Origin of the sequence: Microbispora sp. CSR-4, assembly GCF_008033685.1 — a bacterium.
In the GTDB taxonomy this organism is placed as follows: domain Bacteria; phylum Actinomycetota; class Actinomycetes; order Streptosporangiales; family Streptosporangiaceae; genus Microbispora.
This window is the reverse complement of the sequence record NZ_VJVX01000018.1, coordinates 1-57,366: the sequence shown is the minus strand read 5'-3', so window position 1 is coordinate 57,366 and position 57,366 is coordinate 1. Positions and strand designations below refer to the sequence as shown.

The window sequence follows — 57,366 nt, the reverse complement described above, 5'->3', positions numbered from 1 at the left end:
GAGCAGCCGCATACTCGTGCGATCGGCCGACCGGGCCGAGAGCCGCCGCTTCTACCGCGACGTCCTGGGCCTGGCCGTGAACCGGGAGTTCGGGCCGGCCGAGGACCCCGGGGTGGTGTTCTTCCTGGGGCAGGGGCTCCTGGAGGTCTCCGCGCGTGCCTCCGGCGCGGTGCGGGAGAACGCGACGCTCTGGTTGCAGGTGCGCGACGTCCAGAAGGAGCACGACCGGCTGGTGGAGGCGGGGGTGCGGGTGTCCCGGCCGCCCCGGCTTGAGCCGTGGGGGCTGGTGGAGATGTGGATCGAGGATCCCGACGGCATGCCGATCGTGCTGGTCGAGGTGCCCGCGGGCCACCCGCTGCGGCGCGACCTTCGCTCCTTCGCGCCGCATCCCGCCTGAGCCGGGCACCGGCCCCTCGGGGTGCGGGGCTGTTGAATTGAAGAATTCTTCATATTGCATATGCTTAACTCCGCCGACGGAGGAGAGGACCACATGCAGGAGTTCACGGCGGAGTTGCGTGCCCGGCTCGCGGAGGCGCGCGAGGACCTGCGGCGGGCGCGGGAGAACGGCGACGAGCACGGTGTCCAGGTCGCCTCGGGCCGTCTGGACAACCTGAATCGTCTGGCCGCCGACCACGGCATCAGCGTGGAGACGGCGGGGGAGACCGAGTGAGCCCAATGCCCGTTCCGCTTTATCAGGCCAAGGCCGACTTTTTCCGCACCCTGGGACATCCGGTGCGCATCCGCGTGCTCGAACTGCTGCGGGACGGCCCCCGCCCGGTCCGCGAACTGCTCGCCGAGATCGAGGTGGAGGCGTCGAACCTGTCCCAGCAGCTCGCCGTGCTGCGCCGTACCGGCCTGGTCGGCGCGGTCAGGGAGGGCGGCTCGGTGGTCTACTCCCTCGCCACCCCCGACATCGTGGACCTGCTCGCGGCGGCCCGGCGGATCCTCACCGACATGATCACCGGCCAGGGTGAGCTGCTGGCCGAGCTCCAGGCGGAGGCGGCCGAGTGACCAGCACGGCCAAGCAGTTGTACGACCGGGTCGTGGGCCTGCTGCCCTCGCCCGCCGACTGGCGACCGGCCCGCCGCAGTCCCGGCCGGGACCTGATCGCCGGGCTCACGGTGGCGGTGGTGGCCCTGCCACTCGCGCTGGCCTTCGGGGTCGGCTCCGGGCTTGGCGCGCAGGCCGGCCTCGCGACCGCCGTCGTCGCGGGCGCGGTCGCCGCCGTCTTCGGCGGCAGCAACCTCCAGGTGTCGGGCCCCACGGGGGCCATGACCGTCGTCCTCGTGCCGATCGTGCACAGCCACGGCCCGGGCGGGGTGCTCGCGGTCGGCCTGCTCGCCGGGATCGTGCTCGTCGTCCTGGCGCTGGCCAGGGTCGGCAGGTACGCCCGCTACATGCCGACCCCCGTCATCGAGGGCTTCACGGCGGGCATCGCCGTCGTCATCGCGCTCCAGCAGGTGCCCGCCGCGCTCGGCGTGACCGGCGAGGGCGAACGCGTGTGGCAGGCGGCCGGCGACGCGGTGGCGAACTTCGTGCGCACCCCGCACCCGGCGCCGATCGTGATGGCGCTCGTGGTCGCCGCGATCATGCTGCTGGGCGCGCGGTGGCGGCCCGCGGTGCCGTTCTCGTTCCTCACGGTCGTGGCCGCCACGATCGTGGCCGAGCTCACCGGGCTTGACGTCGCCCGCATCGGAACCCTGCCGGCCGGGCTGCCCGCGCCGACGGTGAGCTTCCTCGACCTGGGCTCCGTCACCTCGCTGCTCCCCGCGGCCCTCGCCGTGGCCGCCCTCGGCGCGCTGGAAAGCCTGCTGTGCGCCTCCGTCGCCGACGGCATGAGCGTGGGGGAGCGGCACGACCCCGACCGCGAGCTGTTCGGGCAGGGCCTGGCGAACATCGTCTCCCCGCTCTTCGGCGGCATCCCCGCCACCGCCGCGATCGCCCGTACGGCGGTCAACGTCCGCTCGGGCGCGCGCTCGCGCCTGGCCTCCCTCACGCACGCCGTCGTGCTGGCCGTCATCGTGTTCGGCGCGAGCGGCCTCGTCGGGCGGATCCCGCTGGCCGCGCTGGCCGGCGTGCTGCTGGCCACGACGGTCCGCATGGTCGAGGTCGGCTCGCTGCGCGCCATCGCCCGCTCCACCCGGGGCGACGCCGCGGTGATGATCCTCACCTTCGCCGTCACCGTCGCCTTCGACCTCGTCACCGCGGTCGCGGTCGGCGTCGGCGTCGCGATCGTGCTCGCGCTGCGGGCCGTCGCGCGCAGCGCGCAGATCGAGCAGGTCCCGCTGGAGACCGGCGACCACAGCGACGAGGAACGGCGCCTGCTCGCCGAGCACATCGTGGCCTACCGGTTCGACGGCCCGCTGTTCTTCGGCGCGGCCCACCGCTTCCTGCTGGAGCTGTCGGAGGTCGCCGACGTGCGGGTGGTCATCCTGCGGATGTCGCGCGTGTCCACGATCGACGCCACCGGCGCGGGCGTCCTCGGCGACGCGATCACCCGGCTGGAGGGGAGGGGCATCACCGTGCTGCTGTCGGGCATCCGGCCCGGCCACGACGAGGTGCTCGACGGCCTGGGAGTGGCAGGCCACCTCCGCCGCGACGGGCTCGTCTTCCCGGACACGCCGGCCGCGATCGCCCACGCCAGGACGCTGCTGGGACTCCGGCCGGCGCCGTCACCGGCCCCGGTCCCCGAGGCACGTCACCCGGACGTTCCCGCGCGGACGGTGTGATCGGTGCGCGACTGCCCGTAGGCTTCCCAATAGAAGCATGTAAGCCTTAATTTCCTACCAGCTTTGTGGGAGACTGGGGTGATGAGCGCCTGGCCCCGCGAGACACCGGTCACCGCCGCCGTCACGGCCGCGCGCTGGGTGCGGTCGGCGGCGGTGGACGACGACCTCGGACGGCGCTGGCGGGCCAACCCCGATCCCCGGGGGCGGTCGGCCGGAGCCGGTGACGCCTCGTCTCTCTACGCCGGCGCGGCCGGCGTCGTGCTGTTCTTCCTCGAACTCGCCGCCGCCACCGGTCACGAGGCCTACCTGGAGGACGCGCTCGCGGGCGCCCGCAGGCTGGCCGTCACCTGGCCGGAGCAGCGCGACCCGACCTTCTACCACGGGCTCGCCGGTCTGGTCTTCGCCATGGCGGAGACGGGGTGGGCGACGGGCGACGAGGAGGTCTTCGGGGCGGCCCGCGCCGCCGCCGACCGCCTCGTCCGCGACGCCCGCCCGCTCGGCGACGGCATCGGCTGGACCGGTGACCCGGCGCAGCGCGGCGACGGCGGGATCGTGCTCGCGCTGCTGCACGCGGCCGGCATCCTCGGCGTCCCGGCCTACGAGGAGGTGGCGATCGAGGCGGGGCACCGCATCGCGGCGCTCGCCGTCCCGGGGCACCGCTTCGGCGGCGACGCCATCCCCGACCTGCCCGTGGACGCCGTCACGCCCGGGTTCCTGTCCGGCACGGCGGGCACCGCTTTCCTGCTCGCCCGCCTGTACGGCGTGACCCGCGACGAGCGCTTCCTCGAGGCTGCCCGGAGGGGGGCAGGATTCGTCCGCGCGGTCAGCGTGGTCACGGACAGATGCGCGCTCGTGCCGCACCACATCCCGCAGGGGCGGCGGCTCCACTACCTCGGCTTCTGCTCCGGCTCCGCCGGGGTGGCCCGCATGTTCTACGAGCTGCACCGGGTCACCGGAGACCCGGGCGATCTCGACTGGGTGGAGCGGCTCGCGCACGGGATCATGCAGAGCGGCGTGCCCGGGGCCCGGCCCCCGGGGCACTGGGACGTCGCCTGCCTGTGCTGCGGCACCGCCGGGCTGATCGAGTGTTTCGTCGGCCTGTACGCCGCCACGGGGCACGAGCCGTACCTCGGCTTCGCGCGCACGCTCGCGATCGACCTGATCGGGCGCGCGACCGCGGGCGACGAGGCCGGTTTCCGCTGGTATCAGGCATATCGGCGGCTGCGGCCCGGAGAGGTCACGGCCGACACCGGTTACATGGTGGGAGCCGCGGGCATCGGCACCGCCCTGCTGCACCTGGACGCCACGGAGCGCGCCGCCACGCCGCGCCGGCTGATCCTGCTGCCGGACAACCCCTTCCCGGCCATCCCGATCCCGGCCGCCGTCCTGCGCGGCGACCAGGCATAGCCCGGAGCTTCGGGCGGCCGGGCATCAAGGCGACCAGGCGTGAAGGCGGCCGGGCATCAAGGCGACCAGGCACGAAGGCGGCCGGGCTACTCCGTACGGCGTAAGCGCGTCCGCCCGCTGCGCCCGGCGCGGTAGCGGGAAGAGCCCTCCCCGGGGCGACGACGCGGAGGACTCGTCGCGGCAGGCTGTCCACCGAGAGACCCCTCTCGGGAAGGATGGAGCGACGATGTTGTTTGTCGAGTTGCTGGTGCCCAAGGGCATGTTCGACGACTGGGAGCGCCGGGTGCTCGCCGGGCGGCTCACCGCGCGGCGTCTGCTGTCGGCCGGGGACGGCACGACGGCGGCCGCGGACCCCGGCGTGATGGATCTGCTCGACTCGCTCTCCCATGTGGTGGTCCGCGAGGAGGAGGTCTGGGTCGCGGGCGGAACCGCGCTCGACAGCCCGCTCGACGGCTCTCGGGCCCCTTGTTATGTGGTGAACGTCATCGTCGGGCTGTGGGGCAAGGAGATGAGCGAGCACCTCGTCTCCCGGATAACCGCCGAACTCGCGGAGGCGGAGGGCCGCCCCGAGCCGAACGTCGTGGTGAACGTGATCAGCCTCCCGGAGGGCGGCTACGGCCTGCGCGGGCGGGTGTGGCGCTCCTCGGACTTCCTCGCGCTGATCGAGGACTCGAAGACCGGGCCCGCCACGGACGCGCCGGACGGCATGGTCGTCGACCCGGTCTGCGGCGCCACGCTGCCGCTGGACGAGGCGGTCATCCTGGAGCGCGACGGGCGGACCTACGGCTTCTGCTGTCCTCATTGCCGCGGGCACTTCGTCAGGGAGTCGAGCGCCGCGGGGGCGTCCTGACTGGCGGTTCGCCCCGGACGAGGCGCCGGGCCGGAGCCGGACTGAAAATTTCACCTGTTCACGGCGGATACGCCCAGCTCGGCGAGGTGACGCGGGCCACGTTGTTGACTTAACCGGTCAAGTTAACGACGCTTCGCTCCGGTCTTCTATGGCCGCTCTTCTATGGAAGGACGGAGCATGCGACGGAGAGGCGCGATCCTCACCGCACTGGGGCTGCTGGCCGCAGGCGGACTCACCTTCGGCAACCCGCCGGCGGCCCAGGCCGCCGTGGCGTGCACGGTCACCTACACGGCCAATCAGTGGCCGGGTGGCATGTCCGCCAACCTGAGCATCCAGAACCTGGGCGACGCCCTGAGCGACTGGACGCTCACGTTCACGTTCCCCGACAGCGGCCAGAGGGTCACCCAGGGCTGGTCGGCCGACTGGACCCAGTCCGGCGGCAACGTGACCGCGAGGGCCATGGACTGGAACAGGTCCCTGCCCACCGGCGGCTCGGCGAGCATCGGATTCAACGGATCCTGGTCCGGGAGCAACCCGGCGCCGACCGACTTCAAGATCAACGGCGTCGCCTGCAACGGAACCCCGCAGTCGCCCTCGCCCTCACCGTCGCTGTCGCCGTCCGCGCCGCCCTCCCCCTCGCCGTCGCCCTCGCCGTCGCCCTCGCGCCCGCCGAGCCCGTCCCCGTCCCCGTCCCCGTCGCTCTCGCCGTCGACGTCGCCCAGCCCCTCCACGGGAGCGGCGCCGAAGCTGAAGGTGTCGGGCAACAGGATCGTGAACGCCGCGACCGGCACGCCGTACCGGCTGCTGGGCGTCAACCGGTCGGGCGGCGAGTTCATGTGCGTGCAGGCCCGCGGCATCTGGGACGGCCCGGTCGACAACGCGGCGATCGACGCGATGAAGGCGTGGAACGTCCGGGCGGTCCGCGTCCCGCTGAACGAGGAGTGCTGGCTCGGCCTGAGCAACATCCCGTCCGCGTACGGCGGCGCCGCCTACCAGAACGAGGTCAAGTCGTACGTCGACCGGCTGGTCGCCAAGGGCATCACCCCGATCGTCGAGATGCACTGGAACTACGGGCAGTACACCGGCAACTCCTCGGGCTGCTCCGACGTCCACGCCTCCTGCCAGAAGCCGATGCCGGACGCGCAGTACGCCCCGCAGTTCTGGACGGGGGTGGCGAACGCGTTCAAGGGGCGTGACGAGGTCGTGTTCGACCTGTTCAACGAGCCCTATCCGGAGCGTGCGACCGGCAGCGCCTCCTCCGGGTGGGCCTGCTGGCGCGACGGCGGCACCTGCTCCGGCATCCCCTACCAGGTGGCGGGCTTCCAGTCGCTGGTGAACGCGGTGCGGGCCACCGGCGCGACCAACATCATCATGCTCGGCGGCCTGGCCTACTCCAACGACCTGTCCCAATGGCTGCAGTACAAGCCCACGGACCCGCAGGGCAACCTGGCCGCCGCGTGGCACGTGTACAACTTCAACTCCTGCGTGAGCACCTCGTGCTGGGACGGTCAGCTCGCTCCGGTGGCCGCCCAGGTCCCGCTGGTGGCGGGGGAGATCGGTGAGAACACCTGCTCGCACGGCTTCATCGACCAGGTCATGAACTGGTTCGACGCGAAGGGTGCGTCCTATCTGGGCTGGACCTGGAACACCTGGGACTGCTCCACCGGGCCGTCCCTGATCAGCGACTACAACGGCACTCCGACAGGCTTCGGAGCCGGGCTGCGGGCTCGCCTGCTGTCGTCCTGATCCCGATACACGGCGTGCCCTCCTTCCTCGCGGCCCCCCGGGGAAGGGGGGCGCGTCACATCCGACTTTGCCACCTGATGGGCAGTTAGTCCAGAAAGTAAAATTTTCGTCCGAGATGTCGAGATTTGGGGTGTTCTTGGCTTAGTGTCCGGTTACCCAGCCGTGACCAGTCAGGAGATCCCCCATTTCCAGCTACGCGGACCCCATGAACGCCCTGCGGGACCAGGCAAGCCTGGCGAAGGGCGAGACGCACCACGCGGCCACCGTGCCCCAGCATCGGCAGGACGCCCCCGCCCACCTCGCCCCTGAGGCGGGCTCCTCGTACACCGCCGCCGACGCGGGCGCCAGGCCCGCCGTTCCCCCGGTCGGCTGCCCGACCGCCGGAGGCAAGACCGTCCTGTACGTCGGCAAGACGACCGCGTCGTACTTCTGGGACGACGGGTCGGGCGTCAACGGCGACACCGGCGCCCCCGCGTCGGGCGAGCCGATGCAGAAGGGCCTGGCCGCCAGCCCCAGCTGGCCGATGGGAACCAAGGGCTACGTGATCTACCAGGGGAAGAAGGCCGACTTCTTCATCGGCGACCGCGGCCCCGGCATTCCCTCAAGCAGCGGGGTCATGCTCGACCTCGACGGCAAGACGTTCGCCGACCTGACCGGCGGCACCTGGGACACCGGCTCGTACACCGTCGACGACGCGGGCGGGCTCGGCCACATCCCCGTGACGTACGTGATCACCGAGTGGGGCGACGGCCTCGGCAAGACCGGCGCGCCCAGGCCGTTCTCGTCGGGCGCGTACGGGGTCAAGGACCACCCGAAGCCCCCGCCGCCCTGCCCCACCGCGGCTCCCGCCCCCTCCGCGACGCAGGACGCGCAGGACGCGCAGGACTCCGCTCCCGCGCCCGGGGTCAAGGAGAGCCCGGCCCCCGTGGCCTCGTCCTCGTCGGCGCCTGCCGTGCCGGACGCGCCCGCCGAGTCGGCCGTGCCCGTCGCGGCCGCGCCGCCCGCCCCGCCCGCACCATCCGCGCCGTCGGCTCCGCCTCCCGCGGCCGACTCGCCGGGCACGCAGGCCGAGGCCGCCGCAGCCCAGATGTTCCCGCTCTCCGGCGGGGCGGCGGCGAACGCCGGGACCACTCCGGCAACCCTCCAGCAGGTCGCCTCGAAGCCCGTCACGAAGACGGTCACGGAGACCGTGAAGGGGGCGAGGTACGGCGGGGGGATGGCCTCCCCGGCGTTCATCCCGGCGTCGGCCGTGGACGGGCAGGCGGATGAGGCGGTTCCCGCCTTCTCGGTCGCGATCGTGGTGTGCGCGCTCGTCGCCGTGGGCGCCAAGGCCGTGCTGAGCCGTCCCGCCCACGCCGCCGCGCACCACCCGGGCCGCCACCGCAAGCGGTAGGAACGGGGTGCGCGCCGCGGGCCCCCCGGCCCGCGGAGTTCACCGCTTGCGGCGCTTGAGCGCTCCGGCCACGCGCTTGAGCACGCGGTCCCACTCCGAGCCGAACGGATTGTCCTGCACCAGATAGGTCCAGGTGGCCGTGGGCCGCTTGAGACCCTGCTCCGCGAGGTCCCGGGTGACGTCGGCCTTCTCGAAGGTCTCCGTGGACCGCCGCTCGACCTCGTCGAGCATCTCCCGGTAGGCCGGAACGGCCTCGCGGTTGAACTCGTCGAGCGGGTTCAACCGCCCGAGGGCCCGCAGGTGGATGCCCTCGCGGAGGTCGGCGAGGAAGCCGAGGTGCTCGGTCCAGCAGCGGTCGAGGTGATACAGCACGATCTGCCGGGCCGCCCGCTCGACCGCCTCCTCGCCCGCCGCCTCGCACAGCTCGCGGTAGCGCTCCGGGCGGGCCTGCTCCAGGGCCCGCGCCCCGGTGTCGCCGTACAGGACGCGGTCGCGCCGCTCCAGCACCTCCGCCCGCTGGCGCTCCTGCAGCCGCGTGTAGCGCCAGGTGTTGCGGTGGATCTCCAGGTTGACGCCCTCCGCCACGCGCTGGGCGTGCGCCACCAGGGCGGCGGCGTTCGGGTCCCGCACCAGGCCGTCGCGACCGGCCGCGGGCAGCGACTGGTCCGGCGCGTACGCGGTGAGGAGCGTGTCCTCCCCGCTGACGAAGAACACCGAGCCGCCGGGATCGCCCTGCCGTCCGGCGCGGCCCCGCAACTGGTCGTCCAGCCTGCTGCTCTCGTGTCTGCCGGTGCCGATGACGTAGAGCCCGCCGAGCGCGGCGACCTCCCGCTCCTCGTCCGGGTCGCCCGCGCCGAGCCGGATGTCGGTGCCGCGCCCGGCCATCTGCGTGGAGACCGTGATCGCGTCGCGCCGGCCGGCCTTCGCGATGATCTGCGCCTCCTCGGCGTCGTTCTTCGCGTTGAGCACGGCCGCGTCCAGCCCCTTGGCCTTCAGCGCCTCGGCCAGGCGCTCGGACTCGGCGACGTCGAGCGTGCCGACGAGGATCGGCTGCCCGGTGGCGTGCCGGGTCTCGATCTCCTCCAGCAGCGCCCGCTCCTTGTCCTCCAGCGTGGCGAAGATCCGGTCGGGCTCGTCCACCCGTACGCACGGCTTGTTGGGCGGGATGACCGCGACCCTGAGGTCGTAGAACTCGCGCAGCTGCTCGGCGACGGCGATGGCGGTGCCGGTCATGCCGCACACGCGCGGGTAGCGGCGGATGAGGCTCTGCACGGTGAGCGAGTCGAGGATCTCGCCCGTCTCCGACGCCGGCAGGTGCTCCTTGGCCTCGACGGCCGCCTGCAGCCCGTCCGGCCAGCGCTGCAGCACCGCGACCCGGCCGCGCGAGGTGTTGATCAGGTGGACCCGGCCGTCCCTCACGATGTAGTCGACGTCCCTGGTCAGCAGCGCGTGGGCGTGCAGGGCGAGGTTGACCTGGGTCACGACGCCGGGGTGCTCGTAGAGATCGATCCCGAGGGCCTTCTCGACCGTGTCGGTGCCCTTGGGGGTGAGGAAGACGCTGCGCCCCTCCTCGTCGATCGTGTAGTGGTAGCCGCGCGACAGCCGCCGTACGAGCGCCGCCATCTCGGGCAGCGCCGTGCCGGGGTCGGCCGCGCCGGCCAGCACGAGCGGCACGCGGGCCTCGTCCACCAGCACCGAGTCGGCCTCGTCGACCAGGGCGACCTCGGGGGCGGGCACGACCAGCTCGGCCGGGTCGGTGCGCAGGCGGTCGCGCAGCACGTCGAACCCCAGCTCGCTGACGGCGCCGTACGTGACGTCGCAGGCGTAGGCCGCCCTGCGCTCCTCGGGAGAGGAGGTCTCGGCGATCCACCCGGCCGTGAGGCCGAGCGTCTCGTAGAGCGGGCCCATCCACTCGGCGTCGCGGCCGGCGAGGTAGTCGTTGACCGAGACCGCGTGGACCCGGACGCCGCGCAGCGCGAACCCGGCCGCCGTCAGCGCGCCGACGAGCGTCTTGCCCTCGCCGGTGGCCATCTGCACGACATGGCCGTCGAGCATGGCGAGCATGCCCACGAGCTGCACGTCGTACGGCCGCTGGCCGAGCGACCGGCGGGCGGCCTCGCGCATCACCGCGCAGAAGTCGGCGGAGCCGACCCAGCCGGGATCGGCGGTGGCGGGGCGAAGGTCGGCGCGCCGGGCGACCTCGCTCTCCAGCTCGCCCGCCTCGGCCACGATCCGCTGGAAGGGGGCCAGATCGACGCTTCCTGGTTTGTCCAGAAACCGCCTGATCCATTCGCCTACCCGTGCCACATCCGCTCCAACGACTCGCTTGCCGGACTGGTTCCACATGCCCGGTTCATGGTCCCACTACTGGTGCCGAATTCCGCGGCCCGGCTACCTGACACTCCCTGACAGGTATACGCGACAGGATGAGGGCCATGACAACGAAAGCGAAGCTCATCGCCGTGACCCTCGACTGCGCCGAGCCGAAGAAGCTCGCCGAGTTCTACTCGCAGATCACCGGATTCCCCGTGCAGTACGCCGAGGACGAGTACGCCGGGATCGGCGACGGCGCGACGAGCATCTTCTTCCAGCGCGTGCCCGACCGGAAGGCACCCTCCTGGCCCGGGCCGGACAAGCAGTTCCATCTCGACTTCCGGGTGCCCGACGTCGCCAAGGCGGTGGAGGAGTACATCGCTCTCGGAGCGACCAAGCCGGAGTTCCAGCCGGGTGACTGGGTGGTGCTCGCCGACCCGGAGGGCCACCTTTTCTGCGTGTGCCCCGAGAGGTCCTGAAGCAGGCACAGTGTAGGTGACCTCGGGACTCGCCCGCTGCGGCGGTCCTGCTGCCGGCCGGGCTGGGCGACGGCTGAGCTCGGGCCGTCCTGGGATCGATGTGACGACGCGGCGGCGGTGAGCGGTCGGTCCGCCGTCACCCGGCCCCGGGCACGTCGGCGAGGGCGTGGCGGTCAACGGATGCTCGGTGGGGTGCCCGTAAAGCCCCACTTGTGTCGCGGGATCCTGAGGCGCGTGCCGCGTCCCACTAAGCTTGCGTAGTGATTTCTCGACACACCGGCGGGCGCGTATGACCTGGGTGGGAGTGGTGATCGCCCTCGTCGGCGCGCTGGGATACGCCCTGGGCGCGGCGCTGCAGCAGTTCGAAGCGGTGAGCGAGGGGGCGACCCTCGCCCTCGTCAGAAGGCCCCGCTGGTGGATCGGCGGGGTCATCGGTTTCGCCGGGGCGTCCCTGCACGCGGTGGCGCTCAGCGTCGCTCCGCTGGTCGTCGTCCAGCCCGTGAGCGTGGCGACCCTCGTGTTCGCGGTGCCGCTCGCCGCGACGCTGCACGGCAGACGCCCGCGCCGGGCCGAGATCGCCGGGTCGATCGCGGTGGCGGTCGGCCTGCTCGGGCTGATGCTGCTGGTCCCGGCGCACAACGTGACGCCGGTCCTGTCCGACGCGCACGCCCTGGAGCTGATCGGCTGCGTCGCCCTGGTGGTCGCCGTCGCGTTCACCGTGGCCCGCCGGCTCAAGGGCCCGGCCAAGGCGCTGCTGATGGCGGTCGGCGCGGGAGCGGTCACCGCCACCGTGTCCACCTTCGTGCGGGTCGTCGGCGGGGGGCTCCAAGGAGACCTCGGTCACCTGCTCCACTGGTTCACCCTGGCCATCCCGGTGCTGCTGGTCTGCGCCGTGGTGCTGCTCCAGAAGTCGTACGCCGTGGGCTACTTCGGCATCGCCTACGCGGGGGTCCAGGTCGTCGACCCCATCACCTCGGTGACCGCCGGAGCGGTGCTGCTGGGCGAGTCGCTGCCCACGGAAATGAGCAAGGCGATCCCCGCGCTGCTCGCGGCCGGGCTGCTGATCGCCGGGACGATCACGCTCGGCCGTCTCACTCCCGACCATTCCAAGCCCGTCGCCGCACCGGCCGAGCCGGACAGGGTCGGCGACCCGGTGGTCGCGTCCGAGGCCGCCTGACCGCCCGGCCGCCGGTCTCCCGGGCGGCCGGTCTCCTGGGCGGCCGGTTTCCTGGGCGGCCTGTCTCCTTGGTCCACCGGTTTCTTGGGTGGCCGGTCTCCGCGACCTCAGGGCGTCCAGGCGAAGATCTCGTCGCCCTGACGCAGCGCGACGTTGGGCCCCAACCAGCCCGCCGCCCGCATCGCGCCGTCGCGCAGGGCCACGGCCAGCGGGTTGCGCCACCGGGTGAGCCGGCAGATCGCCCGCGACCGCCGCACGATCGGCGTCGTCCGCGCCAGCCGTTCCCGGCTGTAAGCGGCCAATCCCGCCGCCAATCCCGCGGCCAACCCCGCGGACAACCCCGCGGCCAACCCTGCGGGCAGTCCCGTGGCAGGCCCCGCGGCCGGGTCGCCGCCGGGGGAGACCCGATCGGCGAGTACGACGGCGTCCTCCATGGCCTGGCAGGCTCCCTGCCCGAGGTTGGGGGTCATGGGATGGGCGGCGTCGCCCAGCAGCGCGATCCGTCCCCTGTGGAGGGCGGGCAGCGGGACGTCGAGGCTGTGGATGTCGTGGCGGAGCACGGCCGCGGGGTCGGCCGCCTCCAGCAGTGCCGGGATCGGGTCGTGCCAGCGGCCGAACAACCGGAGCAGCTCGTCCCTCTCGTCCGCCGCGCGCAGGCCCGGCGGCACCGTCGCGGTCGCGTAGCAGTACACCTGGCCACCCGCGAGCGGCATGACCCCGAAGATGAGCCCGCGTCCCCATGTTTCGGAGGCTCCCGTCACGCCGGGCAGCGGCACGATCGCCCGCCAGCTCGTCACGCCCGCGTAGACCGGTGCGGGATGCCCGGGGAACAGAGCGGAACGGATCCGGGAACGGATCCCGTCGGCCGCCACGACGAGGTCGGCCTCGAACGCCTCCGCCGTTCCGGCCACGACGACGCGGCCGGTCGCGGGGTCGACGGACTCGACCGGGGTGTTCACCCGCAGGGCGCGGTGCGGCAGGCGTCCGGCGAGGATGCCGACCAGGGCCGAGCGGGTGAGCAGCACGATGGGGTCGCCATATCGGGCGGCGGCGTCCTCGGCGATGGTCCGTGCCAGCCATCGGCCGTCCGGCAGCCGGACGCCGCTCTGCCCCTGGATGGCGGACAGCTTCCGCACCTCGTCGCCGACCCCGATCACGTCGAGCGCCCGCAGCGCGTTGGGTGCGACCGCCAGCCCCGCGCCCACCGGCTCGATCGAGGGGGCCCGTTCCAGGATCGTCACCTCCCAGCCCTTGTGCGCCAGTGCAAGGGCCGCCGTCAGCCCGCCGATGCCCGCCCCGATCACCACCGCGTGTGCCATGCCCGCCTCCTTGTCACTACAGATGTAGTGAATGTACTACACCTGTAGTCCGCCCCTACGATGTGGGGGTGAGCAGTCAGCGTGCGGTCGTCGTCGCGGACGCGGCCATCGCGATCCTGGCCGAGCGGGGGATGCGCGGCCTCACCCATCGGGCGGTGGACGAGGCCGCGGGGCTGCCGCCGGGCTCCACCTCCAACCACGCGCGTACGCGGGCGGCGCTGCTGGAGCTCACGCTGGCCCGGCTCACCGAGCGCGAGGAGGCCGTGTTCGCCGCCGCGATGGCGCCCGCCGGGGACATGCCCGAAGGCGTGGTCGAGGCGGCCCGGCTGGCGGATCTGCTGGCGCGGACGATGCACGCGGCGATCACCGTGCACCGCGAGACCACGATCGCGCGATACGAGCTTGCGCTGGAGGCGACCCGGCGCCCCGAGCTGCGGAAGATATACGACGACGTGGGACGCCGGATCCGGGAGCAGGTCGTCGCGGCGCTGGCCGCCGCCGGCTCGCCCGATCCGGTGCGGCACGGCCGGCAGATGGTCGCCTACATCGAAGGGCTGCTGTTCGACGCGATCGTGGGGGCGGGGGAGGTGCCGACCCTCGACGAGCTCGGCGCCGCCTTCCGGGAGCTGCTCCGCGTCGTCTCGGGCAGGTGAACCCCGGCCGCCCCGTCGAAGTGTCCGTTCGCCGTCAGGCGGGCTGGTAGACGGTGATGACCACTCCCGTCCCGGTCGCCGCCGACTCGACCAGCCGGAAGTCCCGCAGGCCCGAGCCCAGGTCCGAGCCCGAGCCCAGGTCCGAGCCAGCGTCAGGGAACAGCCGGCGGCCGGAGCCGAGCACGAGCGGGTAGACCAGAAGGACCAGCGTGTCGACGAGGTCGAGCGGCAGCAGCGACCGCACCAGAACCCCGCTGCCGAACACCACCAGGTTCTCCGGCAGCTCCTCCTTCAGGCGGCGCACCGCGTCGGCTGCGTCACCTCCGAGGAGCACGGAGTTCTCCCAGGCGAGGGGTTCGGCCAGGGTGGTGGACGCCACGTATTTCCGGGCGCGGGCGAGAGCCTCGCTGAATGGGTTCGGCGGCTGCTTGGGCCAGTAGCCCGCGAACTGCTCGTAGGTCGTCCGCCCGGCCCCGGATCGACACGCGCCGGGGGACTTATTTCCGGGCGGCCAACAGGCGGGCGCGGTGGGCAGGCCACTCGTCGTCGAGGATCGAATAGAGAGGGCTGTCGCGCCAGGTGCCGTCCGCGCGGCGATACTGCCGCCGGAGCACGCCCTCGCGGACGCCGCCGATGCGCTCGATGGCCGCCTGCGACCGCAGGTTGCGGATGTCGGTCTTCAGCACCACGCGGACGAACCCCAGGGCGAAGGCGTGGTCGAGCAGCAGGACCTTGCACTCGGTGTTGACGGCGGTGCGCCAGTAGGCCCTGCCGTACCAGGTGGAGCCGATCTCCACGCTCTCGTCGAAGCCGTCGACCTCCCAGTAGCCGGTCGAGCCGATCGCCTGGCCGGTCTCCTTGAAGACCACCGCGAACTGGGTGGTGCGCGGGTCGGCGATCAGCTTGTCCACGAGGCGGCGCGTGTCGTCCTCGGTGCGCGGTGTGGGCTCCGGCCGGTGCCGCCAGATCTCCTCGTCGGACGCCGCGAGGAACAGGTCGGGCACGTGGCCGGGGGCGAGCGGCTCAAGGCGTACGACGCGGCCGTCGAGCACGACGGGCGCGGGCAACTTCGCGGTCATGCGGCCGACGTTATCGCCGGTCCCGGCGGTGCGCGGATGGCCACTTCGGGCGGAACGGCGAGGACCACTTCACCGTGACCGTGTCGACATACATACCGTCTGGTCGGTACGCTGACGGGGTGACTCCTGACCCGCCGGGCCTCGACCTCACCCGCCTCGCCGAGCACCTCCAGCGCGAGGGCCTGACCGAAGGACCGCTCACCGCGGAGCTGATCGTGGGCGGCAAGTCCAACCTGACGTACGTCGTCGGGGACGGCACGAGCACGTACGTCGTGCGGCGGCCGCCGCTCGGGCACGTGCTGGCGACGGCGCACGACATGGGCCGTGAATATCGGGTCATGAGCGCGCTCAGGGACACCGGCGTCCCGGTGCCCCGCACCTACCATCTCTGCCGCGACCCGGAGGTCGTCGGCGCGCCCTTCTACGTCATGGAATACGTGGAGGGCGGGCAGCCGCAGCTCACCCCCGATCTCGCCCACGGGCTGGTGGACGTGCTGGCCGCGCTGCACTCGATCACCCCGGAGAGCGTGGGCCTCGGCGACTTCGGCAGGCCGGACGGCTTCCTGGAGCGCCAGGTCGCCCGGTGGAAGCGGCAGCTCGACGCCTCGCGCAGCCGCGAGGTGCCCGGCATCGACGACCTCTACGAGCGGCTCGCCCGCGACGTGCCCGCCTCCGGCGCGCCGGCGATCGTGCACGGCGACTTCAAGCTGGGCAACACGCTCATCGCCGATGACGAGGTGCGGGCCGTGCTCGACTGGGAGATGTCCACGCTCGGCGACCCGCTCACCGACCTGGCGCTGTTCCTCCTCTACGGCGAGTTCGCCTCGCTCGACCGGGGCGCGGCCGGGGACGCGCCGCCCAGCGCCGAGCTGAGCATGCACTACGAGGAGGCGGCCGGCCGCGACCTGTCCCGGCTCGGCTGGTACGTCGGCCTCGCCTGCTTCAAGCTCGCGGTGATCGCCGAGGGCATCCATTTCCGATACACACAGGGGCTCACGGTGGGGGAGGGCTTCGCCGAGGTCGGCGACCAGGTCGCCCCGATCGTCGCCCGCGGGCTGATGGAGGTCTGATGGACTTCGCGTTCGACGCGACCACGAACCGCTACCGCGATCGGCTGCTCGACTTCATGGACGAGTGCGTCTATCCGTCCGAGCACGCCTTCCACGAGCAGGCGGCCGGAAGCGGCTGGAGCCCGCCGCCGATGCTGGAGGACCTCAAGGCCGAGGCCCGCTCGCGCGGCCTGTGGAACCTCTTCCTCCCGCCGTCCGACACCCGGGGCGAGCACGGCGCCGGGCTGACCAACCTCCAGTACGCCCCGCTCGCGGAGATCATGGGCAGGTCGCCCGGCATCGCGCCGCCGGCCACCAACTGCGCCGCGCCCGACACCGGCAACATGGAGGTGCTGGCGGAGTTCGGCAGCGAGTGGCAGCGCAAGGAATACCTGGAGCCGCTGCTGGCCGGGGAGATCAGGTCGGCCTTCGCGATGACCGAGCCCGACGTCGCCTCCTCCGACGCGACGAACATCGCGACCTCCATCAGGAGGGACGGCGGGGAGTACGTCATCAACGGGCGCAAGTGGTTCATCACCGGCGCGATGAACCCGAACTGCAAGGTCTTCATCGTGATGGGCAAGACCGACCCCGAGGCGCCCAAGCACCGCCAGCAGAGCATGGTGCTCGTCCCGCGCGACACCCCCGGTCTCACCGTACGGCGCGGCATGACGGTCTTCGGCTACGACGACGCCGACCACGGCGGGCACGCCGAGGTGGTGTTCGAGGACGTACGGGTGCCGGTGGACAACCTCATCGGCGAGGAGGGCGGCGGGTTCGCCATCGCCCAGGCCCGGCTGGGGCCGGGCCGCATCCACCACTGCATGCGGCTCATCGGCATGGCCGAGCGGGCGGTGGAGCTGATGTGCCGCCGGGTGCTGGAGCGCGAGGCGTTCGGCAAGCCGCTGGCCCGGCAGGGCGTGATCCAGGACTGGATCGCCGAGTCGCGGGTGCGCATCGAGCAACTGCGCCTGCTGGTGCTGAAGACGGCCTGGCTGATGGACACGGTCGGCAACAAGGGCGCGCACACGGAGATCCAGGCCATCAAGATCGCCGGTCCGGCGACGGTGGAGTGGATCCTCGACAAGGCCATCCAGGCGCACGGCGCCGGCGGGATCAGCCAGGACTTCCCGCTGGCGGCGCTGTGGGCGGGCGCGCGGTCGCTGCGGTTCGCCGACGGCCCCGACGAGGTCCACAAGCGGTCGCTGGCCTACCGCGAGCTCAAGAAATACATGGGGTGATATTTCGTGGCATGGGATGAGGCGTCGGTCGCCGAGCGCGCCAGAGCCTTCCTCGCGGAGCACGACCCGGCGGCCATGGACCGCCTGGAGTTCCTGCGCGCCCGGTTCGACGCCGGGCTGGCCTGGGTGCACTTCCCGGAGGGCCTCGGCGGGCTCGGCGCGTCCAGGGACCTGCAGGCCGTGGTCGAGCGGGAGCTGAAGGGCACGCCCGACAACCGGCCGGGCCGGATCGGCATCGGCCTCGGCATGGCCGCCCCGACGATCCTCGCCTTCGGCACCGAGGAGCAGAAGAAGCGCTTCCTGCGCCCGCTGTGGACGGGCGAGGAGGTGTGGTGTCAGCTCTTCAGCGAGCCGGGGGCCGGTTCCGACCTCGCCACGCTGGCCACCCGCGCCGTACGCGAGGGCGACGAGTGGGTGGTGGACGGCCAGAAGGTGTGGACGTCGAGCGCGCACACCGCGCGCTGGGCCATCCTCGTGGCCCGCACCGACCCCGGCGTGCCCAAGCACCGTGGGCTGACCTACTTCGTGTGCGACATGCACGCCCCCGGCGTCGAGGTGCGCCCGTTGCGCCAGATCACCGGAGAGGCCGAGTTCAACGAGGTCTTCCTCACCGGGGTGCGGCTGCCCGACTCGCTGCGGCTGGGCGAGGTGGGCGACGGCTGGAGGGTCGCGCAGACCACCCTCATGAACGAACGGGTCGCCATCGGCGGCACGCCGACCCGGCGCACGATGATGGGCGTCGTCGCCGAGACCTGGCGCTCCCGGCCCGAGCTGCGCACCCACGACCTGCACCAGCGGCTGCTCAAGCTCTGGGTGGACACGGAGGTCATGCGGCTGACCGCCGTACGGCTGCGCGAGCAGCTCGCCGCCGGGCATCCGGGGCCGGAGGGATCGGGCATGAAGCTGGCCTTCGCCCGGCTGCACCAGGAGCTGTCGGGCCTGGAGGTCGAGCTGCTGCGCGAGGACGGCCTGGCCTACGACGACTGGACGTTCCGCCGCCCCGACACGGTCGACTTCGTCGGCCGCGAGGCGGGCTACCGCTACCTGCGCGCCAAGGGCAACTCGATCGAGGGCGGCACCTCCGAGATCCTGCGCAACATCATCGCCGAACGCGTTCTCGGCCTGCCCGCCGAGCCGCGCGCCGACAAGGACGTCGCCTGGAAGGACCTCCCCCGATGACGCTGCTGTACACGGAGGTGGAGGAGGAGCTGCGGGCCGCCGTCCGCGACCTGCTCACCGACACCTGCCCGCCGTCCGCCGTGCTCGACCGGGCCGGCTCGGCCGCCGCGGGCGGCACGCCGTACGACGCGGAGCTGTGGAAGGCGCTCGCCCGCGACATCGGCGTGGCCGGGCTGCTGGTCCCCGAGGAGCTCGGCGGCGCGGGCGCCTCGGCGCGGGAGGCGGCCGTCGTGCTGGAGGAGCTGGGCCGGGCCGTCGCTCCCGTGCCGTTCCTCAGCAGCGCCGTCCTCGCCACCCAGGCATTGCTTGTGGCGGGGGGAGAGGTGGCCGGTGAGCTGCTGGGACGCCTGGCGACCGGTGAGGCGACCGCCGCGCTCGCGGTGTCGTTCGCCGCCTCGCCGTACGCGCCGCCGGCCCCGGTGGCGTCCCTCGGCGAGGACGGCACGGTCACCGGCACGGTCACGGGGGTGATCGGCGCGGAGGCCGCCGACGTCCTGCTCGTCCCGGTGCGGCTCGCGCAGGGCGTGGGGCTGTGCGCGGTCGAGACGTCGCCCACCGTCCAGGGGAGCGCCGAGGAGGCCGTCCGGGTGACGACGGTCACCTCGCTCGACCTGACCCGGCCCATCGCGACCGTCGAGTTCGCGTCGGCCCCGGCGCGGATCGTCGCGCGGGCGGAGGGGCTGGAGCTGCCGTGGGTGTGGGAGGCCCTGGCGCGCGGCGCCGGCCTGCTCGCCTCCGAACAGCTCGGCGTCGCCGAGTGGTGCCTCACCACCACGGTCGCGTACGTGAAGGAGCGCAGGCAGTTCGCCCGTCCCGTGGGGTCGTTCCAGGCGGTCAAGCACCGGCTGGCCGACCTGTGGCTGGAGGTCGTGGGGGCCAGGGCGGCGGCCCGCAACGCGGCGGCCCTGCTGGCGGAGGCGCCCGCCGCGGGACCGCTCGGCGACGAGGCGGCCGTGGCGGTCGCGGTGGCGCAGGCCCACTGCGGGGCGGGCGCGGGGCACGCCGCGGAGGAGTGCGTGCAGCTTCACGGCGGCATCGGGATGACCTGGGAGCACCCCGCGCATCTTTATCTCAAGCGGGCCAAGGCCGATCAGATCGGGCTGGGCACGCCGGGCGACCACCGCGACGCGCTCGCCGGCCCGGCGGACCTCCCCGCGCCCATGTGAGCCGTGGTGCCGGGCGTGATCAGGGTCGCAGCGAGTTGAGCAGGAGGTCGGCGAAGTGGCGGCCGACCTCCTGGCCGGTCAGCGGGCCGTCCGGGTGATACCAGGTGCCGAGGTGGTGGACCGAGCCGAAGAAGAAGTCGACCACCATCTCGGCGGGGATGTCGTCGCGGAAGACGCCGTCGCGCTGCCCCTCGACCACGAGGTCGCGGAACCGCTCGTGATAGCGCCGCCGTTCGGCCCGCACGCTCTTGTACGTCTCCGGCGCGAGCTGGTGCATCGACCTGAAGAAGATCTTGGAGTCGTCGAGGTTGTCGACCGTGGTCACCACCACGTCCGTCGCGGCGGCGTGCAGCCGCTCGGCCACCGGGCCCTCCGCGTCGGCGAACCGGTTGAGGCGCTCCATCTGCAGGCGCAGCACCCGGGCGTAGATCTCGTGGAGCAGGTCGTCCTTGGAATCGAAGTAGTGATACATGGCGCCCTTGGTGACGCCGGCGGCCGCGACGATCTCCTGCACCGACGTGCTCTCGAAACCCCGCTGGGCGAACAGCCGGGTGGCCTCGGCGAGCAGGCGCTGCCGCACCGGCTCCTCCAGGGACCCGTTCGCGCGGTCCCCCGTTGCGCGGCGTTCTCCGGCGGCGCTGCGCTCTCGGGCTGCGCTGTGTTGTCGGGCTGCGCTGTGCTCCCTGGCTGCGCGGCGGGCCATTGCCGACCTCCTCTGTCTCTCAAGTCAAGCATACCGACTGGTCGGTCAAGTGTCGGCACTGGCGTAATTGCGCTACTTCCCTCACCTTAGGAGGGTTGGGATTCCCGCTCGGGTATCCCGGAGAAAGCCGCATGCCTAGTGTGGGGGGTTTCGCGTGCCCAGTGGGTCCATTTACGTCCCGAAGGATGAGAAGTTCACGGGCGCATCGCCGCAGAACCTGTACGAGACGTTCTGGTTCGCCGGACGCAAGAACCGCATCCGGGTGCGGGCCGCCGTCGCCTTCGCGGGGTTCGTCATCGGCAACCTGGTGGGCCCGCGGTTCGGCCTGAACATGTTCGCCGCCGGTGTCGGCCTGGGCGTCCTCGCGGGCGGCACCGACCTGTTCATCGCCTGGCGCCTGCACGAGCGTACGGCCGTGTGGCGGGGCAAGCGCCGTGGCGAAGTGCGCACCGGGCGGCTGCTGCGGTTCGCACTGCGCCGGCACGGCTATCGCGTGATGGACGGCCGGGCCGTCCCCGGCGAGGCGTCGATCGACCACCTCGTCATCGGGCCGGGCGGCATCTGGATCGTGGACAACGAGGCGTGGTCGCCCGACACCCTGATCGCGCGCTACGGCGAGCGGCTGTTCTTCGACGAGAAGTTCGGCACCTCGGTCGCCAAGGGGCTCATCTCCGCCGCCGGGTCGATGGCCGGGCTGCTGACCAAGGAGACCGGCATCGAGGTCTCCATCGACCCGGTGCTCGCCGTACACGGCGGGAAGATCAAGGCCAGGGGCGGCGTGCTGCACGGCGAGGGGCTGACCGTCGCCTACCCGTGGAGGGTCGCCCGCTGGATCCGCGCGCACGGGTCCGGGACGTTCACCGAGGAGCAGATCGAACTGCTGGCCCGTACGGCGGCCCGCATCCTGCGCCGCATGAGCTGAGCCGAGCCGAGCTGAGCCGGGCGGCCCGCGGCCGTGTCGATTCGGGCGAAGGGAATCGACTCGGGCCGGTGTCTCTCAGGCCGTGTCCGTCAGGCAGGCGTCTCTCAGGCCAGTGTCTCGACGAAGGCGGCGAGCTGGGCGACGTTGCGGCACTCGTGCATGGGCACGACCGAGCCGTACGCCGTGGCGAGGGAGTCCCCGGTGTCCCACTGGGCCCGGGGCTCCGGGTTGAGCCAGTAGGCGTGCCTGGCCTGCCCGGCCAGCCGCTTCAGCGTGCCCAGCGCCGGCACCTGATAGTTCGACCTGGCGTCGCCGAGGATCAGCAGCGACGTCCGGGGGCCGACGGCGTCGGGGAAGCGTTCGGCGAAGCGCTCGAAGACGTGGCCATAGTCGGTGCGGCCGAACCTGACGATGTCGGCCTCGTCGGTGAGGCGGCCGATGGCGTCCAGCACGTCCGCGCCCGGGGCGAACAGGTCCGTGATCTCGTCCACGGTGTCCACGAACGCGAACGCCCGCACCTTGGTGAACTGCTCCCGGAGTGCGAACGTCAGCAGCAGAGTGAAGTGCGAGAACGTGGAGACCGAGTCGCTGGCGTCGCACAGCACCACCAGCTCGGGCCGGTGCGGGCGGGGCGGGCGCAGGTGCGTGGTGAGCGGCACCCCGCCCGTGGACAGCGAGGCCCGCACCGTACGCCGGAAGTCGAGCCGCCCGCGCCGCCCCCGCTTCTGCCGGATCGACAGCCGCGTGGCCAGGCGGCGGGCGAGGGGATAGACCTCCCGGCGCAGCCGGGCCAGCTCCTCCTTGGTCGCGCGCAGGAAGTCGACCCGGTCGATCGGCGGCCGGACCGTCGACCTGGCGATCTTCTCGACGCCCGACTCCTCGGCGATCCTGCGGCGTACGTCGGAGGCCACCGCCTCGGTGAAGGCTTCGATGGTCCGAGAGATGTGTCGTCTGGCGACCTTCTCCGGCAGGCCGCCGCGCTCGTCGAGCATGGCCGCCAGCATCCGGGCCACCAGCGTCTCCGGCGACAGCGCGCGCAGCACCGGGAAGGAGAACCACGACTGCCTGCCGGGCGCCGCCTGGACCTGCCCGAACCGTCCGACCATCGCCCGCGCGAACTCCCGGAACGCGGGTTCGGCCGGGTCGCCCATCAGCAGCTCCGCCAGCCGCTCACGCAGCTCCGGCAGCGCGGCGTCGTCGGGGACGTCCGTGCTCGCGGCCGGACCGGTCACCGGCGGGAACCACAGGTCGAAGAGCAGGTCGAACCCCGGCCGGTGGGCGGGCCGCTTCACCAGCGTCGCGGCGTACGCCTCGCGCAGCGTCTCCCGCTCGGCCAGGTCGATGACCATGAGCGCGTGGGCCGCGTCCAGGCCCTCGGCCGGGGAGACCGGCAGCCCGGCCTCCCGCAGGGCGTGGACGAATCCCACGTGCCGGTCCACGAGGGACGCCGGAGCCGTCATGACCGGGACGGCAGGCCGAGCTCCTTGGCGGCCCGCACCTGGTCGGAGTTGTGCTTGAGCACCACGCCCAGCGTCGCGCCGATCAGCGCCTCGTCCAGCTCCGTGCGGCCCAGCGCGAGCAGGGTGTGCGCCCAGTCGACGGTCTCCGCGATCGACGGCGACTTCTTCAGCTCCAGCCCCCGCAGCGTGGCCACCGTACGGGCGAGCTGGTCGGCGATGCTCGCGGGCAGCCCGGGGATCTGCGCGAGCAGGATGTCGCGCTCTCGTTCCGGCGTGGGGTAGCCGAGGTGGAGATAGAGGCAGCGCCGCTTGAGCGCCTCCGACAGCTCGCGGGTCGCGTTCGAGGTCAGCACGACGTACGGCCGGCGCGCGGCGGTGATCGTGCCCAGCTCGGGGATCGTGATCTGGTAGTCGGACAGGATCTCCAGCAGCAGCCCCTCGACCTCGACATCGGCCTTGTCGGTCTCGTCGATGAGCAGCACGGTGGGCTCCTCGCTCCTGATCGCCCGCAGGAGGGGGCGTTCGAGCAGGAACTCCTCGGAGAAGATGTCGTCCCAGGCGCCGTCGTCGGCCTGGATGCGCAGCAGTTGCTTCTTGTAGTTCCACTCGTACAGGGCACGCGCCTCGTCCAGGCCCTCGTAGCACTGCAGGCGGATGAGCCGCGCGCCGGTGGCCCGCGCCACGGCCTTGGCGAGCTGGGTCTTGCCCACCCCCGCCGGGCCCTCGGCCAGCAGCGGCTTGCCCAGCGCCCCGGCCAGGAACACCGATGTCGCGATGCCGTCGTCGGCAAGGTAGTCGACGGCCGCCAGCCGCCCCCGGACCTCGTCAGGCGAGGCGAACCACATGTGCGCTCCCAACCGCTGAACCGAATGTTGTTCTACTCTAACCGGATTTTGTCTGATCTGGCCGCTGCGGTAACCTCTAAGAGCTTTCGCGCCGCTAGCTCAGTTGGTTAGAGCAGCTGACTCTTAATCAGCGGGTCCGGGGTTCGAGTCCCTGGCGGCGCACCAGCGAGAAACCCCAGGTCGGCATCGTCGGCCTGGGGTTTCTGCTGTCGCGGGCGGCGGCCTGGCGATCCTCCTGGGGTTCTTCCTGCTGCTGATCGCCGCCACCCTGCTATCGAGCGGCTGACGGCCGCGGGGTTCCCTCGGCCCGGGCCTTCCCCGCCGCCGAGGTGGCGTACAGGGACGCGAGCAACTGGAGGCGTTCGGCGTCCGCGCTGCCGGGCTCGGCGGTGTGGACGAGCAGGACCGGCCCGGGATCGCCGGGCAGGGGATAGACGTCCCAGTCGAGGGTGATGTCGCCGACCTGCGGGTGCCGGAACAGCTTCGTCCCGTGGACGGTCTCACGCACCTCGTGGCGGGCCCAGAGCCGGCGGAAGTCCGCGCTGCGGATGCTCAGCTCGCCGATGACCTCCCGGGCGCGCGGATGGTCCGGGTCGGTCGCGACGGCGGCCCGCAGCATGCCGATGTACTGCAGGGCGGTGGCCTCCCAGTCGGGGCAGCGCCCACGGGCCCCGGGGTCCTCGAACAACGCCATGAGCAGGTTCCGCCGCCCCGGCGGCAGGGTGTCCGGATCGCCGAGCAGTGCCTCGGCGAGGGTGTTCCACGCGAGCACGTCGAGGTGCCGGCCGAGCACGACCGCCGGGGTGGCAATGACGTGCAGCAGGCGCCGGGTGCTGTCCGGCACGCGTTCCGGCGCCCGGCGGGTGCGGACGGCAGCCGGCCGCCGCGCCGCCCGGGCGAGGGTGAACAGGTGCCGCCGTTCCTCGTCGTCGAGGTCGAGCGCGGAGGCGATGGCGTCGAGCACGTCGTCGGAGGGCCGCACTTCACGGCCCTGCTCCATGCGCTGGTAGTAATCGGTGCTCAGCCCGGCCAGCAGCGCGACCTCCTCGCGCCGCAGCCCGGTCACCTTGCGCCGGGGCCCCGGCTCCAGGCCGACGTCCTGCGGGCGCAGCCGACCGCGGCGGGTACGCAGGAAGTCGCCGAGCTCACGGGCGTACGGGTGGTTGACGGCCATGCCGACAGTCTGCCGCCGTGGTCCGCGCCCAAGGTAGGTCTGTGGTTCCCAGGCACCCGCGTACGACCGAATCCCGGCGATCCCGTCCTAGCGTCGCCGCCATGAGCGAATGGAACGCCAGTCACATCCCCGGCCAGCAGGGCCGGGTCGCCGTCGTCACCGGCGCGAACTCGGGGCTCGGCCTGGTCACCGCGACCGAGCTCGCCCGGCACGGCGCCCACGTCGTGATGGCCGTACGCAACACCGCCGCGGGCGAGCGGGAGGCCGAGACGATCCGGCGCTCCGCGCCCGGGGCCGAGATCGAGGTGCGGGAGCTCGACCTGGCCTCGCTCGCGTCGGTGCACGCGTTCGCGAAGGACCTCGCCGCGGACTTCCCGGCGATCGACCTGCTGGTCAACAACGCGGGCGTGGTCCTCCTCGGCCCCGCCCGCACGACGGCCGACGGGTTCGAGCTCCAGCTCGGCACCAACATGCTGGGCCACTTCGCCCTCACCGGCCTGCTGCTCGGCAACCTCGGCCGGGCGGACGCGGCACGGGTGGTCGGCCTCAGCTCGATCACCCACAAGAACGCCCACCTCGACTTCGACGACCTGATGTCGCGGCGCGACTTCGGCGCGAGCCGCGCGTACGGCCGCTCCAAGCTCGCCACCACCGTCTTCGGCCTCGAACTCGACCGCCGCCTGCGCGCCGCGGGTTCACCGGTCGTGAGCGTCCTCGCCCACCCCGGGCTGTCCAGAAGCAATCTCACTCCCCGGGCCTGGGAGCATCGCGGCCGGCTCGGCCGGATCATTGCCCGAGCCGGGCTGCTGGTGACGCAGCCCGCCGAGCGGGGGGCGCTGCCCCAGCTCTTCGCCGCCACCGCCCCCGGCGTACGCGGCGGTCAGTTCTTCGGACCGTCCGGCCCCTGGGAGACGCGCGGCCGGGTCGTGGAGGTCCGCCCCAGCGCGGAGGCGGCCGACCCGAGCGTCGGCCGCCGCCTCTGGACCACCGCCGAGTCCCTGACCGGCGTCACCTATCTCTGACCCCGCGTCCTGGCTTCCCGTCGGCATGACGCTGGATCTACGCTGAACCCGCTCGTACGGCGGCGCCGGGACGGGGGTCCCGGCGCCGCGTCACCAGACGGTCAGGGGATCAGTAGAGCTTGTTGTCCGGCACCGGCAGGTCGATCTGCTGGGGACCGTGCCAGGTGCCCTTGTCCTTGGGAATGTCGCCGCCGTTCAGCGCGTGGCCCACGCCGAGCACGAGCGGAATCTCCACCCGGCTCTTGTGCAGGTCGACGGTGACGGTGGTGCCGGTGGCCCGCTCGCCGCTGTAGTTCGAGTCGGTGCCGGCGATCACCAGCCCGATCCTGTGGCCCTTCTTGAAGACGTACTCCTGCGGCAGCGTCTTCCACTTGACCTGCGCGTACGTGCCGGGGGTCAGCGGCGAGGACTCGGAGAGCGAGTCGCGGTTCTGCGCGTCGATCCAGCCGCGGGCCACGACCTCCAGCGGCCGTGTGGCCAGGTTGGTGGCGACCTTCTTGTAGCAGGCGTCGTCGTCGGCGGTGCTGTCGCCGTGGCAGTCCTCTTCGGCGAGGGTGGTGATGCCCTGTCCACGGCGCCAGTCGACCCGGGTGTCCTCGCCGAAGTCGACGAGAAGCGCGGTCAGGTTCGAGGTCGGCGTGTCGAGCGAGACCCGCAGGTCCACCTCGGGCGTGCCCGACATACGCAGGTCGCGCGGCAGCTCGCCGGTGGTGAAGGCGATCCGTCCGGGCTTGGCCGTGCCGACATCGGCGACCATCGCGTCCTCCGACTGGCGGACGTCGGTGAAGCTCGCGGTCTCGCCGTTCTTGCCGGGCTTGAGGTTCAGCGAACCGTCGGCGGACGGACGGAAGAAGTGGGTCGAGGCGGCAGGTGTCGGCCAGTCGCTCTGGGTGACCCAATCGGCCGGGCCGACCTGCACGTCGGCGCGCGGCTCCCGCATGATCCCGTTGTTCACGCCGAGCAGCCAGTAGTCGAACCACCGGTGCAGCGTGTCGACCCACAGGTCGCGGCGCCCTTCGAAGTCGAAGGGGTCCACGTGCTGATACTGGCCGACCCAGATCTTGCGCGGCACGTTCCGCTCGGCGAGCGCCTGCCACCACACCGAGAAGTTGTCGGGCTTGACGTTCAGGTCGTTGACCGTGTGCACGACGAAGACGCTGGCGTGCACCTTCGAGGCGTCGCCGAGCGACCCGGCGACGTAGTCGCGCTCGGCCCAGAAGCCGTTGTAGTTGCCCGTGGTGTCGTCGGCGTCGACGTCGAGCTGGGCCCGCTTGGCCGCGCACTTGGCGGCCGGGTCGGTGTCGACGGCCCGGGACAGGTACGACATGTAGTTGAAGTTGTAGATGACGCCGTTGGAGCGCTGGTACTTGTACCAGGAGCTGATGGCGGAGATCGGGACGATCGTCTCCAGGCCCTCGACCCCGGTCGCCGCGACCGCGTTGGCCAGCGTGCCGTCGTACGACTTGCCGATCATGCCGGCCTTGCCGGTGCTCCAGTCGGCCACGGCGGGGGAGCCGTCGTCGTGGAAGGCGGGGGCGCGGCCGTTCAGCCAGTCGATGACCGCCTTGCCGCCCAGCACGTCGGCCCTGCCGCCGACGTCCGGGCAGCCGTCGGACTTCGTGGTGCCGACCATGTCGACGTTGAGCACGGCGTATCCGCGCGGCACGAAGTAGTTGTCGTAGAACAGCGGGAACTTCACGGGCTCGCCCGCCGCGTCGTACACCTTGCGCTCGGACTCGTTGCCGCGCCCGGAGTTGTCGTAGTAGGGGCTCTCGTCGATGATCGTCGGCACCTTGAGCCCGGGGCCCGACTCCCTGGGCCGGATGATGTCGACCCTGACCCGGTCGAGGCGGCCGTCGGAGTCGCTGTCGACGCTCGACTCGACGTAGACGTGCTCGCGGATGGCGTCGGCGTAGGAGAAGACCGGTTGGGTGCGTCCCTTGTCGACGGTGATGGCCGGACCGGTGGCCGCGTGGGCCGGGACCGCGCCGATCGCGGCCACGGCGACCGCGGCGATGGCTGCTCGTAACAGCACGGAGAGCCTCCAGAGGGGGTGTGGAAATCCCCCGCAAATCTCCATGCGTGCCGGTTTGCCGACAAGATCCCTTTATGCGATCGACATCACCTTGATCCTGCTGTGTGACAGAAGTGGTTCACGGGGGTCAGGGGGCGTTGTGAGATCGCGGCCGGTTCATCGGGCTGACGAACACCGGCGTGCCGGAGACGGCCAGGCACAGCCGCCGGTCGCGGACCTCGACGGGGTGCGGCTCGCCGAACGCGTCCACGGCGGTCGCGGCGGACGCCGGCCAGGGCCAGGAGACGGCGACGGGCGGCAGATCCTCCTCGTCGACCGCGCCCCGCCCGTCCCACAGCACGAGCAGCGGCTCCTGTCCGGCACGCTCGACCTCGAACGCGTACAGGCCGGGCGCGTCGGCGAACGGGACGCGGGTCACCCGCCGGGCGTCCGCGAGCTGCGCCGTGAGCAGGGCGAAGGTGTCCGCCGCCGGGTGCCGTACGGCGAGCTCGCCGTCCCGGTAGCCGAGCATGGCGAGCTTGCCGAACATCAGATGCATGATCTGCAGCGGATCGGCCGGGCCGGGCACCTCGGGCGCGAGGTTCCAGTAGAGGGTGCGGCGGACCCCGGCGGCGAGCGCCTGCAGGGTGCACGCGACCAGTTGGCGGCAGTTGATCCGGTGTCGCCGGGCCTCCAGCTCGGGCGGGCACCCCTCCATGAACATCTGCAGCCGGGGCGGGAGCTGCGGCATCCGGGCGTACAACGCGGCCATGGCCCGCCGCTCGGGGGTGTCCTGCCGCGCCCTCGCGGCCAGTTCTCTCGTGCTCTGCACGGCTGGCTGGCTCGTGCTCTGCACGGCTGGCTGGCTCGTGCTCTGCACCTGCCCGCCCGCGTCGGCGAACGCCTTGGCGAACACCTCGTACATCACGGCCTGCGCTTCGGGGAACTCGAACGGCACGGGCGCGGCGTACTCGCCCGCCACCACCGGCCGGAGACAGCCGTGCGCCCGCATCAGCTCCCGTACGGCCTCGATGTGGGCGGGGACCGCGGCGGCATCACCGTAAAGGTGCACGTCGAACAGGTCGAAGGCGTCCCGGCCGCCGCGCAGCACCTGCTCGAAGAAGCGCCACGGCTCGCTTCCCGGCTCCCCGCCGAGCACGTCGTAGCCGCACCCGCCGAGCACCACGGCGGCCGCGGGGTCGGCCTCCTTGACCGCGGCGTACATGACCTTGAGCTGCGCGACGTACTCGTCGGCGGTGCCCGCCCACAGCAGGTCGGTGTTGCTCGGCTCGTTGTCGCACTGCCAGTAGTGCACCCGCCCGGCGCAGCGCCGCACCACCCGGCGGACGAACTCGGCGTACGCGTCCAGGTCGAGCGCGGGGGAGGGCGGCAGGAAGTCGGTCGGCGTCCGGGTCGCCCAGGGGGAGCTGGAGCACAGCGTGATCCAGACCTCCTCGTCGCCGTCGAGCTGGCCGAGCAGCGCGTCGACCACGTCCCAGCGGTAGTGGCCCGGCTCGGGCTCGACCTGGCTCCAGTAGACGTACGCCCGGAGGATCCCGGCCCCGAGCGACCGGGCCTGGGGGATGAACGTGCCGGGCGGGCCGAACAGGCCGTAGCTGACGCCCCTCACCACGCCCAGCCGGATCCCCTGGGGTTCGTACGCGTCGGTCGTCTCCTGTGCCATCGGTGCCTCCGTAAGTTTATGACGTACACATAGAGTGTATGTTGTAAACTTACGGCATGGGAGAGGGAGAGACGGACGAGTTCCCGCTGATCTGGACCCGGCCACAACCGCGCAGGCGCGGGCTGGACCGGGAGAAGGTCGTGGCGGCGGCGATCGGCGTGGCCGACGAGGCCGGGCTCGACGGCCTGACGATGAAGGCGGTCGCCGCCCGGCTCGGGCCTTACTCGCCGATGGCCCTCTATCGGCACGTGCACAGCAAGGAGGGCCTGTTCGACCTCATGCTCGACGCGGCCACGGCCGAGATCCCGCTGCCCGCCGAGCCCGGCGGCGACTGGCGTGACGACCTGCGCACGCTCGCCCTGGAGACCCGGCGGATGACGTCGCGGCATCCCTGGTTCGCCATGCTGGTCCACGCGCGCCCTCCGGCAGGCCCGCACATGATGCGCCGGCTGGAGTTCATGCTCACCGTCCTCGTACGGCAGGGCGCAAGCGTCGGCGACGCGATGACCTACGCGGCGCTGCTCGATCGGCACGTCCTGGGCAGCGCGCTGCAGGACAGCGAGGAGGCCCGTCAGGAGCGGCATCAGGGCCTGGACGACGACGCCCGGCTCTATGCCGCCATCGCGGCGCTGCGCGACCTGGCCGCCGCCGACGGAAGCCTGCCCCACCTCACGGAATGGCTCACCCATCCGGCCGGTCCCACGCCGGAGGAACGCTTCGTGATCGGGCTCGACTTCGTCCTCGACGGGATCGCGCGCAGGCTGCCGTAATCGGGGCCGCGCCCGAAAACCGAGATCACGAAAACCTTTTCGCACGCTCCGCGCCGCTCTGATTTGTGCTGCCAAGGCAACCCGGCACCGTCGCCGCCACCTGCAACGACGGCTCGAAGGACAGCCGGGTGGCGGTGACCTGGGACGCGACCGATCCCGAGCGGTACGCCGCCCCGGGCACGTTCACCGTCACCGGGCACGTGACCGGGTGCTCTCCCACTCCAGCGCACCCTTGACGACCTTCGGCCGCCAGCCGCGGATTGGCCTGCCGGTCTCCAGCGACCTCGTGGTCGCCTTCAGCAGCGCCAGATAGGACGGCCACACGACGTCGCCCTCCAGGGTGAGGCCGTCCTCGTTGAAGAACTCGCCCGTCTTCCCCGTACGCGTGTCGATGAAGAGGTTGCCGCCGTCGATGGCGTAGGCGAAGGGGGATCAGGTGGCCGTCCCGCCAATACCCGTCGGGGCCGATGTAGCAGAGCATCTTCCACTCGCTGTGGATCTGCTTGGCGGGCATCAGCTCATAGAAGGGGGCGGGGCCGAACCCCAACGAACCGGCAGCTCCTCGGTCGTCGGCTTCTCCGGGGTCGGCTCCTCCGTCGGCGTCGGGCAGGCGGCGGCCGTCGTTCGCCTCCCACCCGGCGAGGTTCTGCGGGTCGGCGCCGAACTTGAGCTTCCGCAGCGTGGCCGAGGCGTGCGCGCCCGGCCAGCGTTCGATGCGGTCCCACGCCTGGTTCACCCGCGCCGCGATCGCCGGATCGGGCGTACGCGGGGTGTAGGTGGGCTCGTCGCTTGGGAAGCCGGGGTCCTGCGGGATGTCGGGGGTGAGCTTCGCCTCGTCGTCCCACTGCACCGGCGGGCACCCGATGCTCTTCGCCTCCTCGGGGGTGAGGGCGTTGGCCTTCATCTCGGCTTCGAACTCGGGATCGCCGCAGGACATCGACGCGACGGCGCCCATCGATGTGGAGATGCACAGCACCGAATGCACCGTGAGATCCGGCTCGCCGGCGAGCCCTCCCAGCACAAGCACGCTCACGAGCGCCGGCCACACGACACGCCGCGATCTGATCACCGGCGCACTGTATCGATCTTGACCGACAGACCTCAGGCCGTTCGCAGGCAAACGCACCTTTGATCGCAATTGAAACGCGGTTTCGGGGGAATCTCTCCGTAGATCGCTCTGAAACTGTATGGTTCTTGCGCTCAAGTGAAGAGGTGATCACTATGCTTCTGCGCTTCCGGGTGGCCAACCATCGGTCGTTGCGCGATGAACAGACGTTGTCGTTCGTGGCCGCGCCACGGCGGGGGGAACAGAAGCGAAAGGGTGCTGTGATCCCTCGGACCGTGTCAGCGGCGGGGATCTACGGTGCGAACGCATCGGGCAAGTCCAACGTGCTGGACGCCCTGCGGTGGATGAGCCGGGCGGTGAAGAGTTCGCATACCACGTGGGCGCCGAGCGGAGGGGTGCCGCGACGTCCGTTCCTGCTCGACGAGACAGGCCGCAAAACCCCCTCCTTCTATGAGGTCGACTTCCTCGACGAGGGAGTGCGGTATTCCTATGGCTTCGAGATCGACGACGAGAACGTCCGCGGCGAGTGGTTGTACTCCTTTCCGGCCGGGCGGCCCAGGACGCTGTTCGAGCGGAACGGGCCCGAGGACTACAGGTTCGGTCGTTCGCTCGGCGGAGAGACCGCCCGGATCGCGAAGCTCACCAGAGGGAACGCCCTTTACCTCTCCTCGGCGGCTTCCAACAACCACCCGTTGCTGGGTGCCCTATACGAGACGTTGGCGGAGAAGGTCCACTTCGCCGAGCAGGATCACTTCGACGAACAGGCTCGGCTCTCGGCGACCATGTCGCTTCTCGAGCATCCCCGAGCGGCCAGGGACGTCAACGAACTCCTGCGGCTGGCCGATCTCGGCCTGGAGTCGGCCGAGGTGGTGCGTCGCGAGATACCGCCCGAGGTGCTCACGAGTTTCCGGCGTCTGCGAGAGGCCGTACGGGAGAGTGGCGGCGACTTCGCCACCGACGAGGAGCAGTTCGGAAAAGAGATCCGCCTACGCCGGGCCGGGACGGACGTCACCCTGGACATCAGAGAGGAGAGTGCGGGCACCCGAGTCTGGCTGTCGATGCTGGGCTACACCCTGGTGACGCTTCTGGCCGGACACCTGCTGGTGGTCGACGAAATCGACTCCAGCCTTCACCCCGTGCTTTCCTCGACCTTGATCCGGATGTTCCAGGACCCCGAGATCAACCGGACCGGGGCGCAGTTGCTGTTCGCGTCCCACGACACGACACTGCTCGGCACCATGCTCGCCGACGACACCCTGGGCCGGGACGAGGTCTGGTTCACGGAGAAGGACGCGAACGGTGCCACATCCCTTTTCCCGCTCGCCGATTTCCGGCCACGAACCGACGAGAACATCGAGCGTGGTTACCTCCAGGGTCGATATGGTGCTGTGCCGTACCTGAACTTCGACAAAGTTCGCGAGATCTTCCGAGGAATGGAACCCCGACTGGATGAGCCCTCGGCGTAGCCCCCCACGCTTGGAACGGCCTTCAGCGAAAAGAGATCCGAAGAAGCGCATCCTCGTCATATGCGAGGGCGTCGTCACCGAGGTCCAATACTTCAACGGGGTGAAAGACCACTTTCGAGCAGTCCCCGTAGAGGTCGGCCACTGCGACGTCGACGGCTGCGGCAAGGATCCGCTGAGCGTCGTGAGGGAGGCGATCCGGCGTCGGGACAAGGCCCGTTCCGCCGCGCGGCGGCACCGGGACGCCTTCCTCGCCTATGACGAGACATGGGCGGTGGTGGACGTCGACGATCACGCCTCTCTGGATGAGGCGATCCGCGTGGCGCGAGATGATGGGATCAATCTGGTCATCTCCCGCCCCTGCTTCGAGATCTGGCTGCTGTGGCACTATCAGGATTGTCCGGCCGCTCTGACCGCCAAAGAGATCCAGCGGAAGCTCGCGACGAAACTGCCGAACTACGACAAGCATCTCTCTGCGACATTTCCCTACCACGACTATCTTCGAGCCGAACGCCGTGCGAAATCGGCCGATCCCGATCACTCGGCACCTAACCGGAAAGGGCGCAATCCCTCCACGAACGTGTGGCTCGTCGTGAACGGGATCGCCCAGTCCGGGAAGAGAGAACCCGTCGGCATCTGAGCCTCGTACGCTGATCTTCTTTTCCGGGGTGCGGGAAAACCACTGGGCGTACCGGGCCGGGGCGGAGGAGACTCGGCACATGGGGATCATCGCGGCGGAGCGGCTCACGCTGTGGCCGCTGACCGTGCAGGACGCGGACGAGATGGCGGAGGTGCTGTCGGGAGAGGAGCTGTACGCCTTCATCGGCGGAGCCCCGCCCACCCCGCAGGAGCTCCGCGCCAGGTACGCCAGGCTCGAAGCCCGCCGCTCACCGGACGGGCGGCAGGAGTGGCTCAACTGGATCATCCGCCGCGACACCGACCGGCGGGCGGTCGGCTACGTCCAGGCGACCGTGGCGGACGAGGGGCGGCGGGCCGAGGTCGCGTGGGTCGTGGGAACCACGTGGCAGGGCCAGGGCTACGCCTCGGAGGCGGCGGCTGCCCTGGCCGGGTGGCTGCGGGCGCGCGGCGTCGCCCGCATTGAGGCCCACATCCATCCCGATCACCACGCGTCCATGGCGGTGGCCGGCCGGGTCGGCCTGGCGCCCACCGATCACGTCGAGGACGGCGAGCGCCTGTGGGCCTGGGAGGCCGGGGCCTGAAACGCCCCGGCCTCCCGCCGGTCTGCGCCAGTCTGCATGTCCTCCTGCCGGTCCGCGCCGGTCTACCCGGTCTGCGCCGGTTCGCGTCGGTCTGCCCGGCCTCCCGCCGGTCCGCGCGTGAACGGGCCGGTCTGTGGGCGGACGAGCGGCCTACGTGCGGCCGGGCAGCCGCAGCGTCGCCACGACTCCCGCATGGTCGGACGGCCACAGGCCCAGCGGCGTACGGTCGGTCTGCCTGTTCCCGATCACGTTGATGTTCTTGACCCCGAACGCCCCGCGGAACAGGACGAGGTCGATGCGGCGCGACAGCGAGGAGACGGAATTGCGCAGGTCGGGCGCCTGGCAGCAGGTGAATCCGGGGTCTCCGGAGTGCCTGAACCTCCACGCGTCGGAGAAGCCCTGGTCGAGAAGGAACCGGTAGGTGGCGAACGTCGGATCGTCCGGGTCACTGGCGTTGGCGTTGAAGTCGCCGACGAACACGACGGGCAGGCGCGTGTTCGCCGCACTCGCCACGAGCTCCTGCGCCTGCGCCCGCTGAACGGTCAACGGTGGTGTCGAGTCCAGATGGGTGTTGACGAAGCGGAACGTCCGCCCACAGACGGTGGCGTCCACGGAGATCCAGCCGCGGATGTCGGTGATGGTGCCCGCCGGTGAGCGCTGCGTCGAGTTGATCACGTAGGTCTGCACCTGCCGGTTGGACAGCGTGATCTTCCTGGCCGCGTCCGCCCTGACGATGACCACGTCACGATAGGTGAGGCGCACGTCGATCCCGAGCGTGCTGGGCACCTCGATGTCCGTGCCGGGCATGATGCCGACCGTCTCGTAGTGGTGCCCCAGCCGGTCGAGCTCGGCCAGAAGGGCGTTCAACTGGTCCGACTGCACGTTCTCCGCCGGCCGCGAACCGGTTCGTACGATGTCGACCTCCTGGAGGCCCACCAGGTCGGGCTCGTTGCGGGCGATCTCGCGGGCGACCGCGGCCGCGCGTTCGGCGGGCGCGCTCGCGATGATGTTCTGGTAGACGGTCGTGACCCCCGCGAGGAACTGCGGGAGCGTCTGCGCGGCGATCAGCGGCGCGAAGTTGCTGCCCAGGTACATGTTCTGCGTCATGACGCGAATGTTGGGATCGCAGGGTTTCGGCGCCGGCTCGTTCCTGGGGTTTTTCCGGGACTGCGCCGCGTTCTGCTGGTCGCCGGCGTTCTGCCGGCCGTTGGCGCTCTGCCTGGTCTTCTGCGCCGATGAATTCCGTACGTGCGAATCGGTCTTTTGGGTGTTCGAGGTGATCGTGCGCGAATGGGCGAGTTGCCGGTTGTCCGGCAGTGCCCTCGATTGCGTCGTGGACTGCTGAACCGGCGACAGGACCTGGGTGAAATCACGGAGCAGCTTCTGGTTCTGGCCCTGGCCCTGGTCGCCCCGCTGCCGCTGATCGTTCTTGTTCTTGCTCTTGTTCTTGTTCGCGCCGGGGTGCGGGGAGAAGGGGTCGGCGGCGGCGCGACCGGCCAGGCCGCGCGCCGGTATGGGAGCGGCCGTGCCGTCCGCGGCGGCGTGGGCGACGGTGCCGTCGGTCAGCAGTGCGCCGACCGTGAGAAGCGCGACAAGGCTCATTCTTCTGGGCAATTGAGCTCTCCTATGCGCGGGTTCCCCGACATCGCCTCGTTCATCGCGAATGTCGGTATTAGTGACCCGCCGTGAATGGTTCCCTGCCGCCTTGGCTTTCCTTTCCGTTCACCGTGTAAACGGCCATCGCCTTTTCTTTCGACTGCCTTGGGCGCGCATGTGGTGTCGGTTGCCGAGCCCCTCTTATCGTGCGCTCTTTCCTCCTGGTTTGATGGGATGTCGAGGTCGATATAGGGAGACAGGCATGGAGACGGCGCAGAGGTATCGGTACTTCGCGGAGCAGGAGGTCAGGGAGCGCAGCCCGGCCTACGAGGCGCTCGCTCTCGGGATCGCGGCCGACCCCGGGCTGCTCGAACTGATCGACGGCCTGCCGGAGCCGAAACGGCAGCCGAACCTGCTGCTGGCCGCCGTCCGCTTCCTCAGCGGGCCGTACGACGAGTTCGGCCGCTTCCGGGAGTGGCTCGTGCGCCACTGGCCCGAGGTGCGGGAGACGATGCTCGCCCGGCGGACGCAGACCAACGAGACGGGCCGGTGCGCGAGCCTGCTGCCGGTGCTGGCGGCGCTGCCGCAGCCGCTCGCCCTGGTGGAGGTGGGCGCCTCGGCGGGGCTGTGCCTCTACCCCGACCGCTACCGCTACCGCTATGACGACGGGCCGGAGATCGGGCCGGCCGAAAGCCCGGTGCTGCTCACCTGCCGGACGAACGGGAAGGTGCCGGTGCCGGAGCGTCCCCCCGAGGTCGTGTGGCGGGCCGGGCTGGACCTCGACCCCGTCGACGTACGCGACGACGAGGCGGTGCGCTGGCTGGAGTGCCTGGTGTGGCCGGAGCAGCAGGACCGGCTCGCCCGGCTGCGCGGGGCGGTGCGGATGGCGCGGCAGGACCCGCCCCGCCTGGTGCGGGGGGACGCCGCGGCGGCCCTGCCCGATCTCGTCGCCGCCGCGCCCGCCGGGGCGACGGTCGTCGTCTACCACAGCGCGCTCATGCCCTACCTGGACGCCGAGGCGCGGGACCGCTTCGTGGCGCTCGTACGCGATCTTCGGGTGCGCGGTCTGCCGGTGCGGTGGATCTCCAACGAGGGCTCGCCCCGGCTGCCCTCCCTCCTTCCGAAGCTGACTGCCGAGCTGCCGGAGCGGCGGCTGGCCTTCCTGCCCGCGCTCGACGGCGAACCGCTCGCGATGGCCGGGCCGCACGGCGAGTGGCTCGACTGGCTCGCCTGAGCGCGCCGATCTCCGGGCCGATCTCCGGGCCGATCTGTCAGCCGATCTTCTGGCCGATCTTCGAGCCGGGAGTGGGATCCGCACCGCGGGGGGTAAGGAGAGACCGGAAGGAGAAGGCATGCCTGCGGAGACGGAGCGGCTGCGCCAGGTCGTGGACGAGCTCTTCCACGACCGTCTCCGCGTGACGCGCCGCGACCTCTACTCCGCCGCCGCCGCGGACATCCACGTGCCGGCCGAGACCCTCGCCCTCCTGAACGAGATCCCCGAGGGCTCCTACAGCCGGGCGGAGATGCTGGACGCCATCGAGGGGGCCGTAAGGGACCGGGAGGAGGCGGAGCGGGAGGCGCGGCGACCCGAGCGGATCGTCGCGCTGGAGGACACCGCCGAGGCCGAGCGCGCCATCATCGGCGACACCACGTTGAACGCGCTGATCCAGGGGCCCTCCGGCCCTCCGCCGGACGCGCCGCCGTTCCGGGAGCCGGGCGAGTGATACGCACTGTGCCGCCAAAAGACTGTGCCGCCAAGAGCGGGTGCTGCCAGAAGACTGCGCCGCCCAAAAGACATATGCCGCCCAGAGACATATGCCGCCAGAAGGCGCGTGAGGCCGCCGGAAGGCACACGAGAAGGCGCACGAGGAGGAGGGGTGACGCGATGCGATCCGGCCCGGTGACGATGCGGGTGCGACGCTACCTGCCCGACGGCAATCCGTTACGGCGCGGCACCGACCGCGTCGAGTCCCTGGCCGTCCTGGCCTTCCTGATCCTGTCCGTGCTGAGCCTGGGCGCGGCGTACGCCGTGGGCGCCGCCGTCTATCGCGGCGGCGTGGCCGAGGAGCATTCCGGGCGGTGGGTGACGGCGACCGTCACGCGTGACGCGCCGGCGGCCACCTGGGTCGCCGTGGAGGGCACCGCCGCGCGGCTGCGCACGGGCGTCGCCTGGACGACCGCCGACGGCCGTACGGTGACCGGGCAGGCGCCGGTGCCCTCGGCGGCCAAGGCCGGCACGCCCGTGCGGATCTGGCTCGACCACGAGGGCAGGCCCGGCGACGGCCCGCGCAGCCGGATCGACACGGTCGCGGACGCCGTCGCGTCCGGAACGGCCACGGCGGCGCTGTCGCTGACGATGCTGCTCGCCTGCCTCGCCCTTGTGCGCCGCCGTCTCGATCACCACAGGTACGCCGCCTGGGACGCCGGATGGCTCGCGATGAACCGGCGGCGCAAGCCCAAGGACGCGTAAGCACACAGGAGGCGCGTCGTGCTGACAGTGACCGACCATGCCGTTCGGGCGATCCGCGATCTGATGGTGGGGGAGTATCTCCCCGAGGAGGCGGGCCTGCGCATCGCGGCCAAGCCGGGCGAGCCCGCCTCGCTGGAGTTGTCGCTGGCGAGCGCGCCGTTCGCGGGCGACGAGGTGATCGAGAAGGCGGACGTGCGCGTCTTCGTCGAACCGGAGGTCGCCGAGGCCGTCGGCGGCAAGACGCTGGACGCCGAGACCGGTCCCGGCGGCCGGCCCACCTTCCGCTTCACCTGATCACCTGTCGCCCGTACTCACAGCTCGGCCGGGACCCGTGGCGGCGGGACGCTCGCCTCCTGGCGGCTGCGCAGCGCCTCCAGGCCGACCAGGTCGTCCGGCTCGGCGTCCGGGGTCTCCTGGTCGAACCTCGCCAGGGCCGGGTGCCGCAGGGCCAGCGTGATCGTGAGTGCGATGGCCAGGCCGCACACGACGTACAGCAGGCCGATGCCGCGGCCCTCGCCGACGCCGATCACCTTGCCGACCGTGCCGGCCAGCGGGCCGTCCGGCCGCATCAGCGGCTCGAAGAGCAGCCCCACCAGCCAGGCCTGTACGGCGAGGCCGACCGGCTGGGTCGACAGCGCGAGCATCCGGTTGATCGCGATGACCCGGGCGTGGTAGCGCTGGGGCACCTTCGAGTGGATGATCGTCAGCCAGATGCCGTCGCTGATCGTCATCATCAGCGACATCCCGAAGGCGCCGATCGTGATGAGGACGAGCGACGGGCGCAGGCCGGCGATCGCGCAGAAGATCCCCAGCACGCCGGCGGCCGCCAGCATGCCGAACATCCGGCGGTCGCGCGGGCCGCCCCACAGCGTGATGATCAGGCCGCCGCAGACCGCCCCGATCCCGGCGAGCAGCGCCACCCGCCCGGTGTCGGCCAGCTCGCCGACCGACAGCACCAGCGGCGAGATCATGATGAACCCGGTGAACAGGAAGAAGTTCACGATGAACATCGTGAAGGCCATGGCCCGCAGGCCCCGCCGTCGCAGCAGATAGCGGAAGCCGTTGCGGATCTCGGCGGAGACCGTCTCACGGCGCCGCCAGGCCATCGTGGCCGGGAAGCGCACGAGCAGGGTCACGGTGAACGCGATCGCGTAACAGACCACGTTGGCGGTCAGGATGCCCTCGATGCCGATCAGCGCCAGCACGGCGACCGAGAACAGCGGCACCATGAGCTGGGCCACGGCGTTGCCGAGCTGGACGACGCCGCCGACGTGATGCAGATAGTGCTTGGGCGCGAGCTGCGGACCGGCCGACTGCCAGGCCACCCGTTGCAGGGTCACCGATATCGACAGCACGACCAGCAGGCCGTACAGCAGGGGCATGCTCAGCACGTCGCCGGCCATCAGGGCGAGCAGCGCGGCCTGCACGGCCAGCGACAGGCCGTCGGCGGCCAGCATCGCCCGCTTGCGGTCGTAGCGGTCGACGAGCGCGCCGATCAGCGGCGCGAGGACGAGCCCCGGCACCAGCCCGATGATGGCGAACAGGCCGAACTGCACCAGCGAGCCGCTCTTCAGGTACGCCCAGATCGGCACGGCGAACTCGGTCATCACGGCGCCGATCATGGAGACGATCTGACCGGTCGCCACCGTGAAGAACCGGCCCAGGCTGGGCTGCGGCCCGGCGACGTCGGCCTTCCGGTCGGTGGACAGCGCCTGCCGCCACCACGTCGCCGGGTCCTCGGGTGGGCGTGGCCGCCACTCTCCGGGGCGTTCGACGGCGGCGTGGGTGGTCGTGACGATCGCGGCCAGTTCCTCGGTGCGATAGCGGAGGAAGTAGTGGCCTGCCTCGGCCATCACGACCAGTGCCGTGGTCTCGGAGACGCAGTGCCAGTCGCGGTAGCGCTCCTGGTAGAAGTCGGTCAGCGCGTCGCGGTCGCCGACGATCGAGATCACCGGGGCGCGCAGCTGCGGGCTCTGCCGCTCCACGAGCTCGCTGAAGTAGTCCTCACCGGCCCGCGCGTCCACGCGCATGGTGCGGATGATGTGGTCGACCTGCTCGGGTTCGAGGTCCTGGAGATCGGCGCCCATCGCGCGCAGCCAGTTGGCGTGCGCGTTGGCGTTGTCCAGCGCCTTGCTGCGGAAGATGCGCCCGAGCAGGCCGTTCAGGCCCTTGGTGGGGGTGGCGAACGGGAAGCTGCCGCCCATGTAGACGGCCTCCACGCGCCGCCCGGCGGCCTCAAGACGCCGCGCGATCTCGGCGGTCAGCGCGCTGCCGACGCAGTGGCCGTACAACGCGACCGGGCCGCGCACGCGCTCGACCACCTCGTCGCAGACCCGCTGGGCGGCCTCGTGGAACGGAATCGTGCTCTCCTCGACGCCCAGCTCGTGGCCGGGCAGGGCGACCGCGAACAGCGAGTGGCCGTCCGGCAGCGCGTCGGCCAGCGGCTGGTAGACCATCGCGCTGGCCCCGCCGTACGGGATGCAGACGAGCGACAGCGCCGGCGTCTTGATGGGCCGGGTGAGCTCGACCAGCAGGCCGCGCGGGCCCTCCTCGGCGGTGCTCTCCGGGGTGCCGTTGGCGGCGTCGATCACCGCGGCCAGCTCGCGCACGGTGCGGTTGGCGATCGCGTCGAGCACGGTCACCTGGTAGCCGCCGGAGGGCAGCGCCTGGCGCAGCTTGGCGACCATGCGGATGAGCAGCAGCGAGTGGCCGCCGAGCGCGTTGAAGTCGGCGTCGATCGAGACGGCGTCGATGCCGAGGACCTCCCGCCAGACCCCGGCCACAAGGATCTCGGTCTCGGTCGTCGGCTCGGCCAGGTCGTCGCCCACCCGGACCACCGGATCGGGCAGCGCCTTGCGGTCCACCTTGCCGTTGGCGTTGAGCGGGATGGTCGCAAGCGGCACGAACACCGACGGGACCATGTAGTCCGGCAGCCGTTCCGCGCAGTGGTCCGCCAGATCGGACAGCTCCGGACCGGTGGGGACGTAGTAGGCGACGAGCCGCTTGTCCTCGGAGGTGAACGCGTGGACGGTGACGACCGCGTCGCGCACCCCGGGGTGATCGAGGACGGCCGCCCGCACCTCGTCCAGCTCGATGCGGTAGCCGCGGATCTTCACCTGGTCGTCGAACCGGCCCAGGAAGGCCACGTTCCCGTCGCGGGTCCAGGCCACCCGGTCGCCGGTGTGGTACATCCGGCCGCCCGGGTTGAAGGGATCCGGCAGGAACCGTTCCTCGGTGAGGTCCGGCCGGTTCATGTACCCGCGGGTCACGCCCACGCCGCCGACGTACAGCTCGCCCGGCACGCCGACCGGCTGCAGCCGGCGGTTGGCGTCCAGGACGTACATCCGCATGTTGGGCAGCGGGCGCCCGATCGGGACGACCTCCACGAGCTGGGCGTCCCGCACGGGATAGATGCACGTGCCGACCGACGCCTCGGTGGGGCCGTACTCGTTGATCAGCCGGCCCGGGCCGAGCATCTCCAGCCAGCGGTTGGCCATCGAGCCGGGCAGCGCCTCGCCCGCGACGACGATCTTCCCGGCGAGCGCGGCGGCCTGCCGGGCGTCGATCTGGTGACCGAGCACCTCCAGGTGCCCGGGGGTGCACTTGATGAAGGCGTACGGCCCGCCCGCCACCAGCAGCGCGCCCAGCTCGCCCATGTCGAAGTCCTGCGGCAGCACGGTGACCCGGTGGCCTGTGATGAGCGGCGCCCACAGGTTGGGCACCACGAGGTCGAACGCCACCGAGCCGAACAGCGGCGCGCCGCCGTCGCCCTGGGACGCCAGGTCCTCCACGGCCCACCACACGTGGTTCACCAGCCCGCGGTGGGTGACCTGCACGCCCTTCGGCTTGCCCGTCGATCCCGAGGTGAAGATCACGTACGCCAGCCGGTCGATGTCGTACGGCACGCCGACCGGGTCGCGCGGCTGCCCGTCGAGCAGGCCGCCGCCCACGTCGACCACCTCGACGCCCTCGAACAGATGCGCATAACCCGCTGAGGTCAGGACCAGCGGGGTCGCGGCGATCGACAGCATGTCGTGCACGCGCTGTGCGGGGAACTTGGGATCCATCGGCAGGTAGGCCGCGCCCGCCTTCCACACGCCAAGCAGGCAGGCGATGAGATCCGGGCTCCGGTCGAGCAGCACGCCCACCGTGTCCTCCGGGCCGATGCCCCGCTCGCGCAGCAGGTGAGCGACCTGGTTGGCGCGGGCGTGCAGCTCGGCGTAGGTGGTCGTGCGGCCCTCGAAGGCGACCGCGACCGCGTCGGAGTCCGCGTGGCGCTCCAGCAGCTCGGGCAGGGCGACGTCCGGGTAGGGCCGGGCCGAGTCGTTCCAGTCGTCCAGCACCACCTCGCGCTCGGCGTCGGTGAGCAGCTCCAGGCCGGCCAGCGGGGTGTCCGGGGCGGCGGCGATGCGCTCGGCCAGCGCCCGGTAGTGCCCGGCCATCCGGGCGACGGCGTCGGCGTCGAACCGGTCCTTCTGGTAGGTCAGGTAGAGCTCGGGGTCGCCGGCGCCGTTCAGGTGCACCAGCAGCGCGAGGTCGTAGGTGAAGTCGTCGACCTCGTGCTCCCAGACCGACGCCTCCAGCCCGGGCCAGCGCCCGCGCTGGTCGCGGAAGACGCGCAGCGAGAAGCCGACGGTCGACAGCGAGAAGTTGCGGGCGTCCCGGTCGCTCAGCGCCCCGGCCAGCTCCGAGAACGGCAGGTGGTTGGCGAGCGCCTCGCCGAGCCTGCGCCGGATCCCGGCCGCCGCCTCCCGGAACGACGGGTCGCCGGACAGGTCGGCGCGCAGCGGCAGGGCGTTGACGAAGCAGCCCAGCACCGGCTCCAGCTCCACGCGGCGCCGCCCGCCGTCCACCGTGGCGATCGTCAGGTCGCCCTGCCCGGTGTATCGCGCGAGCAGCATCGAGAAGACCGTGAGCAGGGCCACGAACGGGGTGGTCCCGGGGCCGCCGGCCTCCCGCAGCGCCCGCAGGACCTCCTCCGGCAGCGTGAACAGGTGGCAGTCGCTCCGGTTGCCCTCGGTGACGGCCTGGCCGTCCCGCGCGATGGGCAGCTCCACCGCGCTCGCGCCGTCGAGCCGGTCGCGCCAGTGGGCGAGCCGCCGCTCGCGCTGCTCGCCGGTCAGCTCACGCCGCGACCAGGCCGCGTAGTCGGCGTACTGGAGCGGGGGCGCGGTCACCTCGGCGGGCCTGCCCTCGTGGGCGGACGCGTACACGCTGGTCAGCTCGTCCACGATGATGCCGACCGACCACCCGTCGCACGCGATGTGGTGGCAGACGAACATCAGCACGTGGTCCTCGTCGGCCAGCCGCACCAGCGTCGTACGGTGGACCGGCCCGGCCTCCAGGTCGAAGCGTTCGACGGCGGCCCTGCACGTGATCTCCCGGGCCCGGGCCTCCCGCTCGGCCTCCGGCAGCTCCCGCAGGTCCACGACGTCGAGCGGCGCGGGCCCGGGGTCGAGGATGACCTGCCGGGGCTCGTGCCCGTCGCCCTCGTAGACCGTACGCAGGATCTCGTGGCGTTCGACCAGGCTGTCCAGGGCGATGGTCAGGGCCCGGAGGTCGAGCGGGCCGGTGAGCCGCAGGCCGATCGTGGCGTTGGGCGCCGGGGCGCCCTCGGCGAAGCGGGCGCCGAGCCACATCTGGGTCTGCTCGTAGGAGCAGGGGGCGGGTCCCTCGCCGCGCGGGGTGATCGCGTTGGCGGCGGCGGCCTTGGCGGCCCTGGCGGCAAGCAGCCGGCGCAGCGCCTCCTGCCTGCGTGGGGAAAGCGACGCTATTAAATGCTCGTTGTCAGTCGTCGGCGTTATCGTCACCGAGCGTTCTCCTCTCTGCGCAGACAATGCGCAGGACCAGCTGACCACGCAGAAAAGTGGTTGAACCAGAAAACGCTTGATCGTCGATTCCGCAGGACGTCGCCGCGTATCTCGCCGCGTTGAGCCGAGATGCGTGGGAGCGCTCCCACGAAAGTGATTATTTTACGATACGGGATGCACGCTGGGTAACGCAAGCCTCACTTTCACCTGCGATCACGTGCGCAGAGTATTGGGAAATCGACCTTCCGTCAGCGATTGCGGGTGACCGAACATGAGCAGCCGTCGGCATTGCCGACGGACACAGGCATATGTCGGAGAATTTGACTGGCGTCGTCGAGTTGACCGGATGAAACATGTTTCTTGCGCGTAACCCGATCCGGGTTCTATGTTGGCCGCCGGAATCTCTTTTCCGCAGGGGCGCCGCTTATTCGAGGGCCCGCCTGCCTCCTTAATTCGACTTTTCCCCGTGCTCGGCCGCGGCCGGATCGCGCGCAGAAGGAGGACGCATGGACGACTTCTGGAAGCCCTTGGAAATAGCCCCGGACGGCGTCGCCGCCACGCCCGAGGGGCTGCTGCACCGGCTGCGCGAGCTGAACGTGGGCGACCTGCTGGTCCACGAGAAGGCGCTCGTCTTCCGGGGGTTCGGCGTCACGCCCGAGACCCTCGATCCCGTCATGGACATGCTGCTGCCCAACCGCCTGGCGTACGTGCACGGCAACTCGCCCCGCACCAAGGTCGGCGGCAACGTCTACACCTCGACCGAGTATCCGCCCGAATACACGATCTCCATGCACAACGAGCTGTCCTACTCCGCCACCTGGCCCTCGCGGCTGCTGTTCTACTGCGAGAAGGCGGCGGAGACCGGTGGGGCCACCCCCGTCGTGGACGGCGTGCGCTGGCTGGAGTCGCTCGACGACGAGGTCAGGGACGCCTTCGCCAAGGGCGTGCGCTACACCCAGAACCTGCACGCCGGCCGCGGGCTCGGCAAGAGCTGGCAGGAGACGTTCGAGACCGAGGACCGCGACCAGGTGGCCGAGTTCCTCGACGGCATCGGCGCGGACTGGCAGTGGCGGCCCGACGGCGGCGTGCGGATCTCCCAGGTCAGGCCGGCCACCACCCGCCATCCCGTGACCGGCGCCGAGGTGTGGTTCACCCAGGCCGATCAGTGGCATCCCGCCTCGATCGGCGACGAGGCCGCCGCCATGCTCGCCGAACTCATGCCGCCGGAGGAGCTGCCCCAGTCGGTGACGTTCCCCGACGGCGCCCCGATCCCCGGCGAGTACGTGATCCAGGTGCGCGACCGGGGCCTGGACAACGCGGTGGACGTCGACTGGCGGGAGGGCGACCTGCTGCTGATCGACAACGTGCTGGTCGGGCACGGCCGCAGGCCCTTCACCGGCTCCCGCCGCATCCTCGTGGCCATGTCCGACTGATCAGGCGCCGTTCGAAGGGACACCGAAGTGAACAAGATCGGGCTTGGGGTCGCCGCGACCTTCACCGCCGAGCCGCTCGGGGACGCCCTGCGGTTCTGGCTCGCCGAACTCGGCATCCACGGGGACGCCGAGGAGGCCGTCGCCTTCGCGCCGTACGACCAGGTCTTCCCCTCGCTGCTCGACTCGGGCAGCGTGCTCGGCCGGGCCCGCGCCGCCGTCGTACTGGTCCGGGCGGAAGACCTGGTGGCCGAGGATCCGTCCGCCGGGCAGGACAGGCTCGACGAGGCGGAGGCCGTGGCCACCGACCTCGCCGCCGCGCTGCGCACCTCGGCGCGCGGGTCGGGCAGTCCGCACGTGCTCGTCGTCTGCCCTCCCTCGCCCGAGCACGGCTCGCCCGAGGTGCACGCGCGCCTCGCGTCCCGGCTGGTCCGGGCGTTCGAAGACGACCGGGCCGTCTCCGTGCTCACCTCCGCCGAGCCGTACGAGCCGGGGCCGGACGAGGTGCACGACGCCTTCGCCGACCGGACCGGCAACGTGCCCTACACCGACCGCTATTTCGCCGCACTGGCCGCCGCGGCCGTCCGCCGCCTGCACGCCATGACCACCCCGCGTCCCAAGGTCGTCGCCGTGGACTGCGACGGCACGCTCTGGGACGGCGTGGTCGGCGAGGACGGCCCCGACGGCGTCGTCATCGGTCCCGAGCGGCTGGAGATCTGGCGCGAGCTGGCCCGCCAGGTCGCCGCGGGCAGGCTGCTGTGCCTGTGCAGCAAGAACGAGGAGAAGGACGTCCGCGAGGTGTTCGCGCGGCATCCGGAGCTGCCGGTCGGCCTGGACGACATCGCCGCGATGCGCGTCGGGTGGGACGCCAAGTCGGTCTCGCTGCGCTCGGTCGCCGCCGAGCTCGGCCTCGGGCTCGACTCCTTCGTCTTCCTCGACGACAGCCCGGTCGAGTGCGCCGAGGTGCGGGCCGGCTGCCCCGAGGTGCTGACGCTCAGGCTCCCGGCGGACGCCGCCGAGGCGGCGGCCTTCCTGCGGCACTGCTGGCCGCTCGACCTGGCCGCGGTCACCGAGGCCGACCGCGAGCGCACCCGGCGCTACCAGGAGGAACGGCAGCGCGAGCAGGCCAGGGGCGAGATGTCCCTCGCCGACTTCTTCGCCACGCTCGACCTGCGGGTGACCATCACCCCGGCAGGTCCCGAGCACGAGGCGCGGGCCGCGCAGCTCGCCGAGCGGACCAACCAGTTCAACCTCTCGGGGACGCGCCGCCTGGACGGCGACGAGAAGTTCGTCGTGGACGTGCGCGACCGCTTCGGCGACTACGGCGTCGTCGGCCTCACCGACGTGCGTACGGACGGCGACACGCTGCGCGTGGGCGCGTTCCTGCTGAGCTGCCGAGCGCTCGGGCGCGGGGTGGAGCACCGCATGCTCGCGCACCTGGGGGCGCTCGCGCGGGAGCGCGGGCTGGCCCGGGTGGCCCTGGCGTTCCGGGAGACCGAGCGCAACCGGCCGGCCAGGGACTTCCTCGCCGCGCTGCCCGCGAAGGTCGAGCCGTACGGCGAGGAGTCGGCCTGGTATGTCCTCGACGCGGCCGACGCGGCCGCCGTCGTCCACACGCCGGGCCCTGCTGAGGAGAGGGCAGCGGGGCCCGCCGGGACCACCGGCTCGGTCGAACCCGCCGGGCCCGCCGGATGGGCGTCGGTCGAACGGATCGCGACCCGGCTGACCGGCGCCGACGCGATCCTCGACGCCATGCGGGCCGGCCGCCACATGACGGAGGTGGCGGGGGCGAGCCCCGTCGAGGCGGCCGTCATGCGGATGTGGGCCGAGCTGCTCGACGTGGCGCCTGCTTCCGTGAGCGACGGCTTCTTCCAGCTCGGCGGCCACTCGCTGCGGCTGGTGCAGTTCATGGCGCGGGTGCGTGCCGAGTTCGGCGTCGAGCTGCCCTTCGACACGCTCTACACCACCTCGTTCACCGTCGCCGAGGTCGCCAAGGCGATCGAGGAGCGGCAGCTCGCCGACGCCGACGACGAGGAGCTGGCCGGGCTGCTCGACGAGCTCGCGGGCCTGTCGGACGAGGAGATCGACGCCCTGCTCGACTCGGAGAACGGCTGATCCGCATGGCCACGATGCTGCTGAGCACCCACGGCACCAACGGCGACGTGCTCCCGTTCGTACGGATCGGGCGCGAGCTGGCGGAGCGCGGCCACGACGTCGTCGTGATGACCCACGCGTGGTTCGCCGACCGGATCGCGGCCGCCGGCCTGCGGCACCTGCCGATCGACACCGACGAGGGCTACGACCGCCACCTGGACGACGCCCGGCGCTACATGCTCGATCCACTGAAGGACCCCGAGGGCGTGCTCGCGCTCTACCGGCGCAACGGCCTGTTCGAGCTGCTGGCCGACGAGGTCCGCATGATCGAGGCGCACTACCGTCCGGGGGAGACCGTGGTGGTCGCCCGGCACACGTCGGGCATCGCCGCGCTGATGGCCGCCGAGCGCCGCGGGGTGCCGGTGGCGCTGGTGTCCGTCACGCCCCACCAGTACGTCTCGCTGCCGGTGCTCGCGAACCTCTTCAGGCGCGTGCTCGGGCAGGGGTACGACGAGGTCTTCCAGGAGTTCGGCCTGCGACCGGTCCGCGACTGGTCCGCCTATCTCAACAGCGCCAAGACCCAGCTCGCGCTGTGGCCGGAGTGGTTCGACGCCGCGGGCCAGCCGGCTCCGGAGGGTGTCGTCCGCTGCGGGTTCGTGCTCGGTGACACCGCGGAGGGGCCGGTGCCCGACTGGGCCGAGCCGCCCGTGCTGATCACCGGCGGCACCGGGCAGGTGCTGCACGACCGCTTCTACGACGTGGCGGCGCGGGCGTGCCGGCGGATCGGCAGGAAGGCCCTGCTGGTGAACCGGCATCCGGCGTTCCAGCCGGAGTCGCTGCCCGACGGGGTGGAGTGGATGCCCTCGGCGCCGTTCGCCTCGTTCATGCCCCGGGTCGCCGCGGTCGTCCACCACGGCGGGATCGGCACGCTCGCCCGGGCGCTGTCGTCGGCCACCCCGCAGGTGCTCCTGGCGCACGGCGTCGACCGTCCGGACAACGCCGAGCGGCTGGAGCGTGCCGGGGTGGCGACCTGGCTGCCCGTCACGCACTGGACCGAGGACCGGGCGGCCGATCTGCTGGCGCGGGCCCTTGAAGACAGCGGGGAAGACGGCGGATATCGGGAGCGGATCGCGCCGCTCGCGGCCGACGCGGCGTCGGAGAACGCCGTGCGTGTCGCGGCCGACCACGCCGAGGCGCTGCTCGGCACCGACGCGGTCATGACGCGGCCGGATCCGCGTGAGCGGCTGGCGCGCCTCACCCCGGAGCAGCGCACGCGCCTGGCCGCCATGGCCCGCGCCCGCCGGGCCGTGTAGAGGACCGTGTGACAGGCCGTCACGGTCACCCGGCGGGGAGCGCGGCGGCCAGGCCGTCGAGCACCTGCCGCAGGCCGGACGCGAAGATCCGCTCGCCCTGGTCGGCGCGGTGCGGCCCCTCGGCCTCCACCATGATCCGGATCAGCGGCGTCGAGGCCGAGCCCGTCGACCGCCCGCAGCCACGCCTCCATCCAGGGCAGACTGCCGGGGCCGAGCCCGGGCCGCGCCGCCGTGGCGAGCGCGAACCAGGGGCGGCGCAGCATGAGCGCGCGGGTGCGCTCGGCGAGCTCGCGCAGGTCCGCGCGCCATTCCCCGCTGGGCTCCGGCGGCGCGTTCTCGCGCAGCACGGCGTCCACCATCAGGTCGATGAGGTCGTCCTGACGTGGTGGTGGCGGGTGCGGGCCCGGCCGGGCTGATGCTCGCCTGCGAGCTGCGGCTGGGCGGGGTGTCGGTGCTGGTCCTGGAGCGGGAGGCCGAGCCCGGGGCGGCGCACAAGGCGGGGGCGATGGGCGCGCGGTCGCTCAACGCGCCGACGGCCGACGCCTTCCACCGGCGGGCCGGGGCTCGCCGCACGGGCCGAGGGTTTCGCCGGCCGTCTCACCGTGCTCCCGGGCGCGCCGGCCATGCTCGTACGGCCGGACGGGCTCGTGGCGTGGACCGGCGAGCCGCCCGCGGACCCGTTCGCGCCCTGGCTCCGCTGAGCGGACCCGGGCCCTTGTCGGGCGGCCCGGGCGTGGGTGACGATGGCGCCTGAAGACGCGGAGAGTGAGGGCGCCGTGACCAATCCATGGCTCGCGCTTGAGTCCGGGGCCGACGCTGCGGAACGCACCGGTGAGCTGCGCCGCGCCCATGAACGCTTCCTGTCGGCCGGGGTGATCGACGGCCCGATCGACGGCCCGGTGCGCTCCGTCGTCGCGGACTCGTGGCGGCGCTCGGCGCGGGCCGTCGATCCGGACGCGCTCGCGCCGCTGGAGCTCAGCGACGCCGAGCTGGAGGAGTATCGCCGCGCGCACCCGCTGGCCCAGGTGCTGCCGCTGTTCCGCGACCTGCTGGGCGGCATCGCCGACGACGGGCGGCACCTGCTCGCGGTGTGCGACGCGGCCGGGCGGCTGCTGTGGGTCGAGGGCCATCGCGGGGCGCGGGCGCGGGCCGAGCGGATGAACTTCGTCGCCGGGGCCCGGTGGGACGAGTCCCACGCGGGCACCAACGCCCCCGGCGTCGCGATCACGGTCGACCATCCGGTGCAGATCTTCGCGGCCGAGCACTTCGCCGTGCCGGTGCAGCCGTGGACCTGCGCCGCCGCGCCGATCCACGACCCGCACACCGGCCACCTGCTCGGCGCGGTCGACGTGACCGGCGGCGACAACCTGGCCAGCCCGTACAGCCTGGCCCTCGTGCAGGCGGCGGCCCGCGCGGCGGAGGCCCATCTGGCGACCCTCCCGGCACCGGATCTCGCGCCCGCCGTGACGCTCACCGCCCTGGGCCGGGACGACGCCGTGCTCGGCGAGGGCCCGCGCCGCATCAGGCTCGGCCCCCGGCACAGCGAGATCGTCGTGCTGCTGGCCTGCCACCCCGAGGGACTGGGCAGCGACCAGCTCAGCATGGAGCTGTACGGCGATCGCGCGCTGAACCCCGTCACGCTCCGCGCGGAGCTGTCCCGGCTGCGCCACCGGCTCGGCCCGCTGCTCGACTCCCGTCCGTACCGGCTGCGAGTGCCGGTGCGGGCCGACTTCCAGGAACTGGCCGAGCACCTGGCCGCCGCGGACGCCGACGCCGCGCTGCGGGCCTATCGCGGGCCGCTCCTGCCCGGCTCGGACGCGCCCGGCGTCGTCTGGCAGCGCCGCCTGCTCGACGACGGCGTACGCGACCTGCTGGTGGCCCGGCGCGACCCCGCGCTGCTCGAACGGTGGACGCGCGCGCCGTGGGGGAGGGACGACATCGTCGCCTGGCAGGCGCTGCTGGCCGCGCTGCCCGCCGGATCCCCGGCGCGGGCGCGGGCCGCCCGGCGGGTGCGGTACCTCGACGCGGAGTACGGCCTGCCGTCGCTGTGAAGGCTCAGGCGAGGTTCCTGAGCCATCGGACGGCGACCGCCGCGGCCAGGCGGGGCGGCACGGTGCCCGCTCCGAGCCCGACGTCGACGAGCAGGTCGAACACCTCGGTGCGGCGGGCGGCGACGTCGATCGCCGCGTCGATGAACCCGGGGGAGCGGGCGGCCAGGGCGAGCGTGTCGGTGGTGCGCAGGTGCCGTCCGAGCGCCCGGCGCAGCCCGCGCCGGTAGGCCCGCAGCGGGGCGTCCGGTGACCCGATCGCCGCCTCGGCGGCGAGCCGTCCCGACACCAGCGCGTAGTAGATGCCCTCGCCGGTCAGCGGGTTGATCAGGCTCGCCGCGTCACCGGCCAGCAGCACCCGGCCCGCGCCCGGCACCGGCCGCCCGCTCGACAGCGGCAGGTGGTGGGCCCGCAGGTCGCGCACCTCGCCGGGCGGGCTCTCCATCATCTCGGGAAGCAGCCGGGCCAGCCGGCCGTGCAGCACCTCGCGGCCCGGCAGCCCGGTCTCCCGCATGCGGGGCAGCAGCAGGCCGTAGCCGACGTTGGCCGTGCCGTCGCCCACGGGGAACGACCAGCCGTAGGCCGGCCACGCCTCGCTCTGCATGACGATGACCTGCACGTCGTCGTCCGGGGGCACGTCGGCGTACCCGCGCACCGCGATGGCGGTGTGCCGCTCCGGGCTCGGCGGCACCCCGATCAGCCGCCGTACGGCCGAGTTGGCGCCGTCGGCGGCGACGACCGTCCGGGCGACCAGGTGACCGTCGACCACGACGTGCCCGCCGAGGGCGGTCAGCGTGCGCACCCGGTGGCGGCGCACCTCCACGCCGCGCGCCCGCGCCGCCTCGACCAGCCGGGCGTCGAAGACCCGGCGGGGCACCACGTGGTTGGGCCGCGCGACGACGGCCGAGACGTGGGCGCCGCCGGGCGACGTCACCGACAGGCGCGGCGTCGGCCGGTGGTCGTCGAGCAGGCCGGGCAGCCCGAGCAGCGCGAGCTCCTGCCGTGCGTGCGCCGCGATGCCGTCGCCGCAAGGCTTGTCCCGCGGGAAGGCCGCCCGGTCGAGCAGCAGCACCCGGCAGCCGGGGTCGAGCTGCCGGGCCCGCAGCGCGGCGGCAGAGCCCGCCGGCCCGGCGCCGACGACCACCAGATCCCAGACGTCGTCCACATTTACAGACCGTACGTGGAGAAGAGGTCGGTGGTGGGCCAGGACTTCACCGAGTTGGCGGCGGTGTGGAGAAGGGAGTCGATGTCCCCGTAGCCGAGCCCCGAGGCGTCGTCGCGCTGGTCGAACAGCACCACCCAGCTCAGCCCGTCGTAGCGCCGCACCATGAGGGTGGAGGTGCCGGCCAGGGAACCCGTGTGCCAGGTGTTGCGGCCCCCGGTGACCGGGCTGACCTGCCAGCCGAGGCCGTAGTACCAGCCGTTGGAGTTGATCCCGATCGACGGCTTGGCGAACGCCTTGGAGATCGACGCCGAGGTCAGCACGCCGGCCGCGTCGAAGAGGGTGGTGAACTTCGCCAGATCGACGGCCGTGGCGAGCCAGCCGCCGTGGGCGGCCATGTTCTCCAGGTTGAACCCGCCGTACGGGTAGGGCAGCACGGAGCCGGAGGTGTCGATCACGCTCGTGCCGGTGTACTTCGAGAAGTACGGCACCTCGCCCGATTTGCGGAGACTCTTCGCCGTCCTGCCGAGCGTCATCCGCTTGATCTTGAGCGGCGTCAGGATCTTGCTCTGAACGTAGCTCGCGTACGAGACCCCGCTCGCCTTCTCGATGACCTTCTGCAGGAGGAGGTATCCGTAGTTCGAGTACGCGTACGTCGTCCCGGGCGCGTGGTCGAGCTTGCGGCCGGTGACGTACTGGATGATGTGCACCTGGGTGACCGGCAGCGGGACGCCGAACTTGGCCGCGATCGTCCGGTCGCTGAACATCGGATCGCCCGACACCTCGGAGTCCCAGCCGCCCAGGTGCTGCAGCAGGTGGGTCACGGTGACGGAGGCGAGGCGCGGGTCGGCGGCCGTGCTCAGCCCCAGCAGCGGCGCGACCTTGGCCGTGAGGCTGAGCTGGCCGTCCTGCACCAGCTTCAGCACCGCCGCGGCGGTGATCGGCTTGCTCAGGCTCGCGATGCGGAACAACGAGGTGGGCCCGGCCGAGAACGAGGTGTCCGCCGTCCAGTTGTAGCCCCGGGCGAGCACCAGCTTGCCCTTGCGGGCCACGGCCAGGGAGGCGTGCGGGATCGTCCGCGCCTGCATGAAGCTCTTGAGCGTGTCGTCGAAGGGCTTGAGCGACGTCGCGCCGCTGCCGGTCACACTCCACGTGCGGGCCGCCGCGCTCGCGGGCGACGCGGGCAGCCCGGCGGCGAGCCCGGCCGCGGCGCCGCCCGCCAGCAGGCGCAGCGCGTCCCGACGGGAGGCGGAAAACGATTCCGAAATCATGACGCGTGATTTTAGGACAGACTTGACCGGCCGTAACCTTATTTCTGACTATCCGGATCGGAGGCTCAGCTCGGTGAGAGGCTGTTTCCGGAAAGGCGCCGGGAACATGGACGCAACGTGTCGGCAACGTGCCCGTGACTAAGGTCCGGGGCGTCAGACCCACACCCTGTCCGGGAGGTCCATCCCATGACCCGTTACGCCGCGCCGGGACAGCCGGACGCCCTCATGGCGTACGAGCAGCGTTACGACCACTGGATCGGCGGGGAGTACGTCCCGCCGCAGCGCGGGCGGTACTTCGAGAACCCCACGCCGGTGACCGGTCAGACCTTCACCGAGATCGCGCGCGGCACGGCCGAGGACGTCGAGCGCGCCCTGGACGCCGCGCACGGCGCCGCCCCCGCCTGGGGACGCACGTCCGCGGCCGAGCGGGCGAACATCCTCAACCGGATCGCCGACCGCATGGAGCAGAACCTGGAGCGGCTCGCCGTCGCCGAGACCTGGGAGAACGGCAAGCCGATCCGGGAGACGCTGGCCGCCGACATCCCGCTGGCCATCGACCACTTCCGCTACTTCGCGGGGGCGATCAGGGCCCAGGAGGGCAGCCTGTCGGAGATCGACGCGGACACCGTCGCCTACCACTTCCACGAGCCGCTCGGCGTCGTCGCGCAGATCATCCCCTGGAACTTCCCGATCCTGATGGCCGCCTGGAAGCTCGCGCCCGCGCTGGCCGCCGGCAACGCCGTGGTCCTCAAGCCGGCCGAGCAGACCCCCGCGTCGATCCACTACTGGATGAGCCTGGTCGCCGACCTCCTCCCGCCGGGTGTCCTCAACATCGTCAACGGGTTCGGCGTCGAGGCGGGCAAGCCGCTGGCCTCCAGTGCGCGGGTCGCGAAGGTGGCCTTCACCGGGGAGACCACCACCGGGCGGCTGATCATGCAGTACGCCAGCGAGAACATCAAGCCGGTCACGCTGGAGCTCGGCGGCAAGAGCCCCAACATCTTCTTCGACGACGTGTCCTCCGCCGACGACGAGTTCTTCGACAAGGCGCTGGAGGGCTTCACGATGTTCGCGCTCAACCAGGGAGAGGTGTGCACCTGTCCCTCCCGGGCGCTCATCCAGCAGGGCCACTACCAGCGGTTCCTGGAGGCCGCGGTCGAGCGTACGGAGAAGATCGTGCGCGGGCACCCGCTGGACCTGGCCACGATGGTCGGCGCCCAGGCGTCCAACGACCAGCTGGAGAAGATCCTGTCCTACCTCGACATCGGCCGGCAGGAGGGCGCCAAGGTGCTCACCGGCGGGCAGCGCGCCGACCTCGGTGGCGAGCTGTCGGGCGGCTACTACGTCGAGCCGACGATCTTCGAGGGCGCCAACCACATGCGAGTGTTCCAGGAGGAGATCTTCGGACCGGTCGTCTCGGTGACCTCGTTCACCGACTTCGACGACGCCATCAAGATCGCCAACGACACGTTGTACGGCCTCGGGGCCGGTGTGTGGACCAGGGACGTCAACAAGGCGTACCGGGCCGGCCGGGCCATCCAGGCCGGGCGGGTCTGGACGAACTGCTACCACGCCTATCCCGCCCACGCCGCCTTCGGCGGCTACAAGCAGTCGGGCATCGGCAGGGAGACCCACAAGATGATGCTCGACCACTACCAGCAGACCAAGAACCTGCTGGTCAGCTACTCGCCCGCGAAGCTCGGCTTCTTCTGATGCCCGAGGTGTCCCGCGTGGACCTCACCCCCGCGGCCGCCGACCTCATCCGGCGGCTGCGGGCGGCCCACGGCCCGCTGATGTTCCACCAGTCCGGCGGCTGCTGCGACGGCAGCGCGCCGATGTGCTATCTGGAGGGCGAGTTCCGCACCGGCTCCTCCGACGTGCTGCTCGCCTCACTCGCCGTCGAGGGCGTCGACGAGCCGGTCACGTTCTGGATGTCGGCAAGCCAGTTCGAGCGCTGGCGGCACACCCATCTCACCGTGGACGTCGTCCCCGGCCGGGGCAGCGGCTTCTCCCTGGAGGCACCCGAGGGCGTGCGCTTCCTGATCCGCTCCCGCCTGCTCACCGACGCCGAACGCGCCGCCCTCGACAGCTGAATGTCGATTACGCGTTGACGTCGCAATGTGACGGTAAGTAATTACTTCGCTGTAGTTGGGCGCGGTGGTGGACGGACCGGGAGGGGCACGGTGAGCATGCGGCTGATCCGGGGAGGAGCGGTGATCAGCATGCCCATCGATATGCCGAATCCTCTGGCGGGGTCCGTGCTGTCCATACTCCTGGCGGCACGGGAGCTGGACCTGTCGGTGACCGAGACCCACCTGGCGGGGCTCCTTTATCTCACCGACGTCGCCGCCGTCGAGGCGGGACACGCGCCGATCAGTGGGGCCACCTGGCGCCTCGGGCGCCGTGGCCCCTACGACCCCGCCCTGACGCGGGCCCAGGACTATGTGGTGGAAAGCGAACTCGCGGAGCGTGGCGACGACGAGTCGGCCGACGCGGGGGCGGGCGTTCTGTCCCTAACCCTGGTTGTGGACGATCCTCTCGATCGTGAGGCCATGGACTTCGTCCGTACGGTCGTGGCTCTGCATGGCGGCAAGGACACAGCCGCTCTTCGGAGCGTGGTGGACGCCACCGTGCCCGTCATCGAGGCGCAGGCGGGCGGAGAGTCCGGCGTTCTGCTCGACCTCAGCCGGGTGCGGCGGCGCAGGCAGGCCGAGGCGCTGCTCGCGCGAGCGAGGACGACGCTCAAAACGGAGTATTGCGTCAAGCTCGCGCAGGGAACCGCCAATCTGCCCAGCAAGTGCTGGGTGCGCACCGTTTGCGCGCAGCCCTTTCTCAAGGAAGAGCTCGGCGACTACCTGGGGCGGCTTCCGCCGCAGGTGGTGGCCCTGATCGAGGACAACCTGCTCGCGTATCTCGGCCTGGTCGGCTGACGGGCGAGCGGAGGCCGCGGCGTGGGGAGCCGCGGCCTCTGGGGTCTTCCCTGGGCTCAGATCTTGCCGGTGCCCGCGTTGGCGAGGACGTTGGCCTTGACGCCACTCGGGTTGTCCACCGTGTACGAGTACGGGATGGAGGCGACGCTGCCGGCGGTCTGCGGCGTGCCGGAGTTCACGAAGTAGTTGTCGCGGGCGACGATCGACCCGCCCGGCGACGAGCCTTCGGCGGTGTGGGTGGGCTCGGCGATGTTCTCGAAGTAGTTGCCCTCGACGAGCACCCCGGCGCCGCAGGTGGAGGCGATGCCGTAGCTGTAGCCGGTGTAGGACGGGTCCTTGTAGTAGTAGTTGTTGAACACGTGCACCGGGTTGGCGAAGCGCACCCGCGGGTTGCGCTGGGCACAGGTCTGGAACGCGTTGTGGTGGTACGTCACGCGCAGGTGCCCGGTGTCCTCGGAGCTGTTGTTGTCGCTGTGGCCGACGAGCGAGCACTTGACGTGGTCGTGCAGCTTGTTCCAGGAGACGGTGACGTAGTCGGAGCCGTGCGTGATGTCCAGCAGGCCGTCGTAGTAGTCGGTGCCGTGGCTGGTGTCGCTCGACAGGTCGTTGTGGTCGAGCCACACGCGCTTGGCGTTGTCGAGGTGGATCGCGTCGCCGTTGCCGTTCCCGGCCCGGACCTTCGAGATCTTCATGTTGCGCACGATGACGTTGTCGACGTCACGGATGTTCAGGCCGCAGCCGGTCAGCCCGGAGTCGGCGCCCACGCCGACGATGGTGGTGTTGCCGCCCACGCGCACGTCTTCCGAGCAGGTGAAGTTGCCGTTCACCTGGACGATCTTCGCGGCGCTGTCCTTGACGGCGGCGGTGAGCGCGGTCAGGGAGGTGACCGTCGTCGTGCCGCCGCCCGCGCCGCCGGTGGTGCCGCCGCCCTGGGTCGCCCAGCCGATCAACCCGGTGGTGGGCGGAGTGGTCGGGCCACCGGTGGGCGGGGTGCTCGGCGAGGGGGTCGGGCTGCTCGTCGGTGTCCTGGTGGGGGTGGGGGAAGCGGGCGGCTGGGAGCCGGTGGGCTGGAGTGACCACTGTTTGGTGGACACCGAGTCGCAGGAGTTCTGCTGCACGAGC

General features: G+C 71.7%; 49 protein-coding genes, 1 tRNA gene and 2 pseudogenes (1 of these 52 only partly in view). 36 read left to right on the top strand and 16 right to left on the bottom strand.

All coding sequences use genetic code 11. The features are described 5' to 3' along the window. From FLV34_RS15710 to FLV34_RS42470, 8 genes are all read left to right on the top strand, one after another. Positions 1-397 carry the 3' portion of a VOC family protein gene (locus tag FLV34_RS15710; protein WP_142645931.1) on the top strand. The gene continues 11 nt to the left of window position 1, outside the view, so only the last 397 of its 408 coding nucleotides appear in the window; its start codon lies beyond the left edge, outside the window; its stop codon occupies positions 395-397. Positions 398-490: 93 nt separating this feature from the next. Next, entirely contained in the window at positions 491-670 is a 180-nt protein-coding gene (locus tag FLV34_RS15705; protein WP_142645930.1) for a hypothetical protein, read from the top strand. 5 nt (positions 671-675) lie between these two features. Continuing rightward, entirely contained in the window at positions 676-1,011 is a 336-nt protein-coding gene (locus FLV34_RS15700; protein WP_142645929.1) for a helix-turn-helix transcriptional regulator, read from the top strand. Further along, on the top strand, positions 1,008-2,729 hold the full coding sequence (locus FLV34_RS15695; protein ID WP_260617138.1) for a SulP family inorganic anion transporter: 1,722 nt from the start codon (positions 1,008-1,010) through the stop codon (positions 2,727-2,729). Before FLV34_RS15700 ends, FLV34_RS15695 begins: the two co-directional genes overlap by 4 nt. An 81-nt stretch (positions 2,730-2,810) precedes the next feature. Continuing rightward, on the top strand, positions 2,811-4,136 hold the full coding sequence (locus FLV34_RS15690; RefSeq protein ID WP_142645928.1) for a lanthionine synthetase LanC family protein: 1,326 nt from the start codon (positions 2,811-2,813) through the stop codon (positions 4,134-4,136). A gap of 226 nt (positions 4,137-4,362) precedes the next feature. Then, a complete protein-coding gene (locus tag FLV34_RS15685; protein ID WP_142645927.1) occupies positions 4,363-4,986 on the top strand; it encodes a YHS domain protein in 624 nt (207 codons plus the stop codon). Positions 4,987-5,163: 177 nt separating this feature from the next. After that, the gene (locus FLV34_RS15680; protein ID WP_147943441.1) at positions 5,164-6,732 is read left to right on the top strand and encodes a cellulose binding domain-containing protein; all 1,569 of its coding nucleotides are present in this window, start codon (positions 5,164-5,166) and stop codon (positions 6,730-6,732) included. Positions 6,733-6,937: 205 nt separating this feature from the next. Beyond that, on the top strand, positions 6,938-8,125 hold the full coding sequence (locus tag FLV34_RS42470; RefSeq protein WP_261985790.1) for a hypothetical protein: 1,188 nt from the start codon (positions 6,938-6,940) through the stop codon (positions 8,123-8,125). 39 nt (positions 8,126-8,164) lie between these two features. Here FLV34_RS42470 and secA2 read toward each other — a convergent pair whose 3' ends face one another. Then, complete coding sequence (gene secA2, locus FLV34_RS15670; protein WP_261985789.1) at positions 8,165-10,432, bottom strand: accessory Sec system translocase SecA2; 2,268 nt, start codon at positions 10,430-10,432, stop codon at positions 8,165-8,167. Positions 10,433-10,560: 128 nt separating this feature from the next. Here secA2 and FLV34_RS15665 point away from each other — a divergent pair, with 128 nt between their 5' ends. Together FLV34_RS15665 and FLV34_RS15660 are read left to right on the top strand one after the other, a co-directional pair. Beyond that, positions 10,561-10,917 carry a VOC family protein gene (locus FLV34_RS15665; protein WP_142645924.1) on the top strand — a complete coding sequence of 119 codons (357 nt, stop codon included), beginning with the start codon at positions 10,561-10,563 and terminating at the stop codon, positions 10,915-10,917. 289 nt (positions 10,918-11,206) lie between these two features. Beyond that, positions 11,207-12,094: a DMT family transporter gene (locus FLV34_RS15660; protein WP_142645923.1), complete on the top strand. Its 888-nt coding sequence runs from the start codon at positions 11,207-11,209 to the stop codon at positions 12,092-12,094. 107 nt (positions 12,095-12,201) lie between these two features. On the opposite strand, the gene FLV34_RS15655 is transcribed toward FLV34_RS15660, so the two are convergent. Beyond that, positions 12,202-13,413 (bottom strand): FAD-dependent monooxygenase, encoded by a 1,212-nt coding sequence (locus FLV34_RS15655; RefSeq protein WP_147943439.1) that lies wholly within the window; start codon positions 13,411-13,413, stop codon positions 12,202-12,204. Positions 13,414-13,481: 68 nt separating this feature from the next. Between FLV34_RS15655 and FLV34_RS15650 the strand changes: the two genes are divergently transcribed. Continuing rightward, positions 13,482-14,066 carry a TetR/AcrR family transcriptional regulator gene (locus tag FLV34_RS15650; protein WP_142645921.1) on the top strand — a complete coding sequence of 195 codons (585 nt, stop codon included), beginning with the start codon at positions 13,482-13,484 and terminating at the stop codon, positions 14,064-14,066. A 34-nt stretch (positions 14,067-14,100) separates the two neighbouring features. Here the strand turns inward: FLV34_RS15650 and FLV34_RS15645 are convergent, their stop codons facing one another. Next, a complete protein-coding gene (locus FLV34_RS15645) occupies positions 14,101-14,601 on the bottom strand; it encodes a dihydrofolate reductase family protein (RefSeq protein WP_261985794.1) in 501 nt (166 codons plus the stop codon). Then, positions 14,564-15,145 carry a GNAT family N-acetyltransferase gene (locus FLV34_RS15640; protein WP_142645919.1) on the bottom strand — a complete coding sequence of 194 codons (582 nt, stop codon included), beginning with the start codon at positions 15,143-15,145 and terminating at the stop codon, positions 14,564-14,566. The genes FLV34_RS15645 and FLV34_RS15640 overlap by 38 nt, the downstream gene beginning before the upstream one ends. Before the next feature lie 119 nt (positions 15,146-15,264). Between FLV34_RS15640 and FLV34_RS15635 the strand changes: the two genes are divergently transcribed. Genes FLV34_RS15635 through FLV34_RS15620 form a run of 4 tightly spaced genes read left to right on the top strand, consistent with a single transcriptional unit; the run spans position 15,265 to position 19,780 of the window. Next, a complete protein-coding gene (locus FLV34_RS15635; protein ID WP_147943437.1) occupies positions 15,265-16,215 on the top strand; it encodes a phosphotransferase family protein in 951 nt (316 codons plus the stop codon). Then, complete coding sequence (locus FLV34_RS15630; RefSeq protein ID WP_142645917.1) at positions 16,215-17,435, top strand: acyl-CoA dehydrogenase family protein; 1,221 nt, start codon at positions 16,215-16,217, stop codon at positions 17,433-17,435. Before FLV34_RS15635 ends, FLV34_RS15630 begins: the two co-directional genes overlap by 1 nt. Before the next feature lie 6 nt (positions 17,436-17,441). Further along, entirely contained in the window at positions 17,442-18,614 is a 1,173-nt protein-coding gene (locus FLV34_RS15625) for an acyl-CoA dehydrogenase family protein (RefSeq protein WP_142645916.1), read from the top strand. Beyond that, positions 18,611-19,780 carry an acyl-CoA dehydrogenase family protein gene (locus tag FLV34_RS15620; RefSeq protein ID WP_147943436.1) on the top strand — a complete coding sequence of 390 codons (1,170 nt, stop codon included), beginning with the start codon at positions 18,611-18,613 and terminating at the stop codon, positions 19,778-19,780. The genes FLV34_RS15625 and FLV34_RS15620 overlap by 4 nt, the downstream gene beginning before the upstream one ends. A 19-nt stretch (positions 19,781-19,799) precedes the next feature. On the opposite strand, the gene FLV34_RS15615 is transcribed toward FLV34_RS15620, so the two are convergent. Beyond that, positions 19,800-20,360, bottom strand: coding sequence for a TetR/AcrR family transcriptional regulator (locus FLV34_RS15615; protein ID WP_260617136.1), 561 nt, complete (start codon positions 20,358-20,360; stop codon positions 19,800-19,802). 277 nt (positions 20,361-20,637) lie between these two features. Between FLV34_RS15615 and FLV34_RS15610 the strand changes: the two genes are divergently transcribed. Then, positions 20,638-21,405: a nuclease-related domain-containing protein gene (locus FLV34_RS15610; RefSeq protein ID WP_142645913.1), complete on the top strand. Its 768-nt coding sequence runs from the start codon at positions 20,638-20,640 to the stop codon at positions 21,403-21,405. 104 nt (positions 21,406-21,509) lie between these two features. Here FLV34_RS15610 and FLV34_RS15605 read toward each other — a convergent pair whose 3' ends face one another. Then, complete coding sequence (locus FLV34_RS15605) at positions 21,510-22,865, bottom strand: VWA domain-containing protein (protein WP_147943435.1); 1,356 nt, start codon at positions 22,863-22,865, stop codon at positions 21,510-21,512. Then, positions 22,862-23,710 carry a MoxR family ATPase gene (locus FLV34_RS15600; protein WP_147943434.1) on the bottom strand — a complete coding sequence of 283 codons (849 nt, stop codon included), beginning with the start codon at positions 23,708-23,710 and terminating at the stop codon, positions 22,862-22,864. Before FLV34_RS15600 ends, FLV34_RS15605 begins: the two co-directional genes overlap by 4 nt. 88 nt (positions 23,711-23,798) lie before the next feature. Between FLV34_RS15600 and FLV34_RS15595 the strand changes: the two genes are divergently transcribed. Further along, positions 23,799-23,875, top strand: a tRNA-Lys gene (locus FLV34_RS15595). A gap of 106 nt (positions 23,876-23,981) precedes the next feature. On the opposite strand, the gene FLV34_RS15590 is transcribed toward FLV34_RS15595, so the two are convergent. Beyond that, positions 23,982-24,884 carry a helix-turn-helix transcriptional regulator gene (locus tag FLV34_RS15590; RefSeq protein ID WP_142645910.1) on the bottom strand — a complete coding sequence of 301 codons (903 nt, stop codon included), beginning with the start codon at positions 24,882-24,884 and terminating at the stop codon, positions 23,982-23,984. Between the two features lie 101 nt (positions 24,885-24,985). Between FLV34_RS15590 and FLV34_RS15585 the strand changes: the two genes are divergently transcribed. Continuing rightward, positions 24,986-25,906, top strand: coding sequence for an oxidoreductase (locus FLV34_RS15585; RefSeq protein ID WP_142645909.1), 921 nt, complete (start codon positions 24,986-24,988; stop codon positions 25,904-25,906). A gap of 109 nt (positions 25,907-26,015) precedes the next feature. On the opposite strand, the gene FLV34_RS15580 is transcribed toward FLV34_RS15585, so the two are convergent. Together FLV34_RS15580 and FLV34_RS15575 are read right to left on the bottom strand one after the other, a co-directional pair. Next, positions 26,016-27,941: a Xaa-Pro dipeptidyl-peptidase gene (locus FLV34_RS15580; protein ID WP_261985788.1), complete on the bottom strand. Its 1,926-nt coding sequence runs from the start codon at positions 27,939-27,941 to the stop codon at positions 26,016-26,018. Between the two features lie 127 nt (positions 27,942-28,068). After that, positions 28,069-29,604, bottom strand: a complete 1,536-nt coding sequence (locus FLV34_RS15575; protein WP_142645907.1) for a hypothetical protein — start codon at positions 29,602-29,604, stop codon at positions 28,069-28,071. Between the two features lie 56 nt (positions 29,605-29,660). Here FLV34_RS15575 and FLV34_RS15570 point away from each other — a divergent pair, with 56 nt between their 5' ends. From FLV34_RS15570 to FLV34_RS15550, 5 genes are all read left to right on the top strand, one after another. After that, positions 29,661-30,374: a TetR/AcrR family transcriptional regulator gene (locus FLV34_RS15570; RefSeq protein ID WP_147943432.1), complete on the top strand. Its 714-nt coding sequence runs from the start codon at positions 29,661-29,663 to the stop codon at positions 30,372-30,374. Positions 30,375-30,439: 65 nt separating this feature from the next. Further along, positions 30,440-30,610, top strand: a complete 171-nt coding sequence (locus FLV34_RS43390; protein ID WP_147943431.1) for an Ig-like domain-containing protein — start codon at positions 30,440-30,442, stop codon at positions 30,608-30,610. Between the two features lie 985 nt (positions 30,611-31,595). Beyond that, complete coding sequence (locus FLV34_RS15560) at positions 31,596-32,906, top strand: ATP/GTP-binding protein (RefSeq protein WP_142645903.1); 1,311 nt, start codon at positions 31,596-31,598, stop codon at positions 32,904-32,906. A gap of 10 nt (positions 32,907-32,916) precedes the next feature. Beyond that, on the top strand, positions 32,917-33,543 hold the full coding sequence (locus FLV34_RS15555; RefSeq protein WP_261985786.1) for an RloB family protein: 627 nt from the start codon (positions 32,917-32,919) through the stop codon (positions 33,541-33,543). Positions 33,544-33,622: 79 nt separating this feature from the next. Then, complete coding sequence (locus FLV34_RS15550) at positions 33,623-34,123, top strand: GNAT family N-acetyltransferase (protein ID WP_142645901.1); 501 nt, start codon at positions 33,623-33,625, stop codon at positions 34,121-34,123. A gap of 150 nt (positions 34,124-34,273) precedes the next feature. Here FLV34_RS15550 and FLV34_RS15545 read toward each other — a convergent pair whose 3' ends face one another. Beyond that, entirely contained in the window at positions 34,274-35,737 is a 1,464-nt protein-coding gene (locus FLV34_RS15545) for an endonuclease/exonuclease/phosphatase family protein (protein WP_147943429.1), read from the bottom strand. A 244-nt stretch (positions 35,738-35,981) separates the two neighbouring features. Between FLV34_RS15545 and FLV34_RS15540 the strand changes: the two genes are divergently transcribed. From FLV34_RS15540 to FLV34_RS15525, 4 genes are all read left to right on the top strand, one after another. Then, positions 35,982-36,953 carry a DUF2332 domain-containing protein gene (locus tag FLV34_RS15540; RefSeq protein WP_147943428.1) on the top strand — a complete coding sequence of 324 codons (972 nt, stop codon included), beginning with the start codon at positions 35,982-35,984 and terminating at the stop codon, positions 36,951-36,953. A gap of 118 nt (positions 36,954-37,071) precedes the next feature. Then, positions 37,072-37,443, top strand: a complete 372-nt coding sequence (locus FLV34_RS15535; protein ID WP_142645898.1) for a hypothetical protein — start codon at positions 37,072-37,074, stop codon at positions 37,441-37,443. Positions 37,444-37,604: 161 nt separating this feature from the next. Next, a complete protein-coding gene (locus FLV34_RS15530) occupies positions 37,605-38,189 on the top strand; it encodes a hypothetical protein (protein WP_142645897.1) in 585 nt (194 codons plus the stop codon). An 18-nt stretch (positions 38,190-38,207) separates the two neighbouring features. After that, positions 38,208-38,483, top strand: coding sequence for an iron-sulfur cluster assembly accessory protein (locus FLV34_RS15525; protein ID WP_142645896.1), 276 nt, complete (start codon positions 38,208-38,210; stop codon positions 38,481-38,483). 17 nt (positions 38,484-38,500) lie between these two features. On the opposite strand, the gene FLV34_RS15520 is transcribed toward FLV34_RS15525, so the two are convergent. Further along, complete coding sequence (locus FLV34_RS15520; protein ID WP_147943427.1) at positions 38,501-43,999, bottom strand: non-ribosomal peptide synthetase/MFS transporter; 5,499 nt, start codon at positions 43,997-43,999, stop codon at positions 38,501-38,503. A gap of 506 nt (positions 44,000-44,505) precedes the next feature. Here FLV34_RS15520 and FLV34_RS15515 point away from each other — a divergent pair. From FLV34_RS15515 to FLV34_RS42460, 3 genes are read left to right on the top strand one after another with little or no spacing between them, the layout of a single operon-like run. Beyond that, positions 44,506-45,432 carry a TauD/TfdA family dioxygenase gene (locus FLV34_RS15515; RefSeq protein WP_147943426.1) on the top strand — a complete coding sequence of 309 codons (927 nt, stop codon included), beginning with the start codon at positions 44,506-44,508 and terminating at the stop codon, positions 45,430-45,432. A gap of 27 nt (positions 45,433-45,459) precedes the next feature. After that, positions 45,460-47,544 (top strand): HAD-IIIC family phosphatase, encoded by a 2,085-nt coding sequence (locus FLV34_RS15510; RefSeq protein WP_147943425.1) that lies wholly within the window; start codon positions 45,460-45,462, stop codon positions 47,542-47,544. A gap of 5 nt (positions 47,545-47,549) precedes the next feature. Continuing rightward, positions 47,550-48,836, top strand: a complete 1,287-nt coding sequence (locus tag FLV34_RS42460; RefSeq protein WP_142645892.1) for a glycosyltransferase — start codon at positions 47,550-47,552, stop codon at positions 48,834-48,836. A 152-nt stretch (positions 48,837-48,988) separates the two neighbouring features. On the opposite strand, the pseudogene FLV34_RS42455 reads toward FLV34_RS42460, so the two are convergent. Further along, a pseudogene (locus FLV34_RS42455) lies at positions 48,989-49,195 on the bottom strand (TetR/AcrR family transcriptional regulator C-terminal domain-containing protein); the annotation flags it as partial. Between the two features lie 23 nt (positions 49,196-49,218). Here FLV34_RS42455 and FLV34_RS40465 point away from each other — a divergent pair. Together FLV34_RS40465 and FLV34_RS15490 are read left to right on the top strand one after the other, a co-directional pair. Then, a pseudogene (locus FLV34_RS40465) lies at positions 49,219-49,317 on the top strand (FAD-dependent monooxygenase); the annotation flags it as partial. Between the two features lie 295 nt (positions 49,318-49,612). Continuing rightward, entirely contained in the window at positions 49,613-50,887 is a 1,275-nt protein-coding gene (locus FLV34_RS15490) for a helix-turn-helix domain-containing protein (RefSeq protein ID WP_147943424.1), read from the top strand. Positions 50,888-50,891: 4 nt separating this feature from the next. Here the strand turns inward: FLV34_RS15490 and FLV34_RS15485 are convergent, their stop codons facing one another. Next, complete coding sequence (locus tag FLV34_RS15485) at positions 50,892-52,049, bottom strand: NAD(P)/FAD-dependent oxidoreductase (RefSeq protein WP_261985785.1); 1,158 nt, start codon at positions 52,047-52,049, stop codon at positions 50,892-50,894. 2 nt (positions 52,050-52,051) lie between these two features. Next, entirely contained in the window at positions 52,052-53,317 is a 1,266-nt protein-coding gene (locus tag FLV34_RS15480) for a serine hydrolase (protein ID WP_147943423.1), read from the bottom strand. Positions 53,318-53,503: 186 nt separating this feature from the next. Here FLV34_RS15480 and adh point away from each other — a divergent pair, with 186 nt between their 5' ends. From adh to FLV34_RS15465, 3 genes are all read left to right on the top strand, one after another. Beyond that, positions 53,504-55,027, top strand: coding sequence for an aldehyde dehydrogenase (adh, locus tag FLV34_RS15475; protein ID WP_142645888.1), 1,524 nt, complete (start codon positions 53,504-53,506; stop codon positions 55,025-55,027). After that, positions 55,027-55,407, top strand: a complete 381-nt coding sequence (locus FLV34_RS15470) for a DUF779 domain-containing protein (protein WP_142645887.1) — start codon at positions 55,027-55,029, stop codon at positions 55,405-55,407. Before adh ends, FLV34_RS15470 begins: the two co-directional genes overlap by 1 nt. Before the next feature lie 129 nt (positions 55,408-55,536). After that, a complete protein-coding gene (locus FLV34_RS15465; protein WP_147943422.1) occupies positions 55,537-56,244 on the top strand; it encodes a hypothetical protein in 708 nt (235 codons plus the stop codon). A gap of 56 nt (positions 56,245-56,300) precedes the next feature. Here FLV34_RS15465 and FLV34_RS15460 read toward each other — a convergent pair whose 3' ends face one another. Further along, the gene (locus FLV34_RS15460) at positions 56,301-57,071 is read right to left on the bottom strand and encodes a polysaccharide lyase family 1 protein (RefSeq protein WP_222709524.1); all 771 of its coding nucleotides are present in this window, start codon (positions 57,069-57,071) and stop codon (positions 56,301-56,303) included. On the opposite strand from FLV34_RS15460, the gene FLV34_RS41540 reads away from it, so the two are divergent. Next, positions 57,055-57,366, top strand: a 312-nt coding sequence (locus FLV34_RS41540) for a hypothetical protein (RefSeq protein ID WP_222709523.1), incomplete at its 3' end; no start/stop codon positions are given. The two genes, FLV34_RS15460 and FLV34_RS41540, sit on opposite strands and share 17 nt — an antisense overlap.

Excerpts from the sequence above, each read along its gene's own strand:
- FLV34_RS15680 (WP_147943441.1), top strand. The coding sequence starts at position 5,164 with ATGCGACGGAGAGGCGCGATCCTCACCGCACTGGGGCTGCTGGCCGCA.
- FLV34_RS15515 (WP_147943426.1), top strand. The coding sequence starts at position 44,506 with ATGGACGACTTCTGGAAGCCCTTGGAAATAGCCCCGGACGGCGTCGCC.
- FLV34_RS15535 (WP_142645898.1), top strand. The coding sequence starts at position 37,072 with ATGCCTGCGGAGACGGAGCGGCTGCGCCAGGTCGTGGACGAGCTCTTC.
- FLV34_RS15465 (WP_147943422.1), top strand. The coding sequence starts at position 55,537 with ATGCCCATCGATATGCCGAATCCTCTGGCGGGGTCCGTGCTGTCCATA.
- FLV34_RS15630 (WP_142645917.1), top strand. The coding sequence starts at position 16,215 with ATGGACTTCGCGTTCGACGCGACCACGAACCGCTACCGCGATCGGCTG.
- FLV34_RS15660 (WP_142645923.1), top strand. The coding sequence starts at position 11,207 with ATGACCTGGGTGGGAGTGGTGATCGCCCTCGTCGGCGCGCTGGGATAC.
- FLV34_RS15585 (WP_142645909.1), top strand. The coding sequence starts at position 24,986 with ATGAGCGAATGGAACGCCAGTCACATCCCCGGCCAGCAGGGCCGGGTC.
- FLV34_RS42470 (WP_261985790.1), top strand. The coding sequence starts at position 6,938 with ATGAACGCCCTGCGGGACCAGGCAAGCCTGGCGAAGGGCGAGACGCAC.
- FLV34_RS15620 (WP_147943436.1), top strand. The coding sequence starts at position 18,611 with ATGACGCTGCTGTACACGGAGGTGGAGGAGGAGCTGCGGGCCGCCGTC.
- FLV34_RS15605 (WP_147943435.1), bottom strand. The coding sequence starts at position 22,865 with ATGACGGCTCCGGCGTCCCTCGTGGACCGGCACGTGGGATTCGTCCAC.
- FLV34_RS15665 (WP_142645924.1), top strand. The coding sequence starts at position 10,561 with ATGACAACGAAAGCGAAGCTCATCGCCGTGACCCTCGACTGCGCCGAG.
- FLV34_RS15470 (WP_142645887.1), top strand. The coding sequence starts at position 55,027 with ATGCCCGAGGTGTCCCGCGTGGACCTCACCCCCGCGGCCGCCGACCTC.
- FLV34_RS15480 (WP_147943423.1), bottom strand. The coding sequence starts at position 53,317 with ATGATTTCGGAATCGTTTTCCGCCTCCCGTCGGGACGCGCTGCGCCTG.
- FLV34_RS15705 (WP_142645930.1), top strand. The coding sequence starts at position 491 with ATGCAGGAGTTCACGGCGGAGTTGCGTGCCCGGCTCGCGGAGGCGCGC.
- FLV34_RS15530 (WP_142645897.1), top strand. The coding sequence starts at position 37,605 with ATGCGATCCGGCCCGGTGACGATGCGGGTGCGACGCTACCTGCCCGAC.
- FLV34_RS15550 (WP_142645901.1), top strand. The coding sequence starts at position 33,623 with ATGGGGATCATCGCGGCGGAGCGGCTCACGCTGTGGCCGCTGACCGTG.
- FLV34_RS15590 (WP_142645910.1), bottom strand. The coding sequence starts at position 24,884 with ATGGCCGTCAACCACCCGTACGCCCGTGAGCTCGGCGACTTCCTGCGT.
- FLV34_RS15685 (WP_142645927.1), top strand. The coding sequence starts at position 4,363 with ATGTTGTTTGTCGAGTTGCTGGTGCCCAAGGGCATGTTCGACGACTGG.
- FLV34_RS42460 (WP_142645892.1), top strand. The coding sequence starts at position 47,550 with ATGGCCACGATGCTGCTGAGCACCCACGGCACCAACGGCGACGTGCTC.
- FLV34_RS15640 (WP_142645919.1), bottom strand. The coding sequence starts at position 15,145 with ATGACCGCGAAGTTGCCCGCGCCCGTCGTGCTCGACGGCCGCGTCGTA.
- FLV34_RS15570 (WP_147943432.1), top strand. The coding sequence starts at position 29,661 with ATGGGAGAGGGAGAGACGGACGAGTTCCCGCTGATCTGGACCCGGCCA.
- FLV34_RS15600 (WP_147943434.1), bottom strand. The coding sequence starts at position 23,710 with ATGTGGTTCGCCTCGCCTGACGAGGTCCGGGGGCGGCTGGCGGCCGTC.
- FLV34_RS15575 (WP_142645907.1), bottom strand. The coding sequence starts at position 29,604 with ATGGCACAGGAGACGACCGACGCGTACGAACCCCAGGGGATCCGGCTG.
- FLV34_RS15560 (WP_142645903.1), top strand. The coding sequence starts at position 31,596 with ATGCTTCTGCGCTTCCGGGTGGCCAACCATCGGTCGTTGCGCGATGAA.
- adh (WP_142645888.1), top strand. The coding sequence starts at position 53,504 with ATGACCCGTTACGCCGCGCCGGGACAGCCGGACGCCCTCATGGCGTAC.
- FLV34_RS15540 (WP_147943428.1), top strand. The coding sequence starts at position 35,982 with ATGGAGACGGCGCAGAGGTATCGGTACTTCGCGGAGCAGGAGGTCAGG.
- FLV34_RS15700 (WP_142645929.1), top strand. The coding sequence starts at position 676 with ATGCCCGTTCCGCTTTATCAGGCCAAGGCCGACTTTTTCCGCACCCTG.
- FLV34_RS15690 (WP_142645928.1), top strand. The coding sequence starts at position 2,811 with ATGAGCGCCTGGCCCCGCGAGACACCGGTCACCGCCGCCGTCACGGCC.
- FLV34_RS15655 (WP_147943439.1), bottom strand. The coding sequence starts at position 13,413 with ATGGCACACGCGGTGGTGATCGGGGCGGGCATCGGCGGGCTGACGGCG.